Annotated in this window: 41 protein-coding genes and 1 pseudogene (1 of these 42 only partly in view); 16 read left to right on the top strand and 26 right to left on the bottom strand. The window is 66.4% G+C overall.

Translation table 11 applies throughout. From position 1 onward, the window contains the following. Nucleotides 1-618 precede the first annotated feature (618 nt). From KY496_RS08410 to KY496_RS08420, 3 genes are all read left to right on the top strand, one after another. On the top strand, nt 619-3,096 hold the full coding sequence (locus tag KY496_RS08410) for an EAL domain-containing protein (protein WP_219864476.1): 2,478 nt from the start codon (nt 619-621) through the stop codon (nt 3,094-3,096). A gap of 372 nt (nt 3,097-3,468) precedes the next feature. Further along, a complete protein-coding gene (locus KY496_RS08415; protein ID WP_219864477.1) occupies nt 3,469-6,315 on the top strand; it encodes a TonB-dependent receptor in 2,847 nt (948 codons plus the stop codon). 89 nt (nt 6,316-6,404) lie between these two features. Next, nucleotides 6,405-8,357, top strand: coding sequence for an NPCBM/NEW2 domain-containing protein (locus tag KY496_RS08420; RefSeq protein ID WP_229520476.1), 1,953 nt, complete (start codon nt 6,405-6,407; stop codon nt 8,355-8,357). On the opposite strand, the gene KY496_RS08425 is transcribed toward KY496_RS08420, so the two are convergent. Beyond that, a complete protein-coding gene (locus KY496_RS08425; RefSeq protein WP_005667085.1) occupies nt 8,338-8,583 on the bottom strand; it encodes a hypothetical protein in 246 nt (81 codons plus the stop codon). The two genes, KY496_RS08420 and KY496_RS08425, sit on opposite strands and share 20 nt — an antisense overlap. 292 nt (nt 8,584-8,875) lie before the next feature. Between KY496_RS08425 and KY496_RS08430 the strand changes: the two genes are divergently transcribed. From KY496_RS08430 to KY496_RS08440, 3 genes are all read left to right on the top strand, one after another. Continuing rightward, nucleotides 8,876-11,014: a TonB-dependent receptor gene (locus KY496_RS08430; RefSeq protein ID WP_219864479.1), complete on the top strand. Its 2,139-nt coding sequence runs from the start codon at nt 8,876-8,878 to the stop codon at nt 11,012-11,014. Between the two features lie 95 nt (nt 11,015-11,109). Continuing rightward, nucleotides 11,110-14,469 carry an ATP-binding protein gene (locus KY496_RS08435; protein WP_219864480.1) on the top strand — a complete coding sequence of 1,120 codons (3,360 nt, stop codon included), beginning with the start codon at nt 11,110-11,112 and terminating at the stop codon, nt 14,467-14,469. Continuing rightward, nucleotides 14,453-15,412 (top strand): DNA-binding response regulator, encoded by a 960-nt coding sequence (locus KY496_RS08440; RefSeq protein ID WP_071362268.1) that lies wholly within the window; start codon nt 14,453-14,455, stop codon nt 15,410-15,412. The genes KY496_RS08435 and KY496_RS08440 overlap by 17 nt, the downstream gene beginning before the upstream one ends. Here the strand turns inward: KY496_RS08440 and urtE are convergent. From urtE to urtA, 5 genes are read right to left on the bottom strand one after another with little or no spacing between them, the layout of a single operon-like run. Continuing rightward, entirely contained in the window at nt 15,390-16,088 is a 699-nt protein-coding gene (gene urtE / locus KY496_RS08445) for an urea ABC transporter ATP-binding subunit UrtE (RefSeq protein ID WP_184238949.1), read from the bottom strand. The genes KY496_RS08440 and urtE overlap by 23 nt on opposite strands. 5 nt (nt 16,089-16,093) lie before the next feature. Then, a complete protein-coding gene (urtD, locus tag KY496_RS08450; RefSeq protein ID WP_219864481.1) occupies nt 16,094-16,873 on the bottom strand; it encodes an urea ABC transporter ATP-binding protein UrtD in 780 nt (259 codons plus the stop codon). Then, complete coding sequence (urtC, locus tag KY496_RS08455; protein ID WP_219864482.1) at nt 16,870-17,979, bottom strand: urea ABC transporter permease subunit UrtC; 1,110 nt, start codon at nt 17,977-17,979, stop codon at nt 16,870-16,872. Before urtC ends, urtD begins: the two co-directional genes overlap by 4 nt. Next, nucleotides 17,976-19,559 (bottom strand): urea ABC transporter permease subunit UrtB, encoded by a 1,584-nt coding sequence (urtB, locus tag KY496_RS08460; protein ID WP_229520477.1) that lies wholly within the window; start codon nt 19,557-19,559, stop codon nt 17,976-17,978. Before urtB ends, urtC begins: the two co-directional genes overlap by 4 nt. Before the next feature lie 40 nt (nt 19,560-19,599). Further along, nucleotides 19,600-20,856: an urea ABC transporter substrate-binding protein gene (gene urtA, locus KY496_RS08465; protein ID WP_219864483.1), complete on the bottom strand. Its 1,257-nt coding sequence runs from the start codon at nt 20,854-20,856 to the stop codon at nt 19,600-19,602. Between the two features lie 224 nt (nt 20,857-21,080). Here urtA and atzF point away from each other — a divergent pair, with 224 nt between their 5' ends. From atzF to KY496_RS08480, 3 genes are all read left to right on the top strand, one after another. Next, the gene (atzF, locus tag KY496_RS08470; RefSeq protein ID WP_219864484.1) at nt 21,081-22,886 is read left to right on the top strand and encodes an allophanate hydrolase; all 1,806 of its coding nucleotides are present in this window, start codon (nt 21,081-21,083) and stop codon (nt 22,884-22,886) included. 30 nt (nt 22,887-22,916) lie between these two features. Continuing rightward, nucleotides 22,917-26,522, top strand: a complete 3,606-nt coding sequence (uca, locus tag KY496_RS08475) for an urea carboxylase (protein WP_219864485.1) — start codon at nt 22,917-22,919, stop codon at nt 26,520-26,522. Nucleotides 26,523-26,722: 200 nt separating this feature from the next. Next, nucleotides 26,723-27,220: a hypothetical protein gene (locus KY496_RS08480; RefSeq protein WP_005667070.1), complete on the top strand. Its 498-nt coding sequence runs from the start codon at nt 26,723-26,725 to the stop codon at nt 27,218-27,220. A gap of 172 nt (nt 27,221-27,392) precedes the next feature. On the opposite strand, the gene KY496_RS08485 is transcribed toward KY496_RS08480, so the two are convergent. From KY496_RS08485 to KY496_RS08505, 5 genes are all read right to left on the bottom strand, one after another. Beyond that, nucleotides 27,393-28,145, bottom strand: coding sequence for an SDR family NAD(P)-dependent oxidoreductase (locus KY496_RS08485; protein WP_219864486.1), 753 nt, complete (start codon nt 28,143-28,145; stop codon nt 27,393-27,395). A 64-nt stretch (nt 28,146-28,209) separates the two neighbouring features. Beyond that, a complete protein-coding gene (locus KY496_RS08490; RefSeq protein ID WP_219864487.1) occupies nt 28,210-30,687 on the bottom strand; it encodes a pyrroloquinoline quinone-dependent dehydrogenase in 2,478 nt (825 codons plus the stop codon). 52 nt (nt 30,688-30,739) lie between these two features. Continuing rightward, nucleotides 30,740-32,038 carry an MFS transporter gene (locus tag KY496_RS08495; RefSeq protein ID WP_219864488.1) on the bottom strand — a complete coding sequence of 433 codons (1,299 nt, stop codon included), beginning with the start codon at nt 32,036-32,038 and terminating at the stop codon, nt 30,740-30,742. A gap of 105 nt (nt 32,039-32,143) precedes the next feature. Then, nucleotides 32,144-33,163, bottom strand: coding sequence for a transketolase family protein (locus tag KY496_RS08500; protein ID WP_005667062.1), 1,020 nt, complete (start codon nt 33,161-33,163; stop codon nt 32,144-32,146). Continuing rightward, nucleotides 33,160-34,029: a transketolase gene (locus KY496_RS08505; RefSeq protein ID WP_219864489.1), complete on the bottom strand. Its 870-nt coding sequence runs from the start codon at nt 34,027-34,029 to the stop codon at nt 33,160-33,162. Before KY496_RS08505 ends, KY496_RS08500 begins: the two co-directional genes overlap by 4 nt. Nucleotides 34,030-34,215: 186 nt before the next feature. Between KY496_RS08505 and KY496_RS08510 the strand changes: the two genes are divergently transcribed. After that, the gene (locus KY496_RS08510; protein ID WP_229520478.1) at nt 34,216-35,124 is read left to right on the top strand and encodes a LysR substrate-binding domain-containing protein; all 909 of its coding nucleotides are present in this window, start codon (nt 34,216-34,218) and stop codon (nt 35,122-35,124) included. Here KY496_RS08510 and KY496_RS08515 read toward each other — a convergent pair. Together KY496_RS08515 and KY496_RS08520 are read right to left on the bottom strand one after the other, a co-directional pair. Beyond that, nucleotides 35,116-36,171, bottom strand: coding sequence for a porin (locus tag KY496_RS08515; RefSeq protein WP_219864490.1), 1,056 nt, complete (start codon nt 36,169-36,171; stop codon nt 35,116-35,118). The two genes, KY496_RS08510 and KY496_RS08515, sit on opposite strands and share 9 nt — an antisense overlap. A 162-nt stretch (nt 36,172-36,333) precedes the next feature. Beyond that, nucleotides 36,334-38,430: an ATP-binding protein gene (locus KY496_RS08520; RefSeq protein WP_229520480.1), complete on the bottom strand. Its 2,097-nt coding sequence runs from the start codon at nt 38,428-38,430 to the stop codon at nt 36,334-36,336. Between the two features lie 514 nt (nt 38,431-38,944). Between KY496_RS08520 and KY496_RS08525 the strand changes: the two genes are divergently transcribed. Continuing rightward, nucleotides 38,945-39,304 (top strand): hypothetical protein, encoded by a 360-nt coding sequence (locus tag KY496_RS08525; RefSeq protein ID WP_157225565.1) that lies wholly within the window; start codon nt 38,945-38,947, stop codon nt 39,302-39,304. A 414-nt stretch (nt 39,305-39,718) separates the two neighbouring features. Here KY496_RS08525 and KY496_RS08530 read toward each other — a convergent pair whose 3' ends face one another. The 6 genes from KY496_RS08530 to KY496_RS08555 form a co-directional block, all read right to left on the bottom strand. Further along, on the bottom strand, nt 39,719-39,877 hold the full coding sequence (locus KY496_RS08530) for a hypothetical protein (RefSeq protein ID WP_157225564.1): 159 nt from the start codon (nt 39,875-39,877) through the stop codon (nt 39,719-39,721). Nucleotides 39,878-40,122: 245 nt separating this feature from the next. Continuing rightward, complete coding sequence (locus tag KY496_RS08535; protein WP_184238889.1) at nt 40,123-41,424, bottom strand: MFS transporter; 1,302 nt, start codon at nt 41,422-41,424, stop codon at nt 40,123-40,125. A 42-nt stretch (nt 41,425-41,466) separates the two neighbouring features. Next, the gene (pyk, locus tag KY496_RS08540; protein WP_005667047.1) at nt 41,467-42,936 is read right to left on the bottom strand and encodes a pyruvate kinase; all 1,470 of its coding nucleotides are present in this window, start codon (nt 42,934-42,936) and stop codon (nt 41,467-41,469) included. Nucleotides 42,937-42,987: 51 nt separating this feature from the next. Continuing rightward, the gene (locus tag KY496_RS08545; RefSeq protein ID WP_219865087.1) at nt 42,988-44,079 is read right to left on the bottom strand and encodes a porin; all 1,092 of its coding nucleotides are present in this window, start codon (nt 44,077-44,079) and stop codon (nt 42,988-42,990) included. A 105-nt stretch (nt 44,080-44,184) separates the two neighbouring features. Next, entirely contained in the window at nt 44,185-45,465 is a 1,281-nt protein-coding gene (locus KY496_RS08550; RefSeq protein WP_005667043.1) for a glycerate kinase, read from the bottom strand. A 77-nt stretch (nt 45,466-45,542) separates the two neighbouring features. Beyond that, nucleotides 45,543-46,640, bottom strand: a complete 1,098-nt coding sequence (locus tag KY496_RS08555) for a tartrate dehydrogenase (protein ID WP_005667042.1) — start codon at nt 46,638-46,640, stop codon at nt 45,543-45,545. A gap of 127 nt (nt 46,641-46,767) precedes the next feature. On the opposite strand from KY496_RS08555, the gene KY496_RS08560 reads away from it, so the two are divergent. The 3 genes from KY496_RS08560 to KY496_RS08570 all read left to right on the top strand — a co-directional run bounded on the left by KY496_RS08560 (nt 46,768) and on the right by KY496_RS08570 (nt 51,729). Beyond that, nucleotides 46,768-47,700, top strand: a complete 933-nt coding sequence (locus KY496_RS08560; RefSeq protein ID WP_005667040.1) for a LysR family transcriptional regulator — start codon at nt 46,768-46,770, stop codon at nt 47,698-47,700. A 256-nt stretch (nt 47,701-47,956) separates the two neighbouring features. Further along, a complete protein-coding gene (locus tag KY496_RS08565; RefSeq protein WP_184238890.1) occupies nt 47,957-50,389 on the top strand; it encodes a membrane-bound PQQ-dependent dehydrogenase, glucose/quinate/shikimate family in 2,433 nt (810 codons plus the stop codon). Nucleotides 50,390-50,415: 26 nt separating this feature from the next. Continuing rightward, nucleotides 50,416-51,729, top strand: a complete 1,314-nt coding sequence (locus KY496_RS08570; protein ID WP_229520481.1) for a carbohydrate porin — start codon at nt 50,416-50,418, stop codon at nt 51,727-51,729. A gap of 155 nt (nt 51,730-51,884) precedes the next feature. Here KY496_RS08570 and KY496_RS08575 read toward each other — a convergent pair whose 3' ends face one another. The 5 genes and pseudogenes from KY496_RS08575 to KY496_RS08595 form a co-directional block, all read right to left on the bottom strand. Then, on the bottom strand, nt 51,885-52,502 hold the full coding sequence (locus tag KY496_RS08575) for a TetR/AcrR family transcriptional regulator (protein ID WP_005667034.1): 618 nt from the start codon (nt 52,500-52,502) through the stop codon (nt 51,885-51,887). Nucleotides 52,503-52,691: 189 nt separating this feature from the next. Next, a pseudogene (locus tag KY496_RS27105) lies at nt 52,692-52,835 on the bottom strand (IS3 family transposase); the annotation flags it as partial. A gap of 568 nt (nt 52,836-53,403) precedes the next feature. After that, complete coding sequence (locus KY496_RS08585; RefSeq protein ID WP_040776214.1) at nt 53,404-54,438, bottom strand: diguanylate cyclase; 1,035 nt, start codon at nt 54,436-54,438, stop codon at nt 53,404-53,406. A gap of 53 nt (nt 54,439-54,491) precedes the next feature. After that, entirely contained in the window at nt 54,492-54,728 is a 237-nt protein-coding gene (locus KY496_RS08590) for a hypothetical protein (RefSeq protein ID WP_005667029.1), read from the bottom strand. A 219-nt stretch (nt 54,729-54,947) separates the two neighbouring features. After that, nucleotides 54,948-55,565, bottom strand: a complete 618-nt coding sequence (locus KY496_RS08595; RefSeq protein ID WP_184238893.1) for a hemolysin III family protein — start codon at nt 55,563-55,565, stop codon at nt 54,948-54,950. A gap of 378 nt (nt 55,566-55,943) precedes the next feature. Here KY496_RS08595 and KY496_RS08600 point away from each other — a divergent pair, with 378 nt between their 5' ends. Further along, nucleotides 55,944-56,186 (top strand): hypothetical protein, encoded by a 243-nt coding sequence (locus KY496_RS08600; protein WP_005667024.1) that lies wholly within the window; start codon nt 55,944-55,946, stop codon nt 56,184-56,186. 164 nt (nt 56,187-56,350) lie between these two features. Next, entirely contained in the window at nt 56,351-56,626 is a 276-nt protein-coding gene (locus KY496_RS08605) for a hypothetical protein (RefSeq protein ID WP_005667021.1), read from the top strand. A 20-nt stretch (nt 56,627-56,646) separates the two neighbouring features. Here the strand turns inward: KY496_RS08605 and KY496_RS08610 are convergent, their stop codons facing one another. Together KY496_RS08610 and KY496_RS08615 are read right to left on the bottom strand one after the other, a co-directional pair. Next, a complete protein-coding gene (locus KY496_RS08610; RefSeq protein WP_005667020.1) occupies nt 56,647-56,922 on the bottom strand; it encodes a hypothetical protein in 276 nt (91 codons plus the stop codon). Nucleotides 56,923-57,370: 448 nt separating this feature from the next. Next, on the bottom strand, nt 57,371-57,671 hold the final stretch of the coding sequence (locus KY496_RS08615; protein WP_229520482.1) for a PHB depolymerase family esterase. Its footprint extends 566 nt past the window's final position; 301 of the gene's 867 nt are visible here — the last part of the coding sequence; its start codon lies off the right edge, out of view; it ends in the stop codon at nt 57,371-57,373.

Consider the following 57,671-nt stretch of genomic DNA (forward strand, 5'->3'; position numbering starts at 1 on the left):
TGCGCAATGGACGAGGAATCCCGGGCCTACGGCCTATTGACGGCGCAGCAGAGCTTGATATCGGCGACATGTGACGCGCGACGTAAGTTCCCGAGGTCGAAGCGGCCTGCGATTGCCCCGATGAGCGCCACGGCCAGGCCGATGACGTCATCGTTCAGAGAATACAGGACCAGGGTCGCCTTTCACGGCGACGACGCCGCACAGGGCGCCCTGCCCGGCGCATGGGGTCGTTCCGGACAAGACAGCGATCTCGAACGCTGCTCAACGCGCCCCATGCCTGCACGCGCGCCCGGCGCCGCATCGATTGGGGGAAACATTGATGAATGCCTGGCCATGACTGGCGGCAGAAAAGCGTATTGTAACCCAGCAATGAAGATTCGTACAAATGTACGTACAAATATTACAACAATCCGCACTGGCAGCCGCGCGCGCGGGGCCTCGCCGTTCCGGCGCCCGGGAATCGGAGCGTCGCTTGCACGACCCGACCGGGGATGATACAAGGAGGTGTCTTTTCGACTGCCGCACGCGCACGCGCGCCTTCGACGCCGCGCCCGATCTTGCCCTCGATATCGCCAGGCTTTCCGCAGTCGCGTTCCCAACGCCCCGGACTGCTGCGCCATGCCTCCTCCGACAACCAGACCCGCCCTGGCACCACGTTCGACGCTGGGAGACCGGTTCGACTTTCTCCAGCGCGTGGCCCAGGTCGGCCTGTGGGAGATGCGCGTGCGGGACCGGCGCCTGTATGTCTCGGATGAAATGCGCACCCTGTTCGGCATCTGCGCCGACGCGCCCGATCCCGACTTCGCGACACTGTTCACGCGCGTGCATCCCGACGACCAGCACAGCGTCGAGGCCCAGATCGCGCACGCCCTGCAGTACGGCACGCCGCTCGACATGGAACACCGCGTGGTATGGCCGGACGGCGCGGTGCGCCATGTGCATGCGCGCGGCGACCTGATGCACGGAAGAGACGGCGAACCGGCCTACTACGGCTCGGTGCAGGACGTGACCGAACGGCACACGGCCGAGCAGGCCAACGTGCGCCTGGCGCGGCGCCTGTGCGCCACGCTCGAGAGCATCACCGATATCTTCTACACGGTCGACCGCGAATGGCGCTTCACCTACCTCAACAGCGAAGCCGAGCAACTGTTCGGGCGGCCGCGCGCCGGGTTGCTGGGCAGGGTATTGTGGGATGAGTTTCCCGAACTGGGCGCGCCGCCGGCGCGGGAAGAACTGCGGCGCGCCATGCGCGAGCGCTGCACGGTCGCCTTCGACGACTTCCACGCCGCACTCCAGCTGCATTGCGAAGTGCGCGCCTATCCGTCCGAGACCGGGCTGGCAGTCTATATGCGCGACATCACGCTGCAGAAGCTGACCGAGGATGCGCTGCGCCAGAGCGAGGAACGGCTGCGCATCGTCGCCCGCGTCACCAGCGACGCGATCTGGGATCTCGACGTGCGCACCGACACCCTGTGGTTCGGCGCCAGCCTGCATGAGCTGTTCGGCTACGCGCCGGATGAATTCCAGGCTTCGCTCTCCCTGTGGATGGACCGCATCCATCCTGACGACCGCCAGCGCGTGATCGCGCGCTTCGACCATGCGCTCCATGGCGGCAGCGACGTCCACTGGAGCGACGATTACCGCTTCATCCGCAAGGACGGCAGCGTGGCCCACGTGCACGACCGGGCGCAGATCCTGCGCGACAGCGACGGCACGGCCTTGCGCGTGGTGGGCGCCGTGATCGACGTATCCGAACGGCATGCGGCCGACCTCCACATCCGCTACCTTGCCTTCCACGATACGCTCACTCGACTGCCCAACCGCGCGTTCCTGACCGAGCGCCTGGAGGCTGCCCTGGCCGCCGCGCGCAGCGACACAGGGGGCGATGCGCGGCGCAAGGCGCTGCTGTTGATCGACCTCGACAATTTCAAGACGCTCAACGAGACGCTCGGCCACGCCGTCGGCGACCGCTTGCTGCAGCAGATGGCGATACGGCTGGTCGCCGGCCTTCCCAGCGACGTCGTCGCCGCCCGCTTCGGCGGCGACGAGTTCGGCGTGCTGCTGGAAAATCTGCCCGCCGACAAGGAGCAGGCGTGCGCCCAGGCGAAGCATGAAGGCGAACGCATCAACTACCTGCTGAACCAGCCAGTCCAGCTGGACGGCTATTGGCTGCAGCTCGGCGCCAGCATCGGCATCACCGTTTTTTCTGACGACGCCGTCGATGCCGGCGACCTGCTCAGGCGCACCGACCTGGCGATGTACCGTGCCAAGGCGGCCGGACGCGGCACCGTCCGCTTCTTCGATCCTTCCCTGCAAGCCGCCGCCGCGGCGCGCCTGACGCTCGAAAACGACCTGCGCGCGGGATTGCGCGACCATGCGTTCTTCCTGCACTACCAGCCGCAGGTCGAGCGCGACGGCCGCATCGTTGGCGTCGAAGCCCTGGTGCGCTGGCGTCACCCCAAGCGGGGCACGGTCTCGCCGGTGGAATTCATCCCGCTCGCCGAAGAGACCGGGCTGGCCCTTCCACTCGGCCATTGGGTGCTCGAACGCGCCTGCCGCCAATTGTCCGACTGGGCCGGGCAGGCGGAAACGGCGCACCTGGAAATCTCCGTCAACGTCAGCGCGCGCCAGCTGCACCATCCGGCCTTCGTGGCCCAGGTGCTCGGCTGCCTCGGCCCGAGCGGCGCCGATCCGCGCAAGCTCAAGCTCGAGATCACCGAAGGCTCGCTGCTGGACGACATCGAAGACGCGATCGGCAAGATCAATGCCCTCAAGGCCCACGGCCTGACCTTTGCGATCGACGATTTCGGCACCGGCTATTCGTCGCTGGCCTACCTCAAGCGGCTGCCGCTCGACATGCTCAAGATCGACCGTTCCTTCGTGCTCGACCTGACCACGAATCCGAACGACGCGGTGATCGCGCGCACCATCATCGCCCTGGGGGCCAGCCTTGGCCTGAAGGTGCTGGCCGAAGGCGTGGAAACCGAGGACCAGCGCGACTTCCTGTTCGCGAACGGCTGTCAGGCCTACCAGGGTTACCTGTGCGCGCGACCGCTGGAAGCGCAGGCGCTGGCGGGAATGCTGCGCAAGCGCTGATCCGCGCACCAGCGCGCACTCGCGGCCGCCCCCGGACCGCCCGCTTTCGAATCGAAAGCCAAATACCGATTTAACACCGATACAACAAGCAATTCGAAAAAGATCGAAAGATGCTTTGTCATGCCCGGGATTTCGCTATAGACTAAATAACGTTATACGGATCGCGATGTACTGTGTACTTTCGATCCCTCCGGAAGCGAAAACCGTATAGCAAAGCGAAAACCATACGAAACCAAACGAAAGAACCAATCAACCCACGATAACTCGTCCGCCCGCCGGCCGAGACAGGTAGTGACCGCAACCGGACAGCCTTCCCGTGTGCCCAGCATCGCCCGTGCTGCTCCAACAAACCTATAAAAAAGGAAGCGTTTAATGAGTTCTCATCTGCAATGCCGTTCTCACGCCGACAGCCATGCCCGCTTTGCGCTGAATCCGCTCACTTCTGCCTGCCTGCTCGCCCTGGCCACCCTCGCGGCGCCTGCCCGCGCCCAGTCGGATGCCGCCCCGCTCGAGGCCGACAAGGTCGAGCAGGTCGTCGTGACCGGCACCCGCGCCAGCCTGCAACAGTCGCTGGCGCTCAAGCGCAACTCGGCTGTCGTGCAGGACAGCATCAGCGCGACCGAGCTCGGACGCTTCCCCGACAACAACGTGGCCGACTCGCTCAGCCACATCACCGGCGTCTCGATCTCGCGCACCGCCGGCGGCGAAGGCCAGAAGGTCAGCATCCGCGGCCTCGGCCCCGACTACACGATCACCACCTTCAACGGCCGCCTGCTGGGCACCGACAGCGCGGGCCGCTACTTCGCCTACGACGTTCTGCCGGCCGACGTCATCAGCGGCGCCGACGTCGTCAAGTCGACCCAGGCGCAGCTGATCGAAGGCGCCATCGGCGGCCTCGTCAACCTGCGCTCGGCCAGCCCGTTCGACCAGAAGGGCCAGCGCGGCCTGCTGCGCCTGGAAGGCGACCACAACGATATGAGCAGCCTGAACGGCAAGAAGCTGTCGGGCACCTACAGCAACACCTTCGACAACAAGGTCGGCGTGCTGCTCGGCCTCGTGTATGCCAAGCGCGACGTGCGCACCGACACGGCCGGCAACGACGGCGGCTGGACGCGCAACGCCATCCCGAGCGACCCGAGCCAGTTCTGGGAGGGAGGCAACGCCTGGGGCGGCGCCATCGACCCCAACGGCAACGGCATGCTCGACCCCGACGAAGAGGGCCTGATCGGGCCGGGCCAGTTCCGCTTCGGCTCCATCATGGAGAAGAAAGAACGCCTGGCGCTGTCGGGCAAGGTGGAGTGGCGGCCCACCAATGACGTGAAAGTCATCTTCGACGGCTTCAAGACCCGGCTCGACTCGCCGCAGGTCGGCTACCAGCTGTCGTACTACCCTTTGTTCGCGCCGGGCCGCTGGTCCGACATGAAGGTCTCCAACGGCGTGGTGACCGACCTGACCCTGGACAGCACCGACCCCGAGCTGCGCCTCAACCCGGAGGTCCTGAACAAGACCGAATACCGGGTGGTCGACACCGCGATGGTCGGCACCAGGGCGGAATGGAAGGTGTCGCCGGCCTTGAAGGTGGCCGGCGACGTCTACCTGTCGACGTCGAAGCGCGACTCCGGCGGCAACGACAGCTATGTCGTGCTGCGCATGAACCAGCCCAATACCACGCGCATCCGGCTCACCGGCGCCGCCGTGCCCGACGTGACGACCACGCTGGCCGATGGCCGCGACCTGCAGACCGGCCTGGCCCAGGGCCTGTTCAGCGCCAGCGATTTCAACACCCACTTCTACAGCCGCACGGGCGACAATATCGACGACCGCATCGGCGGCGCGACGCTGGACGCCGACTGGAAGGTGGCCCGCTTTAACATCGACAACCTGAAGTTCGGCCTGAGCCAGACCAACCGCAAGAAGTCGCGCGACATGATCAACAACGCCTTCAATGCGGGCCAGGATCACTACTCCGGCGAGAACGCGGTCAACGTGGGGTCCCTCGGCGGCAACGTCATCAACCAGACCTTGAGCCCGGGCGGCTTCCTGTCTGGCGTGAGCGGCAACTTCCCGCGCAGCTTCCTCGGTTTCGACGTCAACAGCTACGCGCAGGCGCTGGCCGGCCTCGACGGCCAGCCCCGTCCGGGCGGCGGCGTCTACAGCTCGACCCTGTCGGCGCCCGCCTTCAACCCGCTGGAAAGCTACCGCGTGGAAGAAAAGACCTCGACCGCCTTCGTGCAGGCGGACATGTCCGGCGAACGCTGGTTCGCGGACGTCGGCGTGCGCCTCGTGCGCACCAGGACCGGCGCCCAGGCCTGGGACGCGAAGATCAACGACATCATCCAGAACGGCGCGTTCAACTTCACCGCCGTCTACGCCGATCCGTCGGTCGTGCGCCAGGACGCCAGCTACACCTTCGCCCTGCCGTCGGGTAACTTCACCTATTCGCTCACCGACAATCTGCAGCTGCGCCTCGGCGCCGCCAAGACGATGGCGCGTCCTTCGGTCGACAAGCTGGCGCCGTCCAGCACCACCGCCAGCATCTCGTGGGGCGACTTCACGCAGATCTACGGCGGCAATGCCGACCTGAAGCCGTACACCGCGCGCCAGGCCGACGTGTCGCTGGAATGGTATTACGCCAAAAGCTCCGCGCTGACCTTCGCCGTCTACCAGAAGAACATCAAGAACCAGATCACCAACCTCTGGCTGACGGGCCAGGACATCGGCGCGCCCGGCGGGCGCCTGTTCAACGTGCAGCGCCCCATCAACGGCGACAGCGCCAAGGCGCGCGGCATGGAGATCGGCCTGCAGCACCTGTTCGACAACGGCTTCGGCGTGCGTGCGCAATACACGCGCAACCTGTCGAAGAGCTGGGTAGGCGGCGAAGAGCGCCTGCTCGAAGGCATCGCACCGGCCACCGCCTCGTTCGGCATCCTGTACGAGCGCGGCCCGTGGAGCATGAGCACCACGGCCGACTACACCGATTCCTTCGTCACCGCCACCAATGTGATCGGTTCCGGCTTCAACGAGATGGCCAACTCGATGACGTGGGTGACGGCCCAGATCGCCTACGAGGTGAACAAGTCGCTGCGCATCAGCATCGAAGGCAACAATCTCACCGACGCGGAGCAGGCGCCCAAGCTGACCAACGGCATCGTCAGCCTGCCCAACGGCTACTACCGCTACGGCCGCTCCATCACCCTGGGCGCGAGCCTGAAATTCTGATGCGGCACGGGGCAGGATGTGCCCTGCCCCGCCTTCGACACGAGCAGGAGATGTGCATGCAACAACGCTGGACCAGAGCAGGCCAACCCATGGCATGGAAAATCGTTTGCGGTAGCCTGGCTGCCGCGCTCACCTTGTTGTTCACGCCGGCGCATGCCAGCTCCCCCGGCGATCCATTGGCCCCGGCGGGCCGCTGGGAAGGCGCCACCAGCGGCAGCGCCAGCACGCCGCCGATGGGCTGGAACAGCTGGAACGCGTTCCGCACTGAAGTCGATGAAGCCAAGGTGCTCGGCGCCGCGCAGACGCTGGTCGACAGCGGCCTCGCCAGGCTCGGCTACCAGCACGTCAACATCGACGACGGCTGGTGGCTGAAGCGCCGCACCGGCGATGGCCGGCTGCAGATTCGCACCAATATCTTTCCCTCGGCAGCCACCGGTGGACCTGCCGGCACCAGCTTCAAGCCATTCACCGACAAGCTGCATGCGATGGGACTGAAGGCCGGCATCTACACCGACATCGGCCGCAACGCCTGTTCGCAAGCCTATGACCTGCATTCGCCCAACCTGCCGCAGGGCACGACCGCCGAGCGCGAGGTGGGACTGGAAGGCCACGTCACCCAGGACATCAACCTGTACTTCAAGGAATGGGGCTTCGACTACATCAAGATCGACGCCTGCGGGCTGGCCGACTTCTTGCCGGATTCTGACCTGGTAAAGAAACAGGACTACCGCGCGGCGCCGCCCCTGATCGAACGCGGCTCGATCAACCGCACCGACGTCAAGGCCGTGCGCGCCCGCTACGAAGACGTCGCAGCGGCGCTCAAGGAGGCGCGGCCGAACAACGACTATGTGCTGTCGATCTGCGCCTGGGGCATGGCGAACGTGCGCACCTGGGGCAAGGATGTCGGCAACCTGTGGCGCACCAGCGCCGACATCACGCCCAGCTGGACCAGCATGCTGCACAACTTCGACAGCGCGGCCAAGCGCGCGCTGTACGCCGGCCCCGGCCACTGGAACGATCCCGACATCCTGCACATCGGCCATGGCGCATTCGATGTCGCCAACCCGGTCGAAGTGCGCTCACATTTCTCGTTGTGGGCGATGATCAATGCGCCGCTCCTGATCAGCTATGACCTGCGCAATGGACCGGCATCCTTCCTCGAGGTGCTGGGCAACGCGGACGTGGTCGCCCTGAACCAGGACAAGGCGGGACACCAGGGCGTGGTCGCCTATGACTCGGACGATGCGCAGATCATCGTCAAGACGCTGGGCACTGGTGAGCGCAAGGCGGTGGCGCTGTTCAACCGCGGCGCCGCGCCGGCGCCGGTGACCCTGCTGGCAAGTCACCTGAAACTCTCGGGCAGCGCACCGGTCCTGCTGCGCGACCTGTGGTCGAAGGAGAGCACGACCTTCACCGGCGAGAAGGCCTTCACGCTCGCGCCGCACGAGACGCTCGTGTTCGAGGCGACCGGCAAGCGGCAACTGGAAAACGGCGTCTATCTGTCGGAAATCCCCGGCTCGATCAACGTCGCCGTCGACGGCGCCCGTCAACCGCAACTCGATCCGACCGTCCACCGCATGATCGACCCATGGTCGAATACCCGCTCCGGCGGTTCGCGTCCCCAGTACGCGGGCTGGGGCGGCGCGCAGGCGGATACGACGCCGTATGGCCAGAGCCTGCAGGTGGCTGGACAGGTGTTCGAGTCGGGGCTCGGCGTGCTGTCGAATTCGCGGCTCCAGGTGAAGAACGATGGCGGCCATGCGCAGTTGACGGCCTCGGTCGGCGTGGACGATTCGACCGAAAACACGCGTCAGCCCGTGCGCTTCTACGTGTATGGCGATGGAAAACTGCTGGCCGAAAGCGCGCCGGTGGCGTTTGGCGCCAGGGCGCCGCTGCTACAGGCGGACGTTCGGGGCGTCAGGCTCATCGAACTCGTGGTGCGTGGATCGCAGGCAGCCGATGCGCCGCCCGTGGTGGCGACCTGGGGGGATGCCCGGTTGACGCATGCTGCCGGATCCCCGGCTACTGTCCAACGCAGATGATCCTGGTGTCGTATTCGTGGGCATTGCCTTTCTTCCTGGCGGCCCAGTCGATGACTTCCTGAGCGTCGGCCACCGTCATGACGGTGGCCTTTTCTTTGTTCCTGATAAAGGACACGCCTTCGAACTTGCCCTCTTTGCTGCGCATCACCTTGGCGAACACGGGTGGCTTTCCTTCCTCGGTGCGCTTTTTTTGCTGGACGAGGTAACGCTGGTCGATGGTTTCCATGTGATGTTTTATACGTGGTGGATCAAGACCGCATTTTACGGCGTGTGGTTGGCGAGCGGCTGAAAGACCGGCGCCGTTAACGTCGATACTCCAGCGGTCACATCATGACGGACCATCGTTGCAACGTGTTCCGATGGCCCTGCCCACCCCTCGCCCGTCCGCGACGGACCAGCACATTTACACATTTTTGATAATGAGATATCATTCTCATTAAGGAGACACATCGTCCTGACGGCCCCTGTGCGTCTCCGATTCCCGCATCCCGGCGCCCCGCCTTCACCATCACACCCCTATGATCAGAATCGACCACCTGACCAAACGCTACGGCGAGCGCACCGTCGTCAACGACCTCAATCTGCACGTGCGCGCGATTCCGCATGCCGTCATGCTCACCTGCGCGCTGGCCGCGCCGGCGCTGGCGGAAGACATGGCCGCCGCCGCATCCGCCGACCCGGCCCAGGTCGTCGAAGTCAAGGGGCAGCGCAGCGAGGACGAGCGCCTGGCGCCTGGCACCGGCGCCAGGTCGCTGCCCGGCGGCGTCACCACGGTGACGTCGGAAGATCTCGCCACGCTGGACATCGGACGCGATATTTCGAACGTGTTCCGGCGCGTGCCGGGCGTGGTCGCCAACAATATCGACCAGGGCGACACCGGCAACGGGTTTCGCATGCGCGGCTTCGCCACCCAGGGCACGCACGGCGCCGACACCGCGATCTACATCGACGGCGTGCCGCAGAACATCCCGTCGAGCCAGGGCGGCGCCGGCCACGGCCCGGCATTTCTCGAGTGGATGACCGGCGACATGATCGACACGATCGACGTCATCAAGGGACCGGTCTCGGCGCTGTTTGGCGACCAGAACCGCGCCGGCGCGGTGGCGATCCGTACCCGCGAAGGCGGCGCCGCCACGCCCTCGAGCGCCACCGTGACCGTGGAAAGCTATGGCGGGCGGCGTGGCTCGCTGGTGCTCTCGAGCGAGCATGGCAAGCTGCGCTCGCTGGTCGTGGCCGACCGCTACAGCCTCGATGGCTTCCGCCACGGCGCCTTTACCGATCGCAGCAACCTGTTCTGGAAACTGTCGACCACGATCGGCGACGGCGTCTACAGCCTGCGCGCCACGTACTACAAGTCCGACTTCGCCGGCGCCGGCTACCTGTCGCTGCCGGCCATGGAAGCCGGCCTCGACCCGCATTCGACGATGTACGACCTGCCCGGCTTCGGCGCCGCGCAGCGCAAGACCCTGGTGTTCAACCGCCGCCCGGCATCGGGCGAGGCCGGCTGGTTCGCCACCGCCTACGCCGAGGACTTCGAGCGCAGCCGCGCGATCCAGACCAGCACCACCCAGCACACCTACGGCTACGACGATCGCGGCATCTACGGCGCGCGCGGCGGCAATACCTGGACCTTCGGCGACGCCGCCGTGCTGACGCTGGGCGCCGAGGCGCGCAAGGACAAGGGCGACGCGTATCGCCAGCAGTACCGCGAACGCCAGCCGACCGCCAACTACGTCAACAACCAGGACCTGGACCTGCTGACCTACGGCGTGTTCGTGCAGGGCCAGTACCGGGTACTGCCCACCGTCAAGCTGCATGGCGGCGCGCGTTACGACCGTTTCGACTACGACCTGGTCAACCTCAAGCTGCCGGCCGCGTCGACCGGCTACAAGGGTTCGGTGATCACGCCGAAGTACGGCGCGATCTGGATCGTCGCGCCCGACCTGGAACTGTACGCCAATATCGCGCAGGGCTTTCGCTCGCCGGCCGCCGAGCAGATCAGCACCAGCGGCAGCCTGGGACCGTTGGGCGCTGCGGGCGGACGCATCAACGCCGGCATCGATCCGAGCCGGGTCCGCTCGCACGATGTCGGGTTCAACGCCAGGCCGCTCGACGGCCTGAGCGTGTCCGGCGCGTTCTACACCATCCAGAACGACGACGAGATCGTCAACACCGCGCCCGACGTGTTCGTGGCCTCGGGCCAGACCACCCGCCGCGGCGTCGAACTCGACCTGCGCTACCAGTTCAGCAGCGCCTTCAGCACTTACCTGAACTATGGCCGCATCCTGCGCGCGCGCCTGGACAACCCGGCGCCCGGCGCCGGCGCCCACCTGTCGGTGCCGGAGCATACCTGGAAGGCCGGCGTGCAGTACCGCAGCGCACTGGGACCGGGCCGCCTGACGCTGGCCGGCGACGTGTATGTCACGGCCGGCAATCCCTACTACATGGGCACGCCCTTGTACGAACGCGATATGCCGACCTATGTGCGTTACGACGTCAAGGCGACCTATGACATCGGCAAGTTCCAGGGTGCGCTGTTCGCGACGCTGCAGCCGCACAAGTTCGCCAGCGACATCGCCTATGGCACGGCGGCCGGACTGGTGGTCACCACGGTGCCAGAGGCCAGCGGCGGTGCATCGCTGCGGTATTTCTTCTGACGCGGCGATAAAGAAGCGGGCGCGTGGCGGGCCGTAGCCCGGGTTCTGGCACATAAATTGCGTTCCGGGTTGGAGAACCCACCATTCCTCCGCCCATGAGCGCATCCGCCCCACACCCCGGCAAGCCGGGCGCCCAGCCGGTCCAGCGCATCGTCAAGATCCGGCGCGACTACAATACCTGGGTCGCCGACGAGACCATCGAGGATTATGCGTTGCGCTTTACCCCGCGCGCATTTCGCAAATGGTCGGTGTTCCGGGTCGCCAATACCGCCTTCGGCGCCATCTCCTTCCTGGTGCTCGAAGCGATCGGCGGCACCATCGCCCTGCAGTACGGTTTCATCAACGCCTTCTGGGCGATCCTGGCGGTGGGGCTGATCATCTTCCTGACCGGCCTGCCGATCAGCTACTATGCGGCGCGCCACGGCGTCGACATGGACCTGCTCACGCGCGGCGCCGGCTTCGGCTATATCGGCTCGACCGTCTCGTCCTTCGTCTACGCCTCGTTCACCTTCATCCTGTTCGCGCTGGAAGCGGCCATCATGGCCTATGCGCTCGAACTGTACTTCGGCCTGCCCCTGTGGCTCGGCTACCTGGCCAGCGCGCTGGTGGTGGTGCCGCTGGTGACGCATGGCGTGACCCTGATCAGCCGCATCCAGATGCTGACCCAGCCGCTCTGGCTCGGGCTGATGGCCCTGCCCTTCATCGCGATCCTGGTGAAGCGCCCGGAGTTGCCGGCCGAGCTGCTGCACTTCGGCGGTGCACAGGGCGGCCATGGCGGCTTCGACATGCTCGCTTTTGGTGCCGCGACCGCCGTCGGCGTGGCCCTGATCACCCAGATCGGCGAACAGGTCGACTTCCTGCGCTTCATGCCGCCTCAAAGCAAGCCCACACTCGGCTGGCACCTGGGCGTGCTGGTCGCCGGTCCCGGCTGGATCGTGCTGGGCATCCTCAAGATGCTGGCCGGCGCGCTGCTGGCGCTGCTGGCGATCGAGGGCGGCGCCAGCCTGGCCGAGGCCGTCAATCCCACCCATATGTACCTGGCCGGCTTCGGGGAGTTCTTCGACAGCCATGGCGCGGCGCTGCTGGCGACCGTGCTGTTCGTCGTGGTCTCGCAGATCAAGATCAACATGACCAACGCCTATGCCGGCTCGCTGGCGTGGTCGAACTTCTTCGCGCGCCTGACCCACAGCCATCCAGGGCGCGTGGTCTGGGCCTGCTTCAATGCCCTGATCGCGGTGCTGCTGATGGAAATGGACGTGTTCCAGGCGCTCGACCTGGTGCTGGCCCTGTTCTCGAACGTCGCCATCGCCTGGATCGCCGCGGTGGTGGCCGACCTGGTGGTCAACAAGCCGCTCGGCCTGAGCCCGCCCGGCATCGAGTTCCGGCGCGCCTACCTGTATGACATCAATCCGGTGGGCGTCGGCGCCATGCTACTGGCCTCGATCCTGTCGATCGCCGCCTTCGGCGGCCTGTTCGGCGCGGTCGCCCAGGCCTTCTCGGCCTTCATCGCCCTCGCCACCGCCTTTGTGGCGGCGCCCCTGATCGCCCACGCCACCCGCGGCCGCTACTACATGGCGCGCCAGCCGCATACCGACCCGCCGCGCAGCACCGTGTGCAGCATCTGCGAGAAGGAATACGAGCCGGAGGACATGGCCCAGTGCCCGGCCTACGGCGGCGCGATCTGCTCGCTGTGCTGCTGCCTCGATGCCCGCTGCGACGACGCCTGCAAGCCCCAGGCGCGCATCGCGGTGCAGTGGCAAGCGGCCATGCGCTGGCTCCTGCCGCGCGCCAGCTGGCCCTACCTGGGCGGCGGGCTCGGTCACTACCTGTTATTGATGACGGTCACCGTGCTGTTCCTGGGCGCCCTCCTCGGCACGCTCTACCTGCACGAGGCAGCCGCCCTGACCAGGAGCGGCGACGTCCGCCTGCTGGCGCCGCTGCAACTGGCGTTCGTGAAGCTGTTCGGCGCGCTGCTGCTGGTCAGCGCCATCATCGCCTGGTGGCTGGTGCTCAACAGCCAGAGCCGGCGCGTGGCGCAGGAAGAAGCGCAGCAGGCCAAGAAACAGGCCGACCAGGCCAACCAGGCCAAGAGCCGCTACATCGCCGGCATCAGCCATGAGATCCGCACCCCGCTCAACAGCATCCTCGGCTACGCCCAGCTGCTCGACGACGATCCATCCATTCCCGAGCACCGCCGCCAGGCGATCCGGGTAATCCGCGGCAGCGGCGAACACCTGCTGTCGCTGATCGAGGGAACGCTCGATATCGCGCGCATCGAGGGCGGCAAGCTCAGCATCGACCTGCGCCCGCTGCGGTTCGGCGCTTTCATCGGCCAGCTGGTGCGCATGTTCGAGCAGCAGGCCGCCGGCAAGGGCCTGGCCTTCGTCCATGAATGCGACGGCATGCTGCCGCCGCTGGTACGGGCCGACCGCAAGCGGCTCAGCCAGATCCTGATCAATCTCCTCGGTAACGCGGTCAAGTTTACGGCGCGCGGCGCGATCACATTCCGCCTGCGCTATGCGCGCGACATGGCGTACTTCGAGGTCGAGGATTCCGGGCCCGGCATCCTGCCCGAAGAGGTGGAAAGCATCTTCGAGCCGTTCACGCGCGGCAGCGCGGGCAATGCCGGCGACAGCGCCGGCACCGGACTGGGCCTGCCCATCAGCAAGCTGCTCACCGAGTTGATGGGCGGCGAACTGACGCTGCGGCCAAGCGCCGGCGGCGGCAGCGTGTTCGCGGTGCGCCTGCTCCTGCCGCGCGTGCATGGCGAGGCGCACAGTCCAACTGGCGGCCCGGCGCGGCGCCACGGCTATGCCGGCGCCCGGCGCCGCATCCTGGTGGTGGACAACGAGCGCAACGATCGCGAATTCCTGGTCCAGTTGCTGGCGCCTTTGGGCTTCGTGGTCGGCCAGGCGGCATCGGGCGCCGAATGCCTGCAGCACCAGGCCGGCTTCGCCCCCGACCTGATCCTGATGGATCTCGCCATGCCGGGCATCGACGGCTGGGAGACCAGCCACCTGCTGCGCACCGAGCACGGATGCCTGGCCCCGATCGCGATCGTCTCGGCCAACGCCTACGACAAGGGCTTGCCGAATCCGGCCGGCATCGGCGCCGACGATTTCTTCACCAAGCCGGTCCAGGTCGACGAGCTGCTCGACTGGATCGGACGGCGCCTGCGGCTCGACTGGCTCGGCGCCGCCCCCGCACCCGCACCCGCACCCGCGACCGCAGGCGCCTCGCCTCGCCTGCCTGCGCCTGGCGCACTGGCCGCGCTGCGCGCCCAGCTCGCGGCCGGCTACGTGCGCGGTATCCGCGCCGAACTGGATCGCCTCGCCGCGCTCGGCGCGGCGCACCACGACTTCGTCGAGCTGATGCGCGGGCATGCGGCCCGCCTCGACCTCGACGCCATGACACGCCTGATCGACACCGGAGAATCCCATGCCGCAAACGATTGAACGACCACCGGGCCCGGTGGTGCTGGTGGTGGACGACGTCCCCGACAACCTCGCCGTGCTGCACGATGCGCTGGACGAATCGGGCTACGCGGTGGTGGTGGCCAACAACGGCGCCACTGCGCTGGAGCGGGCGCGCGCGCTGGTGCCCGACATCGTGCTGCTCGACGCCGTGATGCCCGGCATGGATGGCTTCGAGGTCTGCCGCCAGCTCAAGGCCGACCTGCGCACGCGCGCCATTCCCGTGGTGTTCATGACCGGCCTCACCGAGGACGAACACATCCTCGCCGCATTCCAGGCCGGCGTCGCCGACTACGTGACCAAGCCGGTGCGCCAGAGCGAAGTGCTGGCCCGCATCGGCGCCCACATGCGCACCGCCAGCCTGGTCACCCAGGCGCGCAGCGCGCTCGACGCCTTCGGTCACGCGGTGCTGGTGGCCGGCCTGGACGGCCGCATCGCATGGCAGACGCCGCTGGCGCGCCAGTGGCTGCAGGCCTGGTTCCCGGAGGGCGCCGGGGCCGGCATGCCGGCGCGCGTGGCGCTCTGGCTGCGCGAGGCGGTCGCCGCCCGCGAACAGGGACAGGAACCGGCGCCGCTGGTGCTGGCGCAAGGCACGCGCCGCCTCGGCTTCGAGCTGGCCGAAGCGCTCGACGGCGGCTGCTACTCGATGGTGCTGCGCGAGGAGTCCGACGCCGCCCAGGTCCAGGGCCTGATGGCCGGATTCACGCTGACCCGGCGCGAAGCCGAGGTGCTGCACTGGGTCAGCAAGGGCAAGACCAACCGCGACATCGGCGACATCCTCGGCACCAGTCCGCGCACCGTGAACAAGCATCTCGAGCATGTCTTCGCCAAGCTCGGCGTCGAGACCCGCACGGCGGCGGCCTCGCTCGCGATGTCGCGTCCGGCGGCGGCAGGACGGTCCGCTAGACCGCCAGGTGCCGCCTGACCTCGTCGCTGTCCATGGTCGCGCGCGCGCCGGCCGCGACCACCGCGCCGCGCGACAGCACCAGGTAGCGGTCGGCCAGCGCATGGGCGAAGTCGAAGTACTGCTCGCACAGCAGGATCGCCATGTCGCCGCGCGCGCGCAGCAGGCCTATCACGCGCTCGATGTCCTTGATGATCGACGGCTGGATGCCCTCGGTCGGCTCGTCGAGGATCAACAGGCGCGGGCGTTGCAGCAGCGCGCGCGCGATTGCCAGCTGCTGCTGCTGGCCGCCCGACAGGTCGCCCCCGCGCCGCCGCAGCATGTCCTTCAGCACCGGGAACAGGGCGTAGACCTCGGGATCGATATGCCGTGCCGCGCGGCCCGGCAGGCCGGCCATGCCCATGCGCAGGTTCTCTTCCACCGTCAGGCGCGCGAAGATCTCGCGCCCCTGCGGCACATAGGCGATGCCGGCGGCGGCGCGCGCGTGCGGGCTGAGGCGCGTGACGTCGCGGCCTGCAAGCCGGACTCGTCCGGAGGCAACAGGCAGCACGCCCATCAGGCACTTGAGCAGCGTGGTCTTGCCCACGCCGTTGCGGCCCAGCAGGGCCAGGCACTGGCCCTGCTCGAGCGCCAGCGACACGCCGCGCAGGGTGTGCGAAGAACCGTAGTACTGGTTCAGGTCATCGGCTTGCAGCATCATGGTCAGCGTCCCAGGTAGACTTCGATCACACGTTCGTCGGCCTGCACTTCGTCCATGCGGCCTTCGGCCAGCACCGCGCCTTCGTGCAGCACCGTGACCTTGCCCTGGCGCGCGATCTCGGCGACGAAGCCCATGTCGTGCTCCACCACCATGATCGAGTGCCGTCCGCGCAGTTCGTCGAGCAGTTCGGCGGTGCGCGCGGTCTCGGCATCAGACATGCCGGCCACCGGCTCGTCGAGCAGGATCAGGGCCGGCTCCTGGATCAGCAACATGCCGATCTCGAGCCACTGCTTCTGGCCGTGCGACAGCAGGCCGGCCGCACGCCAGGCGTGATCCTCGAGGCGGGTCTGGCGCAGCACCGCGCCGATGCGGTCGCGCTGTTCGCCGTCGAGCCGCGCGAACAGGCAGGCGCGCACCCGCTTGTCCATCCTGAGCGCCAGCTCCAGGTTCTCGAACACCGTATGCGATTCGAACACGGTCGGGCGCTGGAACTTGCGGCCGATGCCGGCGCGCGCGATCTGGTGTTCGCTGAGCAGGGCCAGGTCGTGGCGCTGGCCGAACCACACGCGCCCCGAACCCGGTCGCGTCTTGCCGGTGATGACGTCCATCATCGTCGTCTTGCCGGCGCCATTGGGACCGATGATGCAGCGCAGCTCGCCCACCGAGATGTCGAGCGTCAGCCGGTTCAGGGCGCGAAAGCCATCGAAGCTGACGCTCACATCCTCCAGGTACAGGATGGCGCCGTGGCTGGCATCTAATGTGTCGTCATGGGCGACTCTCATGCCGCTTCCTCCAGTGTTGGCGCCTCGTGCGCGGCCGGCGCCGGCCGCCGGCGCGGAAGGCGCAGTCCGAGCAGGCCCTTCGGCATCAGGAGCGTGACCAGGATGAACAGCAGGCCGAGCGCGAACAGCCACAGGTCGGGAAAGGCGGCGGTGAACCAGCTCTTGAGGCCATTCACGGTGAATGCGCCCAGGATCGCCCCCAGCAGCGTGCCGCGCCCGCCCACCGCCACCCAGATCACCATCTCGATCGAGTTCGCCGGCGACATCTCGGACGGATTGACGATGCCGACCTGCGGCACGTACAGCGCGCCGGCGATGCCGCACAATACCGCCGACAGGGTCCACACGAACAGCTTGAACCACAAGGGGTCGTAGCCCAGGAACATCAGGCGCGGCTCGGCGTCGCGCACACCCTGCAATATGCGGCCCAGGCGCGAGGCGACCAGCCAGCGGCACAGGCACAGCGCGCCGACCAGGAAGGCCAATGTGGCCAGGTACAGCGCGGCGCGGGTGCCTGGCGCCGTGATGTCGTAGCCCAGGATACGCCGAAAGTCGGTAAAGCCGTTGTTGCCGCCGAAGCCGGTATCGTTGCGGAAGAACAGCAGCATGCCGGCATACGCCAGGGCCTGGGTGATGATCGAGAAATACACGCCCTTGATGCGCGAGCGGAAGGCGAAGTAGCCGAACACGAAGGCCAGCACACCCGGCACCAGCACCACCAGCGCCATGCAGTACCAGAAGCTGTCGGTCATGGCCCAGAACCAGGGCAGTTCCTGCCAGTCCAGAAAGACCATGAAGTCGGGCAGCGCGCTGCCGTACACGCCGTCGCGGCCGATCGCACGCATCAGGTACATGCCGTGGGCGTAGGCGCCCAGCGCGAAGAACAGCGCGTGGCCCAGCGACAGGATGCCGGTGTAACCCCACACCAGGTCGAGCGCCAGCGCGGCCAGCGCGTAGCACATGAACTTGCCGACCAGCGCCAGCGTATAGCCGGAGACGTGCAGCGCATGCTCGGGCGGGAACGCCAGGTGCAGCACCGGCAGCAGCGCCGCCAGCAGCGCCAGCGCGGCGATCAATGTGCCCGTGAAGGTCCTCGGCTTCGTCATTCCACGCTCCTTCCCTTGAGGGCGAACAGTCCCTGCGGCCGCAGCTGGATGAAGACGACGATGAACACCAGGATGCCGATCTTGGCCGGCACGGCGCCGGCGAGCGGCTCCAGCAGCTTGTTCAATTCGCCCAGGCCGAGCGCCGCGATCACGGTGCCGGCCAGCTGGCCGACGCCGCCCAGCACCACCACCATGAACGAATCGATGATGTAGGCCTGGCCCAGGTCGGGGCCGACGTTGCCCAGCTGCGACAGCGCCACGCCGCCCAGGCCGGCGATGCCGGAACCCAGGCCGAAGGTCAGCATGTCGATGCGTCCGGTCGGCACGCCGACGCAGTCGGCCATGCGGCGGTTCTGCATCACGGCGCGCACGAACAGCCCGAGCCGGGTGGCATTGAGCAGCAGCCAGACGGCGGCCGTCACCAGGATCGCGAACACGATGATGGCGATGCGGTTGTAGGGCAGCACCAGCGAGCCGAGCACCGTCACCCCGCCCGACATCCAGGCCGGATTGGCCACCTCGACGTTCTGCGCCCCGAACAGCGTGCGCACCCCTTGCATCAGCACCAGGCTGATGCCCCAGGTGGCGAGCAGGGTTTCCAGCGGACGGCCATACAGCCAGCGGATCACAGTGCGCTCGATCGCCATGCCGGCCAGGGCCGCCACCGCGAAAGCGGCCGGCAACGCCGCCAGCAGGTACAGATCGAGCGCGTCCGGCAGGTAGCGCCGGAACAAGGTCTGCACCAGCCAGGTCGTGTAGGCGCCGATCATCAGCAGTTCGCCGTGCGCCATATTGATCACGCCCATCAGTCCGAAGGTGATGGCCAGCCCGAGCGCCACCAGCAGCAGCACGCTGCCCAGCGACAGCCCCTGGAACAGGTGACCGGCCAGGTCGGCGCGGCGCTGGCGGCCGTCGAGCGCGCCCAGCGCCCGGGCTGCGGCGACCCGCACCGCATCAATCGGCTCGGCGCCCGGCTCCAGCAGCGCCTGCAGCAGCGGACGCTGGGCGGCGCCGCCCAGCTCTCCCAGCTGCTGCGCGGCGAGGCGGCGCTGCGCCGGATCGTCCGCGCCCAGGGCGGCGCGCGCCACCAGCAGCGCCAGCAGCGCGCGCACCGCGTCGTCGGTTTCGGCGGCCAGGGCGCGCCGCGCCAGCGGCAGCTGGGCCGGGTCGGGCTCGGCGGCGAGCATGGCGCGCGCCGCCGCCAGCCGCCGCGCGCCCTGCGGGGCCATCAGGTCCATGCCGGACAGCGCCGCCGCGATGGCGGTGCGCAGGCGGTTGTTGACGACGATCGTCTCGGCGCCCTCGGGCAGCTCGCCCTGCGGGCCGGCGATGCCGACCTGGCCGTCCGCGGTGGCGTACAGGGCGTCGTCCTGCAGTGCGCGCAGCAGCGCCGCCGCCTGCGGCGTCGCCAGCGCGCCGAGCGCCGCCACCGCCTCGACCCGGGCGTCGGGATCGTCGCCGGCCAGCGGCTGCAGCAGCGCCGGCGCCACGCCGGCCGGCGCGGCCAGGGCGGCGCCGGCCGCCAGCCAGAGCCAGAATGCGGCAGCGCCCAGCAGTGCGCGTAGCAGGTGAACCATCATGCGGCTTCTCCCCGGTCTCGGCGTTGAAAGTCGGCGCCGGTCACAGCTTCTGTTTGCTCTCGTTGCCCTTGATATAGGGGCTCCAGGGCTGGGCGCGGATCGGCGCCTTGCTCTTCCAGACCACGTTGAACTGGCCGTCGGCCCTGATCTCGCCGATCATCACCGGCTTGTGCAGGTGATGGTTGCTCGCATCCATGGTCAGCGTGAAGCCGGACGGCGCCTTGAACGACTGGCCCGCCATGGCCGCGATCACCTTGTCGGTGTCGACCGACTTCGCCTTCTCGACCGCCTGCGCCCACATGTGGATGCCGACATAGGTCGCTTCCATCGGGTCGTTGGTGACCGCCTTGTCCGCGTTCGGCAGCTTCCTAGCGGCCGCGTAGGCGCGCCACTTTCTGGTGAAGTCGACGTTGACCGGGTTCTTCACCGACCCGAAGTAGTTCCAGGCCGCCAGGTGGCCGACCAGCGGCCGGGTATCGACGCCGCGCAGCTCTTCCTCGCCGACCGAGAACGCCACCACCGGCACCTCGGTCGCCTTCAGGCCGGCGTTGCCCAGCTCCTTGTAGAACGGGACGTTGGAGTCGCCGTTGATGGTCGAGATCACGGCGGTCTTGCCGCCGGCCGAGAACTTCTTGATGTTGGCGACGATCGTCTGGTAGTCGGCATGGCCGAACGGCGTGTAGGCTTCCTGGATGTCGCTGTCCTTCACCCCTTTGCTTTTCAGGAAAGCGCGCAGGATCTTGTTGGTGGTGCGCGGATACACATAATCGGTGCCGAGCAGGACGAAGCGGCGCGCCCCACCGCCGTCCTTGCTCATCAGGTATTCGACCGCGGGAATCGCCTGCTGGTTGGGCGCGGCGCCGGTGTAGAACACATTCTTCTCGAGCTCTTCGCCTTCGTACTGCACGGGGTAGAACAGCAGGCCATTGAGTTCCTTGAACACCGGCAGCACCGACTTGCGCGACACCGAGGTCCAGCAGCCGAACACCGCGGCCACCTTGTCCTTGGCGATCAGCTGGCGCGCCTTCTCGGCGAACAGCGGCCAGTTCGAGGCCGGGTCGACCACCACCGGCTCGAGCTTGCGGCCCAGCACCCCGCCCTTGGCATTGATTTCCTCGATGGCCATCAAGGCCACGTCCTTGAGCGTGGTTTCCGAGATCGCCATGGTGCCGGACAGCGAATGCAGGATGCCGACCTTGATGGTGTCGGCGGCCATGGCCGGCAGGCTGCCGCCCAGCACGGCGGTGGCGGCGGCGATGCGGGTCAGGCTGGCGATGAAACGGCGGCGCTGTTGCATGGGAAGTGCTCCTGGTGGATGAGGAATGCGAAAAGCTTAGCGAGGCGCACCAGCCCCGCCCATACGTCAACTGACGTAGTGGCGCGACCGGCGCCGATCTACGTCACTTATCTACGTCACTTATCTACGTCACTTAGCGTATTGAGCCCGCGCGGCCGGCCCGGGATACTGACGAGGCAGCGCACAGCGTTCCCGCAACCGATCGCCAACCCCACACGCATACCATGGACAAACACCCGAGTGCTCCTCCCCTTTCCACCGCGTTCTGGACGCTGGCCGACTGGGCCGCCGCCTACCGCGACGGCGCCGATCCCTCCGCGCTGCTGGCGCCGCTGGTTGCGGCCCTGGACGACGCTGACCCGGCCTGGATCAGCCGCCTGGGCCACGCCGCGCTCGCCGCGCGCCTGGAACGGCTAACGCAGCAGCGTGAAGCGGCAGGGGACGACCGTCTTCCGCTGTACGGCGTGCCGTTCGCGGTCAAGGACAATATCGACGTGGCCGGCCTGCCGACCACCTGCGCCTGCCCCGATTTCGCCTACCGGCCCGAGGCCAGCGCCGCCGTCGTCGAGCGCCTGGAAGCGGCCGGCGCGGTGGTGATCGGCAAGACCAACCTCGACCAGTTCGCCACCGGCCTGGTGGGCACCCGCTCGCCCCATGGCGCGGTGCCCAACGCCTTCGATCCTGCCTACATCAGCGGCGGCTCGAGTTCGGGCTCGGCCTCGGTCGTGGCGCGCGGCCTGGTGCCGTTCGCGCTCGGCACCGACACCGCCGGCTCGGGCCGGGTCCCGGCCGGCCACAACAACCTGGTGGGCTTGAAGCCGACGCGCGGACTGGTGTCCACCCGCGGCCTGGTCCCGGCCTGCCGCTCGCTCGACTGCATCACCGTGCTGGCCCTCGGCGTGGACGACGCCGCCGCGGCGCTGCGCGTCATGGCCGGCTACGACGCCGACGATCCCTATTCGCGCCGCGCGCCGCCACGCCCGGCGGCGTGGCCGGCGCGGCCGGTGCTGGGCGTGCCGCTCGATCCCGACTGGTTCGGCGACAGCCACGCGCGCCAGGCGCACGAAGACGCGCTGCGGCGCCTCGAAGCCGATGGCGTGGAACTCAAGCCGGTCGACTTTAGCCCGCTGTTCGAGACGGCCGCGCTGCTCTACGAAGGGCCATGGGTGGGCGAGCGCTACGCCGCGATCGAAAGCCTGATGCAAGACCATCCCGAGTCGGTGCATCCGACCGTGCGCGCCATCGTCGCCAGGGCCACCGGTTTCAGCGCGGTCGACGCCTACCAGGCCGAATACCGGCGCATGGCGCTGGCGCGCCAGGCCGAAGCCCTGATGGCGGGCCTCGACGGCCTGCTGGTGCCGACCGCGCCCACCATCCCCACGATCGCGGACGTGTTGGCCGACCCGGTGGCCCTGAATTCGCGCATGGGCGTGTACACCAATTTCGTCAACCTGCTGGACTGGAGCGCGATCGCGGTGCCGGCCGGGATGCGCGCCGACGGCCTGCCGGCCGGCCTCACCCTGATCGCCCCCGGCTGGCACGAGGCGCGCCTGCTGGAGTTCGGCCGGCGCTGGCAGGCGGCCTCGCCCTGGCTGCGCGGGGCGTCGAAGCGGCCGCTGCCCCTGCCGGCGGCGCCGGCGCTCGAAGGACAGGTCGTGGTCGCGGTGGTCGGCGCGCACCTGTCGGGCATGCCGCTCAACTGGCAACTGGCCGAACGCGGTGCGGTATTGCTGGAGACCGCCCACACCTCGCCCGCCTACCGCCTGTACGCGCTGCCCGGCACGGTCCCGCCCAAGCCGGGCCTGGTGCGCACCGGCGACGGCGCCCCGATCGCGCTCGAACTGTGGGCGATGCCGGTCGAGCGCTTCGGCTCGTTCGTGGCCTTGATCCCGGCGCCGCTGGGCATCGGCACGCTGGAGCTGGCCGATGGCCGCAGCGTGCAGGGCTTCGTGTGCGAAGCCTGGGCCACCGCCGGCGCCGAGGACATCACGGCGCTGGGAGGCTGGCGCGCCTATATCGCCCGCCGCTGAGCCACCGCCACCTGACCGGAGTACGCCACCATGTTCCATACCGTCCTGATCGCCAACCGCGGCGAAATCGCCGTGCGCATCGCCCGCACGCTCAAGAAAATGGGTATCCGCTCGGTCGCCGTCCATTCGGACGCCGACCGCGACAGCCTGCACGTCGCCGCCGCCGATGTGGCTATTTCTCTGGGTGGCGACAGCGCCGCCGAGAGCTATCTGCGCGGCGAGCGCATCATCGAGATCGCACGCGCCAGCGGCGCCCAGGCCATCATCCCGGGCTACGGCTTCCTGTCCGAGAACACCGCATTCGCCGAACAGTGCGCGGCGGCAGGCATCGTGTTCGTCGGCCCGACGCCCGAGCAGGTGCGGCGCTTCGGCCTGAAGCACACCGCGCGCGAGATCGCGGCGGCGGCCGGGGTGCCGCTCACGCCCGGCACCGGCCTGCTGCAGGACTTCCAGCAGGCGCGCGCGGCCGCCCTGGAGATCGGCTATCCGGTCATGCTCAAGAGCACCGCAGGCGGCGGCGGCATCGGCCTGTCGCGCTGCGACGACGAGGCGCAGCTGGAAGCGGCCTTCGCCTCGGTGCAGCGCCTCGGCCAGAACTTCTTCAAGGACAGCGGCGTGTTCATCGAGCGCTTCGTCGCCGACGCCCGCCACGTCGAAGTGCAGATCTTCGGCGATGGCCGCGGCCGGGTCGTGGCGCTGGGCGAGCGCGATTGCTCGGTGCAGCGCCGCAACCAGAAAGTGATCGAGGAGACCCCGGCCCCGCACCTGCCGCCGGCCACCCGCGCCGCCATGCTGGACGCCGCCGTGCGCCTGGGCCAGGCGGTCGACTACGTCTCGGCCGGCACGGTCGAATTCATCTACGACGGCGCGCGCGACGCGTTCTACTTCCTGGAGGTGAACACCCGCCTGCAGGTCGAGCACCCGATCACCGAGGCCGTAACAAGCCTCGACCTGGTCGAATGGATGGTCCGCATCGCCGCCGGCGAGCCGCCTTCGTTAGACGACCTGGCGCCGCCGCAGGGCGCGGCGATCGAAGTGCGGGTGTATGCCGAGAACCCGGCGCGCGACTTCCAGCCGGCGCCGGGCGTGCTGACCGAGGTGGCTTTCCCGGAGCACGTGCGGGTCGACACCTGGGTACGCACCGGCACCGAGGTATCGGCGCACTACGACCCCATGATCGCCAAGATCATCGCCCATGGCGCCGACCGCGAGGATGCGCGCAAGAAGCTCCTGGCGGCGCTGGACGCCACCCGCCTGCACGGCAGCGCCACCAATCTCGACTACCTGCGCGGCATCCTGGCCAGCCGCGCCTTCATTGAAGGCCGGGTATCGACCGCCTTCCTCGACCGCTACACCCATGTCTCGCCACTAGTCGAGGTGCTGAGTGGCGGCACCTACACCACGGTGCAGGACTACCCGGGCCGCGCCGGCTACTGGGACATCGGCGTGCCGCCCTCGGGCCCGATGGACGACCTGGCGTTTCGCCTGGCCAACCGCATCGTCGGCAACCCCGAGGATGCGGCCGGCCTCGAATGCACGCTGCAGGGCCCGACGCTGCGCTTCCACGGCGACGCGCTGATCGCGCTGACCGGCGCGACTGCCGAGGCCACCCTCGACGACGGCCCGCCGCTGGCCTGGTGGCAGCCGGTCGCGGTGCGCGCCGGCCAGGTGCTGCGCATGGGGCGCGCGGCGAGCGGCTGCCGCAGCTACATCGCCCTGCGCCACGGCCTCGACATCCCCGACTACCTGGGCAGCAAGTCGACCTTCGTCCTCGGAAAATTCGGCGGCCACGCGGGGCGCACGCTGGGCGTGGGCGACGTGCTGCCGATCTGCCGGCCCGGGGCGCCACTGGACGCGCCGCGCGCGCTGGCGCCGGCACTGGCGCCGGCCTACGGCAGCCACTGGGACATTGGGGTGCTGTACGGCCCGCACGGCGCGCCGGATTTCTTCACCGAGGACAGCATCGCGACCTTCTTCGCCACCGACTACGAGGTGCACTACAACTCGAACCGGCTGGGGGTGCGCCTGCTCGGCCCGAAGCCGGAATGGACGCGCAGCGACGGCGGCGAGGCCGGCCTGCACCCGTCGAACGTGCACGACTGCGTGTACGCGATCGGCAGCGTCAACTTTACGGGCGACACGCCGGTGATCCTCACCTGCGACGGGCCGAGCCTGGGCGGCTTCGTGTGCCCGGTCACGATCGCCCGCGCCGAGCTGTGGAAGGTGGGCCAGGTCAAGCCGGGCGACACCATCCGCTTCCGGCGCATCGGCTTCGACGACGCGCTCGCGCTGGAACTGGCCATGGACGGCGCGATCCGAGACCTTCGCCCCCTGCCCGGCCTGCCCATGCAAGCGCCGGCCGCCATGTCGAGCTGCATACTGGCCACGCTACCGGCCAGCGGCACGCGCCCGGCGGTGGCCTACCGCCAGGCCGGCGACAAGTACATCCTGCTCGAATACGGCCCGAACGTGCTGGACCTGCGCGCGCGGCTGCGCGTGCACCTGCTGATGGAGGCGCTGACCGCCCTGCGCCTGCCGGGCGTGCGGGAGCTGTCGCCCGGCGTGCGCTCGGTGCAGATCCACTACGACAGCCGGGTGCTGGCGCAGGCCGCGCTGCTGGGTCACCTGATGGCGCTGGAGACGCAACTGCCCGACGTCGCCGGCCTGCGGGTGCCGAGCCGCATCGTGCACCTGCCGCTGGCGTTCGAGGATTCGGCGACGCTCGGCGCCGTCGCGCGCTACCGCGAAACGGTCAAGGCCGAGGCGCCCTGGCTGCCGAACAACGTCGATTTCATCCAGCGCATCAATGGGCTGGACAGCCGCGACATGGTGCGCGACGCGATATTCGACGCCAGCTACATGGTGATGGGCCTGGGCGACGTCTACCTGGGCGCCCCATGCGCGGTGCCGCTCGACCCGCGCCACCGCCTCCTGACCTCCAAGTACAACCCGGCGCGCACCCATACCGCCGAAGGCACGGTGGGGATCGGCGGCATCTATATGTGCATCTACGGGATGGATTCGCCCGGCGGCTACCAGCTGGTCGGACGCACGGTGCCGATCTGGAACAAGTTCCTGCACAACCGGCAGTTCGGCGACCAGCCGTGGCTGCTACGCTTCTTTGACCGGGTGCGCTTCTATCCGGTGAGCGAGGCCGAGCTGGAGCGATTCCGCGACGACTTCCGCGCAGGGCGCGCCCAGGTGCGGATCGAAGACGCGCTATTCGACCTGGATGAACACGAACGCGGGCTGGCTGAGGATGCCGATGCGATCGCGGTCTTCAAGGCGCGTCAGCAGGCTGCGTTCACGGCCGAGGTGGCGCTGTGGCATGGCGACGCGGGCGCCGGCGCGGCGCATGAGGACGAGAACCAGCCTGAATCGACCGATGGTGCGGGATCCACGGTCGCCGCGGAAATGTCGGGGAATGTGTGGAAGCTGATGGTGGAACCAGGCCAGGCGGTGCGGGCCGGAGAAGTGGTGGCCATCCTCGAGGCCATGAAGATGGAATTCTCGGTGCAGGCGCCGCATGCGGGGACGGTCACCGCCGTGTATTGCCGGGCCGGCAGGATGGTGCATGCGGGGCAGGCGCTGTTCGCGCTCGATCCGGTCGATGCCTGTGCGGGGGTGGCGGCGTGACCCGACGCGAGGCGGCTCCGGCAAGACGGAGCACCGAAAGCCAATCCCGCCGGCGCAGGCCCCGGGGATAAGGTCTTCTATGGGTTGAGCGTGGAAAACTCGCAACAATGTTAAAAAATGAATCGTGCGCGTAAAAAAAATTCTTCGCTTATCTTACTATGTTTCATTAACAATTTTTTAACAACCAAGGAACTAGTTTAATGAAGACCGTCTCGCTCCGCCTCCTGTCCAGCCTGGTCCTGATGGCCGCTTCGTTCTCGGCCTCGGCCGGTCCCAACGTGGTCAAGGCGCTTGAAATCAAGGGCGTGTTCAATGAAAAAGTTGGTCCTGCGCCGCAATGTGCGTCGTCGCTCGGCGGCAAGCTTGCCGGCCACGGTGAGACGGCCGAAGGAACGCCGGTCGCGTTCGTCGGCGGAGATTGCTTCGCCCAGTCTGGCACCACATTCACCTTCAGCAATGGCAAGTTCGTCCTGCTGTATCCAAACGGCGACCAGATTTTCGCCAACTACGGTGGCCAGTTCGTTCCCACCGGCGCAGGCACTGCCTACGTCATGAACGGCGGCACCTTCACCATCACCGGCGGCACCGGCACCTATGCTCGCGCAACCGGTGGCGGCTACCTGACCGGCACCGAAGACTTGTCCAACGGCGCCGGCACGATCGGGTTATCGGGTCGTGTTTATTACAAGCAGAAGTGATCGCTGAAACAGCGCCAAGCCGCGCTGATACTGCGTCATGACGGACAAGGTAAAAAGAGCGGGATGTATCGCGCTCTTTTTACCTCCCGCTCGTTTTCCTGACGGTTTGAATAGCCACTCATTGGCTGGCACGATAGCTGGGGCGATTGCATGGGTGGATAGCGTGTTGTCGTCAGAACTGCACCCCACGCGTGAGCCCGCCGTCAACCAGCAGATTGGTGCCGGTCGTGAATCCCGCCGCCGGGCTGGCAAGAAATACCGTGGCGCGCGCCACCTCGTCGGGCGTCGCCATGCGGCCGAGCGGATTCGCGGCCAGGCAGGCGGCGAAGGTTTCCGGCTGATTGCGCTTGATGTCACCCCATACCCCATCGGCGAAATACACATTTCCAGGCGAAACCGTATTGACACGGATGCCATCGGCGGCGTGCCGCGTCGACAGCGTCTTTCCGTAATGGGTCAGCGCTGCCTTCAGCACCCCGTATGGTTCGGCAAACATGTCGATCTCACGTCCCGACACGCTGGAGATCAGCACGATCGAGGCCGCGTCCGACTCCTGCAGATGCGGCAGCGCCGCCTTGACCATCGCCGCGGTGCCGAGCAGGTCTGTCTCGAAGGCGCGCCGCCAGGTGGCCAGGTCGTCGCCGCCGGCCAGCGCGCTGACGTTCGGCACCACGATGTCCAGCCCGCCCATGCGGCGCGCCGCCTCCCCGACCCAGGCCGTCACCTGGGCCGCATCGGTGACGTCGACCGCCGCGCCGCAAGCGCGCGCGCCGAAGGCGTCCTGCGCCGCCGCCACACCGCCGGCATTGCGCGCGCAGAACGCCACCTGCGCGCCCTCGGCCAGAAAGCATTCGACGATCGCGCGGCCGATGCCGCGCGAGCCGCCGCTGACCAGTACCTTGCGTCCTTGCAGTCCGAGATCCATGAGAGTGTCCTTTCTGAAGTGAAAAAGGCCAGTCGGATGACTGGCCTGATGGCGCCCCGCTGGCTTACTTGCGCAGCTTGTAGGCGATGATGGCGTCGCTGTTGCCGGTTTCCATGAAGGCGTGACCGGTGGCGGCGATCAGGATGTATTGCTCGCCGTTGACCTCATAGGCGATCGGGTTGGCCTGGCCGCCGGCCGGCAGCACGTCGGTCCAGACGGTCTTGCCGGTGCGGATGTCGATCGCGCGGAACAGGTTGTCGGTGGCGGCGCCGATGAACACCAGGCCGCCGGCCGTCACCACCGAACCGCCGTTGTTGGGCAGGCCGATGTCGAACGGGATGTACGACGGGATACCCCATGGGCCGTTGCGGCGCGCCGTGCCGAGCGGGCCGTCCCACAAGGTCTCACCCGTGTCCAGGCTGACGGCGCGGATGCCGCCGTACGGCGGCGCCGTGCATGGCACGCCGGTGCCGATATTGCGCCAGCCCGCATTCACGCTGATGGCGTACGGCGCATTGATCTGCGGGTAGACCGAGGAACCGCCCTCGCCCTTGCCGGCCGCCTTGGCGTTGGCGTCCTTGCTGGCGTAGATCGGCTGCACGCCCATCCTGTTGGCCTGTTCGCGCGGGATCAGCTGGCTGCGGTTCGGCACGTCGTTGTAGTTGGCGATCAGGATGCGGCGCACCGGGTCGATCGCGACCGAACCCCAGTCCGAGCCGCCGTTGTAGCCGGGGTACTGGATCCACGGCTTGTCGCTCGACGGCGGGGTCAGGTAGCCGGCGTAGTTCGACTGGCGGAACTGGATCCGGCACATCAGCTGGTCGACCGGCGAGAAGCCCCACATGTCGGCTTCAGTCTTTGGGTCCTTGCGCAGGCTGTGCCAGAGCGACGTCGGCTGGGTGTCGGCCACGAAGTCCGGCTCCACCGAACCGAGCTTGGGCGCCTTGACGCTGCCGATCGGGATCAAGGGCTTGCCGGTGGCGCGGTCGAAGATGTACATATCGCCCTGCTTGGTCGGCAGCAGGATGGCGGCGACCGGCTTGCCGTCGGGGCCGGGATAATCCAGCAGGCTCGGCTGGCTGCCGAGGTCGTAGTCCCACAGGTCGCGCTGCAGCGCCTGGAAGTGCCAGACGTCGCGGCCGGTGGTCACGTCCACCGCCACCAGCGAATCCGAGTATGTGTTCTCGGCGGCGCTGCGGTTGCCGCCGAAGTAGTCGATCGACGAATTACTGATCGGCAGGTAGACCAGGCCGAGCGCCTCGTCGCCGACCGCCGTGGTCCACATATTCGGGGTGCCGCGGGTGTACGTCTGGCCCGCCGCAGGACCCTTGACATTGTCCGGATTGCCCAGGTCCCAGGCCCAGGCCAGCTGGCCGGTGACGGCGTCGTAGCCGCGGATTACGCCCGACGGCGCATCTTCGTCCTGGCCGTCGCGCACCTGGGCGCCGGTGACGATCACGCCGCGCACCACGGTCGGCGCCGCCGTCGGCGAATACCAGCCCGGCACCTTCTTGCCGAGATCCTGCCACAGGTCGACCTGGCCCGGCTTGCCGCCGGCGCCGCCGAAGCCGGCGCACGGTTTGCCGTCGCGCAGGTCGACCGCGACGATGCGGGCATCCAGCGTGGTGCTGATCACGCGCGTCTTGCAGGCGGCATCGTCAGCCAGCTGGGGCGCGGTGTACACCGCCACGCCGCGGCAGACGGCGGCGTGGGCGATGCCTTCGCCCGGCACCTGCGGATCGTAGCGCCAGCGCTGTTCTCCGGTGGCGGCGTTGACGGCGAACAGGATGTTCTTGGCCGAGCACACCAGGAGGTCGTTGCCGATCTTGAGCGGCGTGTTGGCCGGCGAATAGCGCTCACCCTTGGCCGGCAGGTCGCCGGTATGGAACACGAAGGCGCGCTCCAGGCGGCCGACGTTATCCGGCGTGATCTGCGACAGCGCGCTGTAGCGCTGGGCGCTGGCGTCGCCGCCATAGGTCGGCCAATCGGCCGTGGTCCCGCCGACCGCGCCGGCCAGGACGGCCGGGAACTGCGCGGATTCGACGCTGCGCACGCCTTCGCGCGCGACCAGCACGCCGAGGATTGCCAGCACGGCGATCGCGGCCAGCGCCGAAGCGGTCTGCAGTGGGTCGAGCGCCCGCCGGCGCGCGCCGACGGCTGGTGACCGCGAAGGCATCGGCGACAGCGCGAGCGCCAGCATGAACAGCACCGTGACGCCGACCACGCGCGGCACCAGGCCCCAGCCATTGAAGCCGACTTCCCACACGGCCCAGGCCAGCGTGGCCAGCCAGGCGATGCCGATCACGGCCTGGCCACCGCGCTTCCTGCGCGCCAGCAGCACGGCCCCGGCCAGCAGGGCGGCGCCGGCCAGCGCATAGTAGGGGCTGCCGCCGACGGCGATCAGCCAGATTCCGCCACCCAGCATGGCCAGGCCGAACAGGCCGATGAACAGGGTAATGACGACGAGGGCGATGCGCCAGCCCGTGCCAGCCGCCGGCGCGGACGGCTGGGCGGGGTTGCCCTTCTTGTTGGTAGTACTCATGGTGCTCCAGTTTTCACGACGATAAAGATGAACAGGTCTTGCGACAGCGCTTTCAGCCCACCGGGCGGCGCGCTCCGAAGACCGAAAGGGCCGCGCCGACGATCAGCAGGATGCCGACCACGGCGAAGGCGGCGGCAAACCCGCCGGTGCCCGCCACCACGTAGCCGGTGACGATCGGCGCCAGCAGGCCAAACAGGTTGCCGACGGCGGTGACGAAGCCGGCGGCGGTGCCCACGTCCTGGTTCGAGCGCAGCAGGTCGTTGACCAGGGACAGGTTGAGCGAGATGGCCGAGGCGCAGGTGGCCAGCGACAGCGTGATGACCAAGAGGATGGCCCAGGTCTCGGCCAGCATCGGCACCAGCAGGATCACGGACGATCCGAGCAGCACGGCGCCGACCACCAGCCGGCGGCTGCCGCGTTGCGCCGCGGCCGGGCTGACCACCAGGTCGCTGACGCGGCCGACCACGATCGCTAGCACCGCCGCGCCGAGGTAGGGAATCGCCGTGTACATCGAACTCGTCATCACCGACAGGCCCTTTTCCGCCTGCAGGTAGGAAGGCAGCCAGGTCAGGAAGAAATAGGTCGCATACACGGCGCAGCCGTGCGACAGGCCGATGGCCCACATGGTGCGCGAGCGGGCCAGGCCGCGGATGCCGAGCGGCGCGACCGCGGTGGCGCCGACGGTGGCGTTTGCGGCGTCGCCGTCGGTGATCTCGCGCAGCTCGGCCGCGCTCAGCCACGGCGCCTTGCTCGGGTGGCGGTACCATTTGAGCCAGGCCGCCAGCCAGATGAAGCCGGTCGCACCGGCCACCACGAAGGCGATGCGCCAGCCGACCGTGGTGATCAACCAGCCGAAGCCGATCGCGCCGACCGCCGGCCCGACCAGGCTGCCGCTGTGGAATACCGCGGTGGCCATGCCGCGCTCCTTGAGCGGCATCCAGTCGCGCACCACGCGCGCCCCGGCCGGGTAGGTGGTCGCCTCGCCGGCGCCCATCACCAGGCGCGCCGCCAGCAGCGAATAGAAGCCGGTGGCGAAGGCGGTGCACACGGTGGCGACCGACCACACGCCGATGCCATAGGTGTTGACCTGCTTGGGTCCGTAGCGCCCGACCAGGTAGCCCATCGGGATCAGGGCGATGAAGTACAGCCACACGAAGGACGACAGCAGGTAGCCCATGGCCACCGGCGAGATGCCGAATTCTTCCTTGAGGGCGGTGGAGGCGACCGACAGCGAGATCCGGTCGATGTAGTTGATCAGTGTTAGCGTGAAGAGGAAAACGTAAATCCAGATACGTTTCCGGGGTCCTGCCGCGGGCGTGGATGGCGTGGCCACCGCTTGGTCGATGTGCATCTCCGAATTCCTTGTCGTTTTTATCGTGGGGCGCCCGGCAAGAAAGGCGCCGCGTCTCGACGGCGCCTGCCTGCCTGCCAGCCGGGCCTGGCATTCGCGGTGGCGTCAGCCCAGCCAGGCGCGGACGTCGGCCGCCATCGCCTCGAGCGAGATGCGGTAGCGGTCGTGCAGCGTCGGCAGCGCGCCGGCGTCGAGAAACGCGTCCGGCAGCGCCACGTGGCGCAACTCGGGCTGGACCCGCGCGTGCAGCAGGGCCAGCGCGATCGCTTCGCCCAGGCCGCCGACCACGCTGTGGTTCTCGGCCACCACGACCAGCCGCCCTGCGCGCCGGCATTGCGCCACGATGGTGTCGACGTCGAGCGGCTTGATGGTGGCCACATGCAGCACCGCCACCTCGATGCGATCCTGCGCCAGCTTGTCCGCCACTTCCAGCGCGCGCATCGTCATCAGGCCGCTGGAGATCACCAGCACGTCCTTGCCATCGCGCAGCAGCCTGGCCTTGCCGATCTCGAACTGGCCATCGTAGTCGTCCAGGACCAGCGGCACCCGGCCGCGCGACAGGCGCATGTAGACCGGCCCTTCATGGCGCGCGATCGCGGCCACGCACTGGCTGGTCTCGAGCGCGTCGCAGGGGTCGATCACCGTCATGTTCGGGATCGCGCGCATCAGGGCCAGGTCTTCGGTGGCCTGGTGGCTGGGACCGTAGCCGGTGGTCAGGCCCGGCAGCGCGGCGCAGATCTTGACGTTCAGGTTTTCTTCCGCGATCACCTGGTGGATGAAGTCATAGGCGCGGCGGGTGGCGAACACGGCGTAAGTGGTGGCGAACGGGATGAACCCCTCCTTCGCCATGCCGCCGGCAGCCGCCATCAGCAACTGCTCGGCCATGCCCATCTGCACGAAGCGCTCCGGATATTCACGGGCGAAGATGTGCAGGTCGGTGTACTTGGCCAGGTCGGCGGTCAGGCCGACGATGCGCGGATCGCGCTTGCCCGCCTCGATCAGCGCATGGCCGAACGGGGCCGGCTGGGTTCGCTGTCCTTCGGAGGCGATCGAGGCGATCATCGCCGAGGTGGTCAGGCGCGGCTTGGCCGGCGTGCCGTGTTCTGCGGTCGGGACGGGATTCATGCGCGGCTCCATTCGGCGTAGGTGGCATCGAGGTCGGTCAGGGCCCGCTGCCACTCGTCGGCCTCGACCCGGATGAAGTGGTTCTTTTCGCGCTGCTCCAGGAACGGCACGCCCTTGCCCATCAGCGTGTCGCACAGGATCACGCGCGGCTGCTCGCCCTCGAAGGCGAGCGCGGTGTCGAAGGCGGCGATCACCGCCGCCAGGTCGTTGCCGTCGACCCGCTGCACGTGCCAGCCGAAGGCTTGCCACTTGTCCACCAGCGGCTCGAACTGCAGGATGTCGTGCGACGGGCCGTCGGCCTGCTGGCGGTTGATGTCGACCAGGTTGATCAGGTTGGACAGCTTGTGGTGCGCGGCCGACATGGCCGCTTCCCACACGGCGCCCTCGTCCAGTTCGCCATCGGACATCGAATTGAACACGCGCGCGCTGCTGCCCTTCATGCGCAGCGCCAGCGCCTGGCCGACGCCGATCGCCAGGCCCTGGCCGAGCGAACCACCCGAGATTTCCATCCCCGGCGTATAGGTGGCCATGCCCGACATCGGCAGGCGGCTATCGTCCGAGCCATAGGTTTCGAGTTCGTCCTCGTGCAGCACGCCCGCCTCGAACAGCGCGGCGTACAGGGCGATGGCGTAGTGGCCGTGCGACAGCAGGAAGCGGTCGCGCCCTTCCCATTCCGGCTCGGCCGGGCGCAGGTTCATGGCGTGGCAATATGCCACGGCCAGCACGTCGGCCCAGCCGAGAGCCTGGCCGACGTAGCCCTGGCCCTGCACTTCGCCCATGCGCAGGGCGAAGCGGCGCATGCGCCAGGCATGGGCGCGGATTGTCTGGAATGCGGTAGATGCGACCTGGTCGCCGGAATCGGGCATGGTCTCCCCTGATCGAAAAGTGGATAAGAAGGCGCTGGACTCGGCGATTTCATGCAAAATGTTCACCGATGCGGGCCTTTCTTGTTGAAGGCTGATCTTTATTTTCACGCAAAACAGATGACTGCCACAAAAGAAATATTTACGCCGGATAGTGAATCGAATTCACTAATAAAGCAGTTTCGGCGGGTGCCGTTAACGGCCTTGCGGGTGTTCGAGTCGGCTGGCCGCACGGGCTCGTTCGCCGCCGCCGCACGCGAAGTCGACCTGTCTCCGAGCGCCGTCAGCCACGCGATCCGCAAGCTCGAGGACAGCGCGGGCATGACGCTGTTCGTGCGCACCACGCGCTCCCTGGAACTGACGCGCGAAGGCCGGCTGCTGCTCGAGCACGTGCAGCGCGGATTCGAGGAAATGCGGCGCGGCTTCCAGCGCGCCCAGCCCGAGCAGCGGGTGGCGCCGCTGCGCCTGCACACCGCCCCGACCTTCGCCGTGCAGTGGCTGATGCCGCGCCTGACCGGTTTCATGGCTGCCCATCCCGGCATCGCCCTGCAGGTGTCGGCCGACACCGACTACGCGACCTTCGAGGACGACCGTCACGACATCGACATCGTCTACGGCGTCCCGCAGCCGTCGCGCCACGCGCAGATTCCACTGGTGGTCGAAGAACTCACGCCGTTGTGCAGCCCGGCGCTGGCGGCGACGATCGGGTCAGTGCGCGACCTGTACCAGGCGCCGCTGATCCAGAGCGACGGCCAGTCGGTGCAATGGGGCGGCTGGTTCAGCGCCAACGGGCTGGCCACGCCGGGCGACTTCGCGCTCGCGTTCGACCGCAGCTCGATGTCGATCGCGGCGGCGGTCGACGGCCTCGGGGTGGCGCTGGAATCGACCCTGCTGGCCGAGCGCGAACTGGCCACCGGCCGGCTGGTGGCGCCGCTGATCGGGCGCAGCACCACGGTACGCTACGTGGCGCACTACCTGGTGCATCCGCACAGCCTCGAACAGGATACCGCCACCGCCCTGTTCAAGCGCTGGCTGCTCGGCGAGCTGGCGCGCAGCGCGCCACATATGGCCGCGGCGGGCGCCGGCGCCTCAGAATGAATGGCGCACGCCAAGCGAGCTGGCGCGGTCGCCGCTGCCCGACTCGCTGGCGTTGCCGACGGTGTAGCCGGCGTCGTTGCGGTTGACGATGCGCGAGTGCACCGCGTACAGCTCGGTGCGCCTGGACAGCGCGTAACGCAGGCCGAGCGCGTACTGGCGCGCATCCTGGTCGGCCTCGCCGCGGTCGTCCTTGTCGATCAGCGACGCCATCAACGCGTATGGGCCGAAAGGCAGCAGCAGGCCGATCAGCCGGTCGACGCTGTCCTGGGAGGCCGCGGGCGCCCGCGCGCGCCCGAACGGGTTGGACGTGTTGCGCAGCACGGCGCTGTTCAGGCCGCGATTGCGCCCGTAGGCGGCGTACAAGGTCACGATCCCGGCGTCGTAGTTCGCGCCCAGCAGCGTGTTGCGCCCGTTGGCGCCGGCGCTGCCGTTGTCGCGGTCGTGGTGGCCGAGGCGCAGGCGCAGCGCGCCGGCGCGCCAATCGAGCGCCGCACCCAGCTGGCGCCCGCCAGCGGCGCCGGCTTCACCCGGCGCCGCCGCCAGTTCGACCGTGACGCCCTGGGCCTTGAACGGCGACAGGTACTTGACGGTATTGTCCATGCGGCTGAAGGCATTCCCGCTCGTGGCCACCAGGTTCTTGCTGTCGGCAACATAGCCGGAACCGAAAGGATCGGCCATCACCGCGGTCGCGTATTGCGGCGTGTACTGGCGCCCAACCAGCACGCTGCCGAACGGCCCCTGTAGTCCGACCCAGGCCTGGCGGCCGAACAATGTGCCTCCCTGCCCGACCTCTCCGGTGTCGGCCTGGAAGCCGTTCTCGAGCAGGAACAAGGCCTTGACGCCGCGGCCCAGCTCCTCGCTGCCACCGAAGCCGAGGCGCGAGCCCATGGGCACGCCGCTGGTGAGCCTGGTCAGGGCGCCGTCCTTGCCGCCCGCCTCGCGCACCAGCGCCATATCGATCACGCCATAAATAGACATTGCCTCATCGGCGAATGCCGGAAATGCCAGTGCACAAAGAAGCGGCACTGCGATCGTTGTTATTTTCACGAACAGCCTGTTGTTGTCGATGCCAGGCGTTCCCCCGCGCGCGTCTCCACCCGCGCAGGAATTTCATCGATGGCGCGCCGGCGGGTGATGAAGAATACGGCATTCTCCATATCGCGCTCACCGGTGACAAACGATATGTTTACATGAGCTGGTGAATCCAGGTCATGAATGACGACGCCGATCCCGGCTTCGCTCAATGGCCGAGGCCAGAACGGCATCCAGCGCCTCCGGCATGGCCGGCTTGAGCAGATGGGCGTCGAAGCCGGCGGCGCGTGTCCGCGCCCGATCCTCTTGCGCGCCCCAGCCGGTCAAGGCCACCAGCCTGGCTTCAGCAAGCGCGGGCAGCGCGCGCAGGGCGCGCGCCGCTTCGTAGCCGTCGATGTGAGGCATGCCGGGATCGAGAAAGACAAGGTCCGGCACGATGGAGGTTCCCATTCGCACGGCGTCCTCTCCGCCATACGCTACATGCACCTCATGCCCTTTTTCGCGCAGCACCAATGACAGGGTGTCCGCGGCATCCGCATTGTCGTCGGCCACGAGTATGCGCAGCTGGACGGCATTCGCCGCGACGCCCGGTGGCTCTGCGACTGAAACTGGCGTGCCTGCCGGGGCGGCTGACATGCACGGCAGGCGAATGGTGAACGTGCTGCCATGGCCAGCGCCCGCACTGGATGCGCTGACGCTCCCGCCGTGAAGGGACACCAGGCGGCGCACCAGGGACAGGCCGATGCCGAGCCCACCTTTCGATATCCCGATGCTGTGAGGCGCTTGGGAGAACATGTCGAATACCCGCTCCAGATCGTGGGTCGCGATCCCGATGCCGGTATCCGACACGTCGATGACCACGGCGTCGCCACTGACACGCGCCGAAATTGCGATCCTGCCATGGTGGGGCGTGTATTTGCTCGCGTTCGACAAGAGGTTGCTGAGCACCTGGCTCAGGCGCACCGTATCGACATCGACCCAGATCGCGGCATCCGGCAGATCGAGCGCGAGTTCGTGTCCCCCTGCCTCGATCAGGGGAAGGCTGGTTTCGACTGCGCTCGCGATGACCGACTGCATGTCGACGCGCTCGATCTGCAGGACCATCTTGCCGCTGGAGATCCGTGCGATATCCAGCAAATCATTGATGAGATGGACCATCTGGTCGACCTGGCGCTCCATCGTGCCGCGCACTCTTTCCAGCATCGCCGGCTTGTCCCCGCTCAGGCGCAGCAATTCGAGCGCATTGCGGATCGGGGCGAGCGGATTGCGCAACTCATGCGCCAGGGTGGCCAGGAACTCGGATTTCCGTCGGTCGGCTTCGCGCAACGCCTCCATCGAGCGCACCCGCTCGATGTGGGCCCAGCAGCGGTCGACGACGGTCTCCACCAGCGCCACATCGTCCGCGCTCCAGGTACGCGGCTGCTCCTGGTGCACAGCCATCATGGCCACGAGCCGGCCCTGCTTGACCAGGGGGCAGCAGATGATCGCCTTGATGCCGATCCGGTTGAACATGTTCGCCCCGTCCTCCGCCGTCAGCTCGCGATCGACATCATCGATCATGAGCGTGCGGCCGACGCGCAGATTGGACGTGGCGCGCGAACCGAACAGGTCGAGAGAATAAACGCCCACCGTGCTGATCGCCCCTTCGACCCGCCAGTCGTGGCGGATGGTGAAGCGATCGTTGTCCGGCTCCAGGTCGGCGTAGGCGACCCGGGTCACCTTCAGATACTCGCCGAGCAGCCGCGTACTGTGTTCCATGATGGCCTGCGGCTCGTCGGCGAGGCGGGTCGCTTCGCCGATCACGTCGAGTAATCGCAGGCGTTCCTGTTGCGAGCGGATCTTCCCGGTGGTCTCGCTGCACACGCAGAACACCCCTGCGATGTCACCAGCCTCGGCACGGATCGGGCTGGTCGAAAAGCTCGCGAAGACCTGCTCCACGAAGCCATTGCGCGTGAGCGCGAATTCCTGGTCTTCGAACCACAAGGTTTCACCTTCCATCGTCGCCGCCAGCATGGGCCCGACCAGGTCCCATACTTCGCGCCAGACCTGCTCGAACGGCTTGCCCAACACCTGCCGCGGGTCCGACGCCTTCGCGCCAAGAATGTCACGATAGCCATCGCTATAGAGCAGAAGCAGATCGGGGCCCCAGGCGATATACATGGGGTGACGCGCGTTGAGCAGGATGCTGACTGCGGTTCGAAGCGATTGTGGCCACGCTTCCAGGGCGCCAAGCGGCGTGGACGCCCAATCGAAGCCCCGGAATACCCCTCCCATCGTTCCGCCCCCCGCCAGGAAGCGGGCGCTTGGAGCAGGTGGTTGAATTCGCGTGATATCTTGCATCAAAGGAAGTGGATGATGTGGGCAGCCAGTAAAGCAAGACAATAGCATCTTGTTAGCTCGATCGGACGACAAGGCCGGTCTTTCGTTCGACATTTCAAACCGGCTGGTTCAGGTTCCCGGCGCTGCCCTGGAGCGTGTCGAATATCAGGCAGCCGATTCCGACCGTACACAATGCATGGCATCGGCGCACCGATCGAACTCGGCCGGTCGCTGCGTGAGGACATCGATGCTACCTCCCATGTGATGACCGATCGGCCGCCAGGGCCGTGATAGGGCCTTGTCCACTTGTGCCAGTCGTCCGTCAGGAAGGACCATTGGTGGAATGTTACTCATCAGCTAGCAATTCAAAACGTTGATGTTTCCATCAAGTACTTATGTCCCTTGCGGGCGCTTGCACCGGGAGCTAACCTAGGATCTGAAATCTCACCAATTCTCACGGCCACCGACCATGCAAGCAGCATCATCCAATCAGCTGGCAAGAATGTCATCAACGTTTCGACATATGCGTGGACGGCAGGTTGCGCACATGCTCAATGGCGTCACTGCCGAAGGCATCAGGATCGACCATTGCGATATGACTATGATCAATGCGTATGCAAGAGGCGAGGTATCCGGGCGGGACTTATTGGCCCATGTGTGTCAGTTCACGACCCTGACATCATATCAAGAGTGGTTAAAAACGGGCTTCGACAGGCATGGCAGCAGTCGGAAGACCTCTGTCTCGGTCGAACAGATCGTGGCCGAGGTCGCGGCCTATATCAGGCGCAAATACCTGAAAAATGATCCGACAGCGAAGAGTGGATCGTAATGCCTTGCGAGATTCCGACCGGCTATCCGGACCTGAATCGCACTGAGCGCCCTCGACGGAACCCGGGCGATCGGGTGGCCTGGTAGCACTATTGACGCGTGCACTGGTCGCTTCATCATTGGTTCGAGATGAAGCCTATAAACGAAACGGGCCTCGAATGAGGCCAGTGCGTTTATTATCCGGAGGCCAGGACGCGATTCGAATCCGTATGCGTCTGCGAGTGGCGACGCGTCCGGGCGTGACATATTGGGCCAGGCCAGCGCAATGTGGAAAGGCTGGCCACGCGCTGGGCACTGCATGCGATGCTGCGCCCGTCGGTCGACAAGAAGTGGAATCAACTGCCAGGCTGCCGATATTTCCGGCGATCGGACAATATCGAAGAAAACAGAACTGTGCCAGCGCCGATTTCAGTGCTTACAGCGGAGGAATCATTCCGTTCATGTATTTTTCACCACTGAGTTCGATACCGCGGCGCAGGCTGGCGCAGGCGGCACGAAATACACGACGTAAATTTCCCAGGAGGCTGGATAACAAACCAGAGGAGGAAACAGCTTTGGTAACGATAACTTTCATGATGACTCCAGTGCATTCAACGACCTATGTCGAGAAATACAGGATACGTGCAGTCCAGTTATAAATCCAATTTCTGTTTCAGATTTCCGAGATAACTCCAGCGAATAACATCGCAGAGATTTCACATTTGTTTATCAATCGATAGCATGTGAATCGCCAGTCGGATATATCGAGGCGACATATCGTGGGCTTCCCGATTTGTCGCCCTGACTGCCTGCATGCTCTCCAGACGCATGCCTCGCTTGTCAACTGGCCGCGACGGTGTGGCCGTCAGGCTTCGATTTCTGGGAACGCGCCAGGAGCAGGGTCGTCACTGCCGACACCACGAGCAGGGCGGCGACGAAATAGAGCCCGCCCTCGAAACTGCCGGTTTCGTCCTTGATCCAGCCGATCATGGCAGGCCCCACGAATCCGCCAAGGTTACCCAGCGAATTGATGGTCGCAATCCCCGTCGCGGCGGCAGCCCCGCTCAGGAACATCGTCGGCATGCTCCACAGCGGCGGTTTTGCGCAGCTGATGCCGATATTCACGATCGTCAGCGCAAGGATCAGACCAAGCAGCCCCTGCGTGCCTGCGGCGATCACCAGGCCGAACGCCGCGACCGCGCACGCGATTATGACGTGCCAGGTCCGCTCGCGGGTGCGGTCCGAATGGCGCGACCACAGCACCATGGCGACCACCGAAATGGCAGGTGGAATCGCATTCAGCAGTCCGACCGTCATGGATGAAACGCCGAGTTGCTGGATGATCTGCGGCGCCCAGATGCCGAGCGTGTACAAACCGGCCGACGTCCCGAAATAGATGAGCGCGAGGGCAAGCACCTGCGGATTCAGCATTCCCTTGAGGATGCTGTGGTTGCCGGCCGACGCCTTCCTGGCCGCCTCCATTTTCATCGCATTGACGAGCCATGCTTTTTCGTCTTCCTTCAGCCAGTTGGCGTTTTCGGGCCGATCGGTCATGTAGAAGAACACGACAACGCCGAGAATGACGGCAGGAAGCGCTTCGAGTACGAACATCCACTGCCAGCCATGATAACCCATGAAACCGTCCATCTGCAGCAAGGCGGCAGAGATCGGAGAGCCGAGCGCCGTCGAGATCGGCGCTGCGGCCATGAATAGCGCCGTCACGCCGGCGCGCCGCCCCGCAGGGAACCAGTAACTGAGATACAGGATGATTCCCGGGAAGAAGCCGGCCTCTGCGGCCCCGAGCAGGAAGCGCACGATATAGAAACTGGTCGGGGTGGTGACGAACGCCATGCACGCGGAGATGATCCCCCATGTGACCATGACGCGGGCGATCCAGAGGCGCGCACCCACCTTGTGCAGGATGATATTTGAAGGAACTTCGAACAGAAAATATCCCCAGAAGAAAATACCGGCGCCAAAGCCGAGTATCGATGCAGTGAAACCAAGATCCCCCTTCATCGACATTGCCGCGAATCCGATATTCACACGATCGAGATAGGCGATGAAATACAAGAGCATAATGAACGGCACGATACGCCAGGTGATCTTGCGAATTGTGCGCTTTTCGATATCTGATTCCATGTACGTCTCCACTATTGATTATTTTCCGCTGATAAGAACTGACTAAGTTCGACTGCTTGTTTCTACGAACGCAGCCTCTCGTTCGCTGGACGCATCGCCGAGCTGCGCGATCCGTAACAGGTTGGTCGTGCCGGAAGTACCGAACGGCATGCCGGCGGCGATGACGATGGTCTGTCCCGAGATCGCGAGCCCTTCGCGCATGGCGGTTGCGCAGGCGAAATCGGTCATTTCCGACACGCCGGCGACGTCATGCGTCAGGACTGCATGCACGCCCCAGACGAGCGCCAGGCTGCGGGCGGTGGCAAGCTTCGGCGTCATGCCGATGATGGGGACCTGGGGACGCTCGCGCGCCATTCTCAGGGCGGAATGGCCGGAACTGGTATAGGCGACCGTTGCCGCGACGTCGAGCAGCTCGGCGACGTTGCGCATCGCCAGTCCGATGGCGTCCGCGATCTCCGCCTGGGCCTGCCCGCGGTGCACGGTCAGGCTTTCGGCATGAAAGGGGTCGGACTCGGTCTGCACGATGATGTCGTTCATCATCGTGACCGCTTCGACCGGGTATTTTCCCGAGGCGGATTCCGCCGACAACATGACGGCGTCCACCCCATCATAGATGGCCGTCGCGACGTCGGACGCCTCGGCGCGCGTCGGCACGGGCGCCGACACCATGGATTCGAGCATCTGCGTCGCGACGATCACCGGCTTGCCGAGGCGACGGCACACGCGCACGATGCGCTTCTGGATCGCCGGCACCTGTTCCGCCGGCATCTCCACGCCCAGGTCGCCGCGCGCGACCATGACGGCGTCCGCTTCCCGGATGATCGGTTCGAGCTGGCCGATCGCCGCCGGCTTTTCGAGTTTGGCGACGACGCTGGCGCGCCCCTGGATGATTTCCTTGATCTCCAGGATGTCTTCCACCCGCTGGACGAAGGACAACGCAATCCAGTCGACTCCCAGGGTGAGCGCGAACGCCAGGTCCTTGCGGTCCTTGTCGGTCAATGCCGACAGCGGCAGCACCACGCCCGGCACGTTGACGCCCTTGCGATCCGACAGCACGCCGCCGTTGATGACCGTCGTTTCCGCCGTCTCGGCGGTGTAGCGCACGACCTCCAGCTCGATGCGCCCATCGTCCAGCAGCAGTCGCGTGCCGCGCTGGAGCGCAGCAAAGATCTCGGGATGCGGCAGGGCGACGCGCGCCTGGTCTCCAGAGCGGGTGGCGTCCAGGTCGAGCCGGAATGGCGCGCCGGCCGCGAGGGTGATCGCGCCTTCCGAGAACGTGCCGATGCGCAGTTTCGGCCCTTGCAGGTCGACCAGCACCCCCACCGGCCTGCCCAGTTCGCGCTCCAGCGCGCGCAACTTCTCGAGCCGGGCCTTGTGGTCGTCATGGCTGCCGTGACTGAAGTTGAGCCGGAACACGTCGGCGCCGGCGCGAAACATGGATTCGATGGTTGCGGCGTCGGTGCTGGCCGGGCCCAGCGTGGCGACTATTTTTGCTTTGCGGTGTCGGTGCATGTGCATTCCTTTCGACAAACGTGACTGGCAAGCGGCTGGTTGCCCGGCCGCTCAGAATGAGTGGCGGATGCCCAGGTTGTAGGCGGTGCTGCCGGAACCGGATTCCGAATTGTTCGCCACCGTGTAGCCGGCGCCGTTGTGATTCCGGATATGGCCATAAGCCGCATACAGCTCGGTACGCTTCGACAGCGGGTACAGGTAACCGAGGCCGACCGCACCGGCATCCTGGTCGAACGCGGTGCGGTCGTTCTTGTACATCAGGGAGAACATCAGCGTGCCGGGGCCGAAGGGGGCTTTCAGGCCGAGCAGGACGTTGCGGCTGTCCGTGGACGGGGTCGCCCGCAATCCTCCGTAGGCGTTGGCGTTGGGCAGCGGCGCGCTGTCGAAACCCTTGTCGATGCCATAGCCGGCATACAGCCTGACCCAGCCGAAGTCATAGTTCGCGCCCAGCAGGATATTGCGTCCAAGGTCATGGTCGACGGGCGACGCGCCCGAGACCACATCCGAGTTCCTGGCGTTGTAGGCCAGCCGCACGGTCAACGGTCCCTGCGCATAGCCGATGGCGCCGCCGTACTGGCGGCCGGCCGATGAATCGCTTTGTTCGCCGAGGCTGTAGGCCAGCTGCATGTCGACGCCGTGGAGCGTTGGCGAGGCATAGGTAATGGTGTTGCTGGTGCGGACGTTGCTTCCGTTGGCGGGAAACAGGCTCTTGGACGAGCCGGCATAACCCGCGCCGAACGGATCGACGACGCCGGAGATCGCCAGGTAATACGGGGTGTACTGGCGACCGAGCGCGACCGAGCCGGCGCTGCTCTTCAGGCCGACGAGCGCCTGGCGATTGAACAGCGTGTTGTCCGCGTCGAGCGCGCCGGTGTCGATCCTGGTTCCCGTTTCGAGCGTGAAAAAGGCGGAATGGTCGCCGCCCAGCCTCTCGGCGCCCCGGAAGCCGATCCGCGAGGTCGATGCGGCGCCGCTGGTGATTTTATTGACGCGCCCGCCACTGCCGCCGCTTTCCACGACGAATGCCGCATCGACGATGCCGTAGACGCTGACGCTGACGCTGCCCTGCGCGTGCGCGACCCCTGCGAAGAGTCCCGCAATGAAGAATGCAATCGCTTTCAATCTTGTCTCCTGGATGATCATCATGCGGTCCGCGGTACGTGGCCTGACGGACTTCTACATGCGCTCGCCTGCTTGTTCCTGGTTGCTGGCGAATATCTCTATGCTGCTGTTCCGGCCTGGCGCTCCTTAACGTCCTCCGACGAAGATGATCCGCAGGTCATTCACGTTGGTCAGCGTGGGGCCGGTGATCACGCCATCGCCGAGCGCCTCGAAGAATCCGTGCGCGTCGTTGTCCGCCAGGCTGGCCGGCGGATGGATGCCCTGGCGGCGCGCCCGTGCGAGGCTGTCGGGCCGCACGATCGCGCCGGCGATTTCCTCCAACCCGTCCACGCCATCGGTATCTCCGGCGAGCGCAACGATATTCGGTTCGCCGTTCAGGGCGATGCCCAGGGAGAGGAGGAATTCGACATTGCGTCCGCCGCGCCCTTCCCCGCGCACCGTCACCGTCGTTTCGCCGCCCGACAGCAGGATGCATGGCGGCTTGAAGGGCTGGCCCCGGCCGTTCACGTGGCGCGCCAGCGCCGCCATCACCTTGCCGACTTCGCGCGCTTCGCCTTCCACGGCGTCGCCGAGCACATGGACGTCGACGCCTGCCGCGCGGCCGACCTCGGCGGCTGCCTCGAGCGACAGGAGCGGGGTGGCGATGAGATGCGATTCGATCCGTGCAAGCCGGGGGTCGCCAGGCTTCATCGATTCGGCGCGCCCGGTCTCGAGCATGTCCATCACGGGCGCAGGGACCTCGATGCCGTAGCGGCGCAGCACCGCCAGCGCGTCGGCGCAGGTGCTGGGATCGGGCACCGTGGGGCCGGAGGCGACGTCGCTGAAGCTGTCGGCCGGGACGTCCGACATGATCAGGTTGACCACCCTGGCGGGATGGCAGGCGGCGGCAAGACGCCCGCCCTTGATGGCCGACAGATGGCGGCGTACGCAATTCATTTCGGAGATGCTGGCCCCGCTGGCGAGCAATGCGCGGTTGATCGCCTGCTTCTGTTCAAGCGTCACGCCGTTGAGGGGCAGCGGCAGCAGCGCGGAGCCGCCGCCGGAGATCAGGCACAGCACGACATCGTCCGCACTCAGGCCGCTGACACGCTGCAGCATGCGCTGCGCGGCCACCTGACCGTTCGCATCGGGAACCGGGTGGCCCGCCTCGATGATCTCGATGCGCCGGCACGGCACGGCATGGCCGTAGCGCGTGACGACGACACCCTCGAGCGGACCATCCCAATTGTCCTCGACCGCCCGCGCCATGGCGGCGGAAGCCTTGCCGGCGCCGATCACAATCAGCCGCCCCTTCGGCGCAGGGGGCAGGAAGCGCGGCACGCGCACCGCCGGCTGCGCGCTGGCGACGCCGGCGTCGAACATCTCCCTCAACAAGCGGTCGATCGCCGCGGCAGATGCATTGAACATACTGTCTCCAACTTTTTTATAGGCGCCGATGGCCGGTCCGGCCGGCCTTGCGGCGTGACTTACGTGACTAACGTGACTTATGCGACTTGCCGCTGGTCGGCTTGCGCGCCGCGCGCCAGGAATTCGCACACGGCGGCGGTCACTTGCACGGTCGTGGCCTTGCCCCCCAGGTCGCCGGTATGCAGGGCCTTGTCCGCAGTGACGCTCTCCACGGCCTTCATGACGCGTTGCGCCGCTTCGTGCTCGCCGAGATGCTCGAGCAGCATCACGACCGACCAGAACGTGCCGATCGGATTCGCGAGCCCTTTGCCCATGATGTCGAAAGCGGAACCGTGGATCGGCTCGAACATCGACGGATACCGGCGCTCAGGGTCGATATTGCCGGTGGGCGCAATGCCGAGGCTGCCGGCCAGGGCCGCAGCCAGGTCGCTCAGGATGTCGGCGTGCAGATTCGTCGCGACGATGGTGTCGAGCGTGGCCGGGCGATTGACCATGCGCGCGGTCGCCGCATCGACCAGCTCCTTGTCCCATTTGACGTCCGGGAATTCCTTGGATACCTGCACGGCGATCTCGTCCCACATCACCATCGCGTGGCGCTGGGCATTACTCTTGGTAATGACGGTCAGCTGCTTGCGTGGCCGGGACTGCGCCAGCCTGAACGCGAAGCGCAGGATGCGCTCGACGCCCACCCGGGTCATCATGCACACGTCGGTCGCCGCCTCGATCGGATGCCCCTGGTGCACACGGCCGCCGACGCCCGAGTACTCCCCTTCGGAGTTCTCGCGCACGATGACCCAGTTCAGGTCTTCCGGCCCGCAGCGCTTGAGCGGACCGTCGATGCCGGGCAGGATGCGCGTCGGACGCACGTTGGCGTACTGGTCGAAGCCCTGGCAGATCTTCAGGCGCAGGCCCCACAGCGTGATGTGATCGGGAATGTCGGGATCGCCGGCGGAACCGAACAGGATGGCGTCCTTGCCGCGCAATGCGTCCAGCCCGTCGGCAGGCATCATCACCCCGTGCTTGCGATAGTAGTCGCCGCCCCAGTCGAAATCTTCGAACGAAAAATCGAAGCCAGCGCCGGTCGCGGCCAGTGCTTCAAGGACCAGGCGTCCTGCGGGAACCACTTCCTTGCCGATGCCATCGCCCGGTATCGTCGCGATCTGATACGTCTTCATTGCCTTGTCTCCTGTGTGATAAAAATCGGTGTCGTGATTGCTCCGACCAGGATTACTGTAGGCCATGGACTAGCATTAAAATTATGGCTACACTTAAACCTTCTTTAAATTCAGCTTAACAATCGTGATGAGTACTGGAGTGCAGCCTGGCGAACTGAGCTTTTTCGTCCTGCTGGCGACGTGCGGCAGCATGAGCAGCGCGGCGCGCGAGCTCGGCATCAGCACCGCGGCCGTTAGCCAGCGGCTGGCGCACATGGAAAGCCGGCTCGGCATACCGCTGGTGAACCGCACGACGCGCCGCATGAGCCTGACGCCGGACGGCGAGACGCTGTTCGAGCACGCCCGCCGCATCCTTGGCGAGATCGCCGATCTGGACCAGTTGCTGAGCATGTCCAAAGGCCGCCCGACCGGCCTGCTAAGAGTCAATGCCACGCTGGGATTCGGCCGCCTGCACGTGGCCCCGGCGATTTCGCAATACGTCTTGAGCTATCCCGAGGTCGACGTGCAGTTGCAGCTGTCGGTCAACCCGCCTGCGCTGACCGACGATCAGTTCGACGTGTGCATCCGGTTCGGCGAACCCAGCGATACCCGCGTGATCGCAAAAAAACTCGCCACCAACCGCCGGGTGCTGTGCGCATCGCCGAAATACCTCGATGCCAATGGCGTCCCGACCCAGCCCGCGGATCTCGCACGGCACAAGTGCATCTGCATTCGTCAGGGGGACGAAGCCTACGGCACTTGGCGCCTGCAGCGCTTTCGCGACAGCAGCGGGCGCGGCGAATCGGTGAAGGTGCGCGGCAATCTGACCACGAACGACGGCGAGATCGCCGTCAATTGGGCGCTCGACGGGCATGGCATCCTGATGCGGGCCGAGTGGGACGTCAGGCGCTACATCGACAGCGGACGCCTGGTCGAGGTGCTGCCGCAGTTCCGCACGCCGGATGCCGACATCTACGCCGTCTACCCGCAGCACCAGCATCAATCGGCGCGCGTTCGCACCTTCGTCGATTTCCTGGGCAGCGCCTTCGAACGCTTCGTCGCCTCGAACGACCGGCACTGAGCCGCCGCATGGCACCTATCCTCCTCCAGGGCCAAGCACAGGCTTGACCGCAAGGCAATCGCGGGACATGAACGCCAAGAATCTCGCCAAGCAATTAACCAACTAGTTAGTTATACTTCGTTTGCGGCATGTCGCCGTAGCGCCAACTCAGGAAGGGCGGACGGCAACGCCGCCCCCTGAAGCCATGCTTGCAAGTCGTTTCAATCGAGCCTGTCGCCACTTCACCGCAAGATTCGTTCTCGGAGAGATTTTTCAAATGACCACACATAAAACCCTTCCTGCGGCGACGCTCAGGGCCGGGTGTATCCTGCTTGGCCTGGCCTTGCTGGCCACCGGCCTGTTCTTCGTCGTCGGGGGCGTCAAACTGGCGCTTCTACACGGCAGCCTGTACTTTCTGATCGCGGGCATCGTCATCATCGCCTCCGCCATCCTGTTCATGCGGCTCAAGTCATCGGCCGTCATCGTCTATGGTGCGGCCTTTGCCGGCACCGTGGCCTGGGCCTTGATCGATGCCGGCGTCGACTTCTGGCCGCTGGTGTCGCGCCTCATGCTGCCCGCCGGCCTGATGCTGCTGGCGCTGCTGGCCTGGCCGGCGCTGCGCAGGAACGAGACCGGAATCCCTGCGAGCAAGACCGCCTACGCCCTGGCCGCCGTGCTGGCGCTGGGAATGGGCATCGCTTTCGTCCAGATGTTCCAGCCGCACCCGACCGTCGCGGCCCAGGGCACGCCGGTCCCGCTCGTTCCCGTTGCCCCCGGCCAGGAGCAGAAGAACTGGAGCAGCTACGGCAACACGCCGGGCGGCAACCGCTTTGCCGCGATCGACCAGATCACGCGCGACAACGTGAAAGACCTGAAGGTCGCCTGGACCTTCCGCACCGGCGACACGCCGATCAGCCCCACCGGCAATGGCGCCGAGGACCAGCAAACGCCGCTCCAGGTCGGCGACCGAGTCTACCTGTGCACGCCGCATAACAATGTGATCGCCGTCGATGCCGACAGCGGCAAGAAGCTGTGGGAGCGTGACTTCAATGCCCAGGCGCAGGTCTGGAACCGCTGCCGCGGTCTCGCCTACTTCGATGCCGCCGAGCCGCTCGTCCAGCCGACCGTGGCGGGCGCCACGCCGGTCGCGCCGGCCACGCTCTCCCCTGGCGCCAACTGCCTGCGGCGCATCCTGATGAACACCATCGACGCGCGCCTCGTCGCCATCGACGCCGACAGCGGCGCCATGTGCGAAGGCTTCGGCGACAAGGGCATCGTCGACCTGAAAGCGGGCCTTGGCGCCGCTGCCGATCCCCTGTACCAGCTGACCTCCGCCCCGACCGTCGCCGGGACCACCGTGGTGGTGGGCGGCCGGGTGGCGGACAACGTCCAGACCGACATGCCGGGCGGCGTGCTGCGCGGCTTCGACGTGATGACCGGCCAGATGCGCTGGGCCTTCGATCCCGGCCAGGACGATCCGAACGCGCGCCTGGAGCCGGGCAAGACCTACACCCGCAGCACGCCCAACTCGTGGGCGCCGATGTCCTACGACGCGGCCATGAACACGGTGTTCATCCCGATGGGCAGTTCCTCGGTCGACCTGTGGGGCGGCAACCGCACGCCGCTGGACCATCGCTACGCCACCTCGATCCTCGCCCTGGATGCGACGACCGGCAAGGAGAAGTGGGTGTACCAGACGGTTCATAACGACTTGTGGGACTTCGACGTGCCGATGCAGCCAAGCCTGGTCGATTTCCCCGGCAAGGACGGGTCGACCACGCCCGCCGTGGTGTTCGGCTCGAAGTCCGGCCAGATCTTCGTGCTCGACCGCATGACAGGCAAACCGCTCACGCGCGTCGAGGAGCGCCAGGTGAAGACGGCCGGCATCTTCAAGGAGCAGTATTCGCAGACCCAGCCGTTCTCGGTCGGCATGCCGCAGATTGGCGCCGACACCCTGACCGAATCCGATATGTGGGGCGCGACGCCGTTCGACCAACTGGCCTGCCGCATCAGTTTCAAGTCGATGCGCTACGAAGGCCTGTTCACGGCGCCCGGGACGGACGTTTCGCTGAGCTTCCCCGGTTCGCTGGGCGGCATGAACTGGGGCAGCCTGTCGCTCGATCCGAACAACCACGTCATCTTCGTCAACGACATGCGCCTGGGACTGTGGGTGCAGATGATTCCGCAGCAGACCGACAGCGGTCCGGCCAGCAACGGCGGCGAGGCGGTCAACGCCGGCATGGGTGCGGTGCCGCTGAAGGGCACGCCGTATGCGGTCAACAAGAACCGCTTCATGTCGCCGCTGGGCATTCCATGCCAGAAGCCGCCGTTCGGCTCCCTGTCGGCTGTGGACCTGAAGACCCGGAAAGTGCTGTGGCAAGTCCCTGTTGGCACCGTTCAGGATACGGGCCCGTTCGGCGTCAAGATGGGCATGAAGATGCCGGTCGGGATGCCGACCCTCGGCGGCACCCTCGCCACCCAGGGCGGGCTGGTGTTCATCGCCGGCACCCAGGACTATTACCTGCGCGCCTACGACAGCGCGACCGGCAAGGAAGTCTGGAAAGCGCGCCTGCCAGTGGGCAGCCAGGGCGGGCCGATGAGTTATGTGTCGCCCAGGACCGGCAAGCAGTACGTGCTGATTTCGGCCGGCGGTGCCCGCCAGTCGCCGGACCGCGGCGACTATGTGATTGCCTATGCGCTGGAGCGCTGATCGATTGAACGAGCTTGAAACGACAAATGAAACTTGATCCTGCATTGCGGTTATCGATGAGCGCCGGCCTGCTGGCCGTCATGGCGCTCGGCCCGGCGCATGCCCTGGCGCAGAGCAAGGTAGCACCGGCGGCGGTCGCTGCCGTGGCACCCGGCGCCGCCTCCACCCTCACCGGCGACTGGGGCGGCGCACGCACGGCCTACGCCAGGGCCGGCGTGAACTTCCGGGGCGACTATGTCTCCGAGACCTATGCCAACGTCGCCGGCGGGCAGCGGCGCGGAAGCGCCTACGCCCAGCAACTGCGCGTGGGCGTGGACTTCGACATGGAGCGCCTCGCCGGCTGGTCCGGCGCCACCGTCCACTTCACCGTCAACGACCGCCGCGGCACCGGCATCTCTTCCGATTACATCGGCAACCGGCTGCCGGTCCAGGAAGTCTACGGCGGCTTGTATACCCGTCTGAGCGAGGCCAGCGTCGAACAGAACCTGCTGGGCGGCCGGCTCAACCTGCGCCTTGGTTATTTCGCCATGGGCAATGATCTGGGCGGCATGGCGATTGGATGCCAGCTGGTGAACGCAGCCTTCTGCGCCCATCCGCTCTCCATGTCGGGCAATAGCGGCTGGTACAACTACCCGAATGCGCGCTGGGGCGCCGCCGTGCGCTACAAGCTGCTGCCGGAGCTGCTGCTGCGCAGCGGCGCCTTCCAGAACAATCCGCGTCTGGGCGACGAGCACAATGCCTTCAAGCCGTTCGCGTCCGGCACCGTGGGCGTGCTGCTGCCGCTGGAACTTGAATATGCGCCCGGCAGCGCGCCGGGCAGCGCCGCGCTGCCCGGCCACTACAAGCTGGGCGTGTTCCATGACTCGGCGCGCGCGCCGCGCCAGGGCCAGGCCGGCACGGTCGGGCAGCGCTACGGCATCTACCTGCTGGCCGACCAGATGATCGCTCGCGACGCCGCCAACGGCCGCGGCGTGGCCGTGTTCGGCCAGTTCACCGCCAATCCGCGCGAGTCGGCCCAGATCACGCGCTGGTATGCGGCCGGCCTGGTCAAGACCGGCACGTTCGCGGGAAGGGATGCCGATACGCTGGCGCTGGGCCTGGTGCATGCCGAGCTCAATCCGCGCTTGCGCGAATTTGCCGCCGCCTCGAATCCGGAGACAGCCGGTTATGTATCGCTGCCGGCGGGCGAATCCGTGGTCGAACTGACTTACGGCCTGCAGCCGCGGCGCTGGCTGGGGGTGAGGGTCGGCGTGCAGTACATCGTCGATCCGGGCGCGTTCAGCTACCGCTCGACCCACGATGCGATCGCGCTCGGCAGCCAGTTGCGCATCGCGTTCTAAGAACCTGTCCCGGTAGGTGGCGGGAAGCTGGTGGCGATGCATGGCGAGCGTGGGCAAGGCGCGAGGAGGCCGCATGGCTAGCCATGCAACGACGAGTAACGCAGCACACGTTCGTCAGGCGCGCCGAAAGCGACTGCCATCTATCGGGATAGGTTCTAAGCCCGCACGGCGCGCAGGATCGTGTCGACCACGGACGCGCGGCGAGCGGCGTGCACCTGTTGCGCCCCGAGGTCGCGGTCGAAGATATAGCTGAAGGTGTGGCGATTCGACACGTTGTAGAACGACAGTGCGCTGATCGACATGTGCAGGTCGACCGGATCGACGTCGGGGCGGAACACGCCCTCCTCCACGCCGCGCCGGCACAGCCGTTCCAGCACGGTGATGGCCGAGCGGTTGACCGCGCGCAGATCCGGAATCTTGCGGATGTATTCGCCCTGGTTGATGTTCTCGCCCATCACCATCCGGATGAACTCCGGGTGGGCCGCATGGAAATCGAAACTGCTGGCCACCAGCCTGCGCAATGCGGCCTCCGGCGCCAGTTCCTCCTCGATCTGCAGTTCGCCCTCGATCTGCCGGAAGCGCCGATAGCTTTCCTCGAGCGCGGCAACGTACAGCTCTTCCTTGCTGCCGAAATGGTAGTAGATCATGGCCTTGTTGAGCCCACTTTCGGCCGCGATCGCGTCGATGCGGGCGCCGCTCAGTCCCAGCCGGGAAAACTCATGGAGGGCGACATCCAGTATTCGGGCGCGGGTGCTGTCCCGCTCTGTTTTCATGGACGCGGTATTCGATCTGCTAGCTTTAGTCATCGGTCAATTCTAAACGATCACGCCCGTATGCCCTGCAACGCCGGCGCCACGGGGTGACGCGATTGCAGTTGGCCTAGGGAAGCACCGGTGGCGTGACCTGCCATCGTCACTCAATGAATCGCCACAGCGCTTCCAGACACGCGAGAGCCGTTGGAAATACTGCGTTTCATATTCGACCGGCGACAAGTCATCGCTGTCGCTGCGCCGGCGCCAGGAATTGTGGAACATCTCGATATGGTCGAGGATGTCCTGCCTGACCTCGTCTCGGGTAACGTAGATTCGACGTCGAACACGCTCCCGGGGTCGAAATGTAGACGCCCAAGCGAGCGCGCACGCTCGCCGACATCGGAACGCTACCACATGCCCGGCGAGCCAGCCTGATGGAAGTGAGGGAACTGATCGAGCGCGAACGCCTGTTCGGACTTGGGTATGGTTTGGTGGACCTGACGCTGTTGGCATCGACAATGCTGACGACAGGAGCACGACTATGGCCCCTGGATCAGCGCTTGGCCTCTTGGCTGAGCGATTCCAAATCGCGTATCTACCGACAAGGCATTGAACCTGCCTAGAAAAAGTTGTTAAGACTACCAGACAAACCAGTGCCCGCGAAAGCTGGAGCGGCTCAGTGTACAGGTTGTGAATGCTTACCCCGAGGCATGCCGTCACTTCGCTGTGTACCGTTTCCCACTCATACTTTCTGCTTCTGCCCAGAATTATGGCTAAGGAGTGTGTACGATTGTCGCGGCGATTCAGAATGCGTGGAACTGATGTTGTTGAGCTCAGGACGAACGAGCGGGAGGACGCGCGCAGAGCCCGATCCGATGAAAGCCTCCATTGAGATTGGGCAAAGCGACTCCCGGGCATTCATCTAATGCAGGCAACTGCGCTTGTGCAGATACATTTCCCGGTCCGCCAACTGCACATAGTCGAGCAACGCCGTTCCGCTGCCCGGATCGCATTTCACCGCACCGGCGCTCACTGCGAGCAGGTAGGTGCGTTCCTGCATCAGGTTGAACGCGCGCAGATTGTCCTGAAGCCGCGCCAGGATCGCGCTCGGATGCGCATCGTCGAGTGCGAACGCGACGAACTCGTCGCCCCCGAACCGTGCCAGCACGTCGCTGTCGCGCAGGGATTCGCGCAGCACGCTGGCCGCGTCCTGGATCAACTGGTCGCCGACGGCATGGCCGAGCTGATCGTTCACCAGCTTCAGGCCATCGATATCGGCGTAAATCACGGCGCAACCGGCCTGCTTGCGCCGCGCCAGCTTGAACATGTGCTCGGCCTGGACGAAGAAGCCGCGCCGGTTGTTCAGTCCGGTCAGGACGTCGGTCAGCGCGAGCGCGCGCGCCTCGCCTTCGGATTCGTCGCGGCGGGCCAGTTCATCGGCATGTGCCAGCGCGGTGCCCGCCATCTGTTCGTATTGAATCGACACCAGGGCCTCGAGCGAGGTACGCGCCGAGATCCGGCCCAGGGTCGCGATGGCCAATTCCAGAATCGTGCTGAGCAGGCGGCGCCGTACGTCCCAGGTCTCTGGCGCCGCATCGCCGGTCCAACCGGCGGCCAGCACGGCCATGGTGTGCCGGGTCGGCACGCCCACCAGCATCGTGCACGGGTCCACCATTGCAGGCTCGTCCGCTCCGCTGTCCAGCCGGGCCAACGCCATGCGGTACCGATCGTGGCCGGACGCCCCCTTGGTCGGTGTGCCCGCATGGTCGAAAGCGATGCACTCGTTGATCTCGCCGCGCACCAGCAGCAAGGCACTGTCGATGTGCGTCAGTTCCGCCATGGCCCGGCCTGCCAGCGCGAGCGCAGTGAAGGGCTTGTCGGCTTGCATCAATTCACGCGACATGGTGAGCAAGGCGCGCAATTGCCGCGCTTCCAGGTCAAGGTCCCGTTCGGTCATGTGTGTCATTGGTAGCTCTCTGCTGGCGTCTGGTCCGCGGCCACGGCTGCGGGCTATTGATCGTCCGGTGACGACGGGGTGATCGCTTCCGAGACCGCTTGTCCCGCGCTCTCGCGGCGGCGCAGGGAAGGATGGCCGAGTACGCGCGCAATCACATGCTCAGGAACATGCTTGTGCCGCATATAGCGTCTGGCGATTTCGGCATTGCGCGCTGCCAGGATGTTCAGCCCGCGTGCGACGGCATCCGCCGCCGGCCCGTCGCGGCGCCGCTGACGCTCGTTGATCAGCATCGATTCTCCATCACAATACGCTGAAACCGGGCGACACATCGGAATGATGCTTGCCATTGTTTCAAACGGCGGTGCGATTCATCATACGCGCCGCACCACCAGGGGACCAGCGCTTTTCGTGGCGGCGCATGGCGCATGCGCTCTTCCACCGCTGCGTGCGGTTGGCGCGCCGTGGCCAGCCGAGCGTCAGCCGAGCCGACGGGCGGCTGCGGTCGGGCCTCAGGCCACATGCAACAGCACGGCGGTGTAGTGGCAAATACTGCCGGCCAGGACGAACAGATGCCAGATCCCGTGACCATGGCGCACCTTGTGGTCGGTGGCATAAAAGACGATGCCGGCCGTGTACAACAAGCCGCCCGCCGCCAGCCAGGCAAAGCCGGCGCGACCGAGCGTATCGACCAGGGGTCCGATACAGACGACGGCGAGCCAGCCCATCACGACGTAGATGACGAGCGACAGGACCCGCCCGCGCCTCGCATACAGGAGCTCCTGCACGATCCCGAGCACGGCCAGGGCCCAGACCACGCCGAACATCGTCCAGCCGATGGGCCCGCGCAGCGTCACCAGCGTGAACGGCGTATACGTGCCCGCGATCAGGAGGTAGATGGCGCAATGGTCCATCTTGCGCAGCACATCCTTGGTTGCGCCGCGCAAGCCATGGTACAGGGTGGAGGTCAGGTAAAGCAGCAGCAGCGTGACCGCATAGATGCTGAAGCTGACGATTTTCCAGGCATCGCCGCTGCGCGCCGCCACACCCACCAGCAGCACACCGCTCAGGACGGAGGCCACCGCCCCCACGGCATGCGTGATGCTGTTGAAGCGTTCACCGTGAACCATGCGCCGCCTTTCACTGGAAAGGCTCGGCCTGCGTGCGGACAGCCCGCGTGGCCGGCCAAGGTGCGTCACTCGGGTACCCGATGCCCGAAAACAGCGATCCCGCTGCGCGCGACGCGACGCCGCCATGGGCGGGTCGGCACGCGCAGCGCCACCTCCGGCGAAACGTGATTCCTCGCCAGCGCCTGGGCTGCGGATCGGATGCCGCGTGCGCGATGATTGCTCACGATAGCATCGATTGATATGGCATTCAGGCGGTCGATACGGGTACGCATTCGCCAGTCTAGCATCAGGCCGATGAACACAAAAATTATATTTTTTGCCAGATGCAGCAGGTATCTGGTTTCGTGCTACTGTGGCTTCGTGACCAAGGAGCATTCCATGCACGCCGAGTCAAAATCGCATTACAAAGGCTATACCATCGTGGCGAATCCGGTCGAGACGATCCGCAGACGTTTCATGGCCATTTTCACGATCTATGAAAGCGAACATGCGACCTTCCCACTTTGCCATCACCAGGCGACCGGGACCAAGGGATTCCTGACCGCCGAAGAAGCCGTCAGCAATTCCTTCGACAATGCGCGCAAGTGGATCGACAATCGACACATTCCGAATATTCATTGAAGCGCGAGCATTCTTTCGCATGCTCGCGCGTTCTGCCATTCCCACACCGACAGCGGCATGGCTACCATCCAGCGCCACTTTCACTTACGGCCGGCAGCAGTGCGCTTTCATCGGCGCGATGCGCACGTCCGACTCGCACAGCATTCGTCAACATTCGAGCAATCATGGAAAACCGCGCTGACACAAACACCATGGAATTCACAATGCTCGACGAGCCATACCTTGGCTACATGATCGAGTGGGCGACTACGCCGTCGCAGAATCAGCCCACGATGTGGTTGGGACACTTCCATGCGTTCAAGGAAGGCGAGCACCCAGTCAGAGGTTCCCTGGTCAATTTACAACGCAGCGCTGCGGACGCGCACCTGAGCGTGATCCGCATCGCAAAAGCCAGAATCGATGCGGCACTTCTCCGACAGTCCCCGCGCCCTTCCGACTGAATCCTGGACCAGCCAGCGCTTCACGAATCGGGGAAAGGATCGGCCCGGTCCAGGTCTCTCCCGCCATCGAGGACCACGGCCGCCCGCTCCATGTCCATGCTGCCCGAAAGCGAGCGGCGGTCTTCCTGGTCGGTTTCTGGCGGGTCCAGCATGTCTGCGAGCATCGCCTGCAACTCCGGCGTATCCCAGGGCAGGCCACTACGCTCCCTGGCATGAATGTAATGCCTGATCTCGCTGTCGTGCTCCGAGGTCAAGGGCAGGCCGCGAAATGTGTTCGCGGGTTCGGGCGTCTTCATGTTTTCTCCCAGGATCTGGTGACCGGCATGTCCAGCCTACGCGCATTGCCAGAAGGCGGGCGCGCTGTTGGCCGGGCGCCGCGACAGGCGACCGGCCGTCCCGGGTCGCCCGGCCCGGCTCAGGCAACCGTCGCGTCGAGCACCACCGGCAGCACGAATTTCGGGCGCATGCCCTGCCCCCGCCCGGCGCTGTCGGCAGACACCGTGCCCCCATGTGCCCGGCGCACGCTGCGCGGGATCGCCAGGCCGAGTCCCGTTCCCGATGCAGCGCGGCCGGGATGCATGGCGAACGTGCAAAACGGCTGGAGCAGCAGCGATAGTTCGGCTTGCTCGACGCCGAACCTGACGCCGCTCAGGCATCCATGCAGCCGATAAGGAAGCGCAACATCTCCTGGCTGGCATTCGGTCCGCATGCATCGGTGTAGCTGCCACGCGCGTCACCACCCGATCAGGCGTGGCCAGCCCCGTGCACGGTCCACTCCTCGGCCACTATGCCGCCCGTGCGTTCGCGATGCACGTGGCGGGTAAATGCGCGCCCGCCGCTGCGTCCCGTCTCTGCCACCACGGCGACGCCGGCATCCGCCGCGCGCCGGTGCTGCGTATGGCTGTCGAGAAACTGGCGTATCACGCTGCCGCTGTTCGTGCGATGGACCGTTGCATCGGCATCCCCATGGAAGACGATGACGGGCACGGCGCCGTGCGCGCAGGGCGCCGCTGGTGGCGACGGAGCGGCGCCGGTGCGCATCGCC

Origin of the sequence: Massilia sp. NP310 (genome assembly GCF_019443485.1) — a bacterium.
GTDB lineage: Bacteria > Pseudomonadota > Gammaproteobacteria > Burkholderiales > Burkholderiaceae_D > Telluria > Telluria timonae.

Coding starts and splice junctions, on each gene's coding strand:
- KY496_RS08410 (WP_219864476.1), top strand. CDS start 619: ATGCCTCCTCCGACAACCAGACCCGCCCTGGCACCACGTTCGACGCTG.
- KY496_RS08415 (WP_219864477.1), top strand. CDS start 3,469: ATGAGTTCTCATCTGCAATGCCGTTCTCACGCCGACAGCCATGCCCGC.
- KY496_RS08420 (WP_229520476.1), top strand. CDS start 6,405: ATGGCATGGAAAATCGTTTGCGGTAGCCTGGCTGCCGCGCTCACCTTG.
- KY496_RS08425 (WP_005667085.1), bottom strand. CDS start 8,583: ATGGAAACCATCGACCAGCGTTACCTCGTCCAGCAAAAAAAGCGCACC.
- KY496_RS08430 (WP_219864479.1), top strand. CDS start 8,876: ATGATCAGAATCGACCACCTGACCAAACGCTACGGCGAGCGCACCGTC.
- KY496_RS08435 (WP_219864480.1), top strand. CDS start 11,110: ATGAGCGCATCCGCCCCACACCCCGGCAAGCCGGGCGCCCAGCCGGTC.
- KY496_RS08440 (WP_071362268.1), top strand. CDS start 14,453: ATGCCGCAAACGATTGAACGACCACCGGGCCCGGTGGTGCTGGTGGTG.
- urtE (WP_184238949.1), bottom strand. CDS start 16,088: ATGCTGCAAGCCGATGACCTGAACCAGTACTACGGTTCTTCGCACACC.
- urtD (WP_219864481.1), bottom strand. CDS start 16,873: ATGAGAGTCGCCCATGACGACACATTAGATGCCAGCCACGGCGCCATC.
- urtC (WP_219864482.1), bottom strand. CDS start 17,979: ATGACGAAGCCGAGGACCTTCACGGGCACATTGATCGCCGCGCTGGCG.
- urtB (WP_229520477.1), bottom strand. CDS start 19,559: ATGATGGTTCACCTGCTACGCGCACTGCTGGGCGCTGCCGCATTCTGG.
- urtA (WP_219864483.1), bottom strand. CDS start 20,856: ATGCAACAGCGCCGCCGTTTCATCGCCAGCCTGACCCGCATCGCCGCC.
- atzF (WP_219864484.1), top strand. CDS start 21,081: ATGGACAAACACCCGAGTGCTCCTCCCCTTTCCACCGCGTTCTGGACG.
- uca (WP_219864485.1), top strand. CDS start 22,917: ATGTTCCATACCGTCCTGATCGCCAACCGCGGCGAAATCGCCGTGCGC.
- KY496_RS08480 (WP_005667070.1), top strand. CDS start 26,723: ATGAAGACCGTCTCGCTCCGCCTCCTGTCCAGCCTGGTCCTGATGGCC.
- KY496_RS08485 (WP_219864486.1), bottom strand. CDS start 28,145: ATGGATCTCGGACTGCAAGGACGCAAGGTACTGGTCAGCGGCGGCTCG.
- KY496_RS08490 (WP_219864487.1), bottom strand. CDS start 30,687: ATGAGTACTACCAACAAGAAGGGCAACCCCGCCCAGCCGTCCGCGCCG.
- KY496_RS08495 (WP_219864488.1), bottom strand. CDS start 32,038: ATGCACATCGACCAAGCGGTGGCCACGCCATCCACGCCCGCGGCAGGA.
- KY496_RS08500 (WP_005667062.1), bottom strand. CDS start 33,163: ATGAATCCCGTCCCGACCGCAGAACACGGCACGCCGGCCAAGCCGCGC.
- KY496_RS08505 (WP_219864489.1), bottom strand. CDS start 34,029: ATGCCCGATTCCGGCGACCAGGTCGCATCTACCGCATTCCAGACAATC.
- KY496_RS08520 (WP_229520480.1), bottom strand. CDS start 38,430: ATGGGAGGGGTATTCCGGGGCTTCGATTGGGCGTCCACGCCGCTTGGC.
- KY496_RS08525 (WP_157225565.1), top strand. CDS start 38,945: ATGCAAGCAGCATCATCCAATCAGCTGGCAAGAATGTCATCAACGTTT.
- KY496_RS08530 (WP_157225564.1), bottom strand. CDS start 39,877: ATGAAAGTTATCGTTACCAAAGCTGTTTCCTCCTCTGGTTTGTTATCC.
- KY496_RS08535 (WP_184238889.1), bottom strand. CDS start 41,424: ATGGAATCAGATATCGAAAAGCGCACAATTCGCAAGATCACCTGGCGT.
- pyk (WP_005667047.1), bottom strand. CDS start 42,936: ATGCACCGACACCGCAAAGCAAAAATAGTCGCCACGCTGGGCCCGGCC.
- KY496_RS08545 (WP_219865087.1), bottom strand. CDS start 44,079: ATGATCATCCAGGAGACAAGATTGAAAGCGATTGCATTCTTCATTGCG.
- KY496_RS08550 (WP_005667043.1), bottom strand. CDS start 45,465: ATGTTCAATGCATCTGCCGCGGCGATCGACCGCTTGTTGAGGGAGATG.
- KY496_RS08555 (WP_005667042.1), bottom strand. CDS start 46,640: ATGAAGACGTATCAGATCGCGACGATACCGGGCGATGGCATCGGCAAG.
- KY496_RS08560 (WP_005667040.1), top strand. CDS start 46,768: ATGAGTACTGGAGTGCAGCCTGGCGAACTGAGCTTTTTCGTCCTGCTG.
- KY496_RS08565 (WP_184238890.1), top strand. CDS start 47,957: ATGACCACACATAAAACCCTTCCTGCGGCGACGCTCAGGGCCGGGTGT.
- KY496_RS08570 (WP_229520481.1), top strand. CDS start 50,416: ATGAAACTTGATCCTGCATTGCGGTTATCGATGAGCGCCGGCCTGCTG.
- KY496_RS08575 (WP_005667034.1), bottom strand. CDS start 52,502: ATGAAAACAGAGCGGGACAGCACCCGCGCCCGAATACTGGATGTCGCC.
- KY496_RS08585 (WP_040776214.1), bottom strand. CDS start 54,438: ATGACCGAACGGGACCTTGACCTGGAAGCGCGGCAATTGCGCGCCTTG.
- KY496_RS08590 (WP_005667029.1), bottom strand. CDS start 54,728: ATGCTGATCAACGAGCGTCAGCGGCGCCGCGACGGGCCGGCGGCGGAT.
- KY496_RS08595 (WP_184238893.1), bottom strand. CDS start 55,565: ATGGTTCACGGTGAACGCTTCAACAGCATCACGCATGCCGTGGGGGCG.
- KY496_RS08600 (WP_005667024.1), top strand. CDS start 55,944: ATGCACGCCGAGTCAAAATCGCATTACAAAGGCTATACCATCGTGGCG.
- KY496_RS08605 (WP_005667021.1), top strand. CDS start 56,351: ATGGAAAACCGCGCTGACACAAACACCATGGAATTCACAATGCTCGAC.
- KY496_RS08610 (WP_005667020.1), bottom strand. CDS start 56,922: ATGAAGACGCCCGAACCCGCGAACACATTTCGCGGCCTGCCCTTGACC.